Source organism: Pseudoalteromonas sp. NZS127 (assembly GCF_015864805.1).
Classification (GTDB): domain Bacteria; phylum Pseudomonadota; class Gammaproteobacteria; order Enterobacterales; family Alteromonadaceae; genus Pseudoalteromonas; species Pseudoalteromonas nigrifaciens.
Map to the genome: position 1 here is coordinate 1 of NZ_JADYWN010000023.1, position 57540 is coordinate 57540.

The following is a 57540-nucleotide window of genomic DNA, read 5'->3' on the forward strand; positions in this document are numbered from 1 at the left end:
AAAAGTCACAGAATATTTGAGTGTCCTTTTCTTTAAACCAATCAATCACGTGGGGGTAATAATTTTTTAGCGTTGTGGCTATTTTATTGGTTAAATTAACACGATCTTGTACTAATTTACGCCTGTATTCGACAAGCTGTGCAAGGCACCTAACTTCTTCTGAGTCAGGTCTAATAACCGTTAATTTATCCATATGAAGTTGTAAAATTTCAACTTGAATAATCGCATCAGTAGGATCATCTTTAGCCCCGCTGTGCGAAAATGCTGCACGGTATTTGGCGACACTTGATGGGTTAATCACAAATAATATAATGTGCTTAAATTTACTGAGTGCATATATAAGTGGACCTTTTTTTAGCTCACACGCGACAGCAACGGGTCTGCCGTTGTAGCGTTGTTTTAACTCAAGCGCCCATGCATTAATTGACTTAGGTTCAGAGGAAATCACACTTAAATGTTGTGTGTTTGTGTCGCGGTTTATTTCACAAATATCATGTTTACGGTCGGCCCAATCGATCCCGATAAGGGCAGCAAAACCTGAGACGTTAAAGGCTTCCATTTTGGGCCTCCTAGAGGTAAAGTGAAAGAATAAATAGAGGCTAATAGTGTTTCTCGCAAGTCTTATAGATAGTCGGCATTACGACAATCCCTGAGTATGCGTATTGAAACAAATTACTCCTGTTGATCCGAAAGTCTTGTTACAAACATTGATTGTTTCCGCTCAAATATTCGTGATCAACAGAAGCATATTCCATGTATTAATGAGATAGGTAAATACATTAATTAATGGAACAGAGTAACTATAAGCGCATTAACAGGGACAAATAAAGCTTGGCTTTTGTTCACTGCGTTCACTATTTTAGCCAAGCATTATTTGCCCGTTATGCGGGCGTTATATTTCTCATAGGGATTAATGATTACTCCAACTAATTTATTCAAATATCGTAAATTCGATAAAGGTAGTATCGAACTCCTAGTGAATGGAGAGCTATGGTTTGCTAATCCTAGTTCACTGAATGACCCCTTTGAAGGGGAGTCTTCATTTTCAGAAGTTCTCCAAGCTGTTTGGGAGCACTATCCACTTCCCGAAGATGAAAGAAAAAAATATAAAGAAATTATAGAAAAGCAGTTACAAACTACTGGTATATGTTCATTCAGCAAAACTAGGAAAAATCAATTAATGTGGTCTCATTATGCAGATGAGCATAAAGGGATCTGTATTGGGTTTAATGAACGCATTCTTCGTCCAGACGGCTCAAACATCTATCCTTTAGATGTTACATATCAAACAGAGTACCCATTTAAAGAAATTATTAATAGATTTAAATACTTTGAACAATTCCCTGGAATTAATAATAAACAGAGCATAGCTGGTGATATTTTTTATTCAGTACTTGGTACAAAATACTCTAGTTGGAAATATGAAAAAGAACGTAGGCTTATATTTCAAAAATCTCAAGCAATAGAGTTTCCTGAAAAAGCAGTTAACTCTATTGCGTTTGGTTTAAGAATGGCAGAAAGAGATAAGCTAACTCTGAGAAAGCTTTTATCTGGTAGTGAATGGAAGCATGTGAAATGGTATCAAGCAGTTAAATCAAAAACCAAATATGCTTTAGAGTTTCAAAAAATATAACAAGGCGCCACACACAGAAATTTTACTCGCTGCGCTCCCAAAATTCTGGTGAGCTTGGCGTTAGGCATCAAGAGGTATTCGCATGGATTGGTTTTTAAAAATAGTAAGGATAGCCGGAGTTAACTTCCCTGGTGCTGCATCACTTGTTCAAATGCAGGCTGAAATTGATTCAGCCGCAATGGAAAGTAGGCTCAAAAAGTTTGAAGACCCAATTTCTTACCTACATGAAGATATTCCTGAACTTGCCAAGATTATATATCAAAATATCCAAGTTAATGACTCTATTAATTTAAACTTTCCTGATGAGTTTTATACCAAATATAGCCGTCCACTTGCTGCATTAGAGTCAGTAGGTTTAATTTCCAAAAATAATGTTTTAGCTTCAAGAATACCTAGAGGTATAAACCTGATAGACGCGTCCTTTATTATGTATATGTGCAATCTGGCTGAAGATCCTAAAAAGATGCTTGAGATTGTCGACATAGTTGATGGCTGTGAAATTGGATTGTGGCTTGATGGCGAACAATTGAAAAATAGCCTTAATTTACCTAAGTACGTTATTCGTGCTGTTTTTGAAATCTATGAAGCAAAAGGCTACGGTATTCTTTCAAGAACACTTAATTCATGTAGCTATTTAAGTAATGCCTAACAACACGCCCTGAGGTGGACAGCAAGCACTAAAGCTCACTTTCCACCGCAAATTATAACAGCGGTGATCCCTTACTTTTCAATGTGGTTAAGTAAGTTGATTCATTGTAGGGCGTATGTGTTTTCCAGCACCTAAATAGTATTCTTATCCACTTAAATGCTAATGATCTGATGATGGTATTATGGGGTTTTCCTTTGGCTTTTTGTTGCTCATAATACGCTTTAGCCCAAAATGAATAACGAATAGAAAATCCCGCCCATTCTACAAATGTTTGTCTTAAAAATGTAAAAATTAAACAGACATCCTTAAAGTTTTCACCTGGCGTATTCATAGAGTATTTTATTTATACCAACCTACATCAAAAGGCTTTTAAGTAGATTGGTATTGTGTGATGTGCAATATAGTTGTTTTTACTTGTTTTTAAACGGCATGATGAGTAATCCCCAAAGCGAGGCGTTTTGCTTAGCACTTGGGTATTCAACCAAACCAATATCTATTTCTGCGTCGACTTTTTTGGCCTCACTTTTATAGCTACCAAAAAGTTTGTCCCACCAAATTACACTAAAACCATAGTTTGAGTTTGTTTCACTCACTACTTTACTGTGGTGAATGCGGTGCAGTATTTGCGTCATTAATATAAGGCGCAGTGGCTTTTCAATGGCGTTTGGTAGGCGTATGTTTGCATGGTTAAACAAGGCGAGTCCATTTAACGCGATTTCAAATATAAGTACGGCAATGGCGGGTACGCCAAGTGCAGTAACTGCAATGAGTTTTATAACTATGCTAAGCACAATTTCGATGGGGTGAAAGCGCAGGCCTGTACTGGTATCTACATGCGCATCGGCGTGGTGTACGCGGTGCAAACGCCATAATAGTGGCACTTTATGAAACAATCTATGCTGCCAATAAATGAGTATATCGAGCAGTACAAGGCTTAGCACTATGGTTACTATGCTAGGTATGGCTAGTTGGTTAAATAAGCCAATGCTGTGCTCATGATTGTAAAGTGCTACTGCGGTTAAACCAAGTGGTACGGCTAAGCGCGCAATGATAGATGAGGCAAACACTAAGCCAAAATTTGCAAACCAGCGAGTGCTGCTTTTAATGGGCGATTGCCTTGCGGGTTGTCGCCATTCAAGCAGCATCATTATGCCTAAAATGCTAAAAAAGCAACCGAGTCGCCACCAAATTTCGTTAGTCATTATTATTTATAACCTCATTGGCTTCTTGCTGTTTAAGTGTGTGGTAGCCGCCATGTATACGGGTAAATATGGTAATGGCGCAGGCTACAGCAAATGTGCCGGCGAGGAGGGCAAAGTGCTGCGGCCAAATACAAAAGGCTATAAATAGCGCTATTGTTTCTGTGCCTTCGGTTAAGCCATTTAAGTAGTAAAAGCTTTTGTATTTAAATTGTGGTTTTTCGAGTTTAAACTTTTCAGCGGCTATGGCAAAGGCTAAAAAGCTTGAACCCGTGCCAATAAATGCAGCGAGTAATATAGCGCCTGCAATGGCGTTTTGTTCGGGGTTTGCCAAAATAAAGCCAAGCGGAATGGCCGCGTAAAATAAAAAGTCGAGTGTAATATCTAAAAAGCCGCCGGCGCTTGAGCTTAAATTAGCATGGCGTGCTAGTGCGCCGTCAAGCCCATCTAAAATGCGATTTAAAGCAATGGCAGCTAATGCGCCGTACCACATTTCAAAAGCAAGTAATGGCACAGCGAGCAAGCCAATTAAAAAGCCAAATACTGTTAGCTGATCTGGTGTTATGCCGCGTTTATGTATCAGCATTACCACAGGCTTTAACAGTGGTTTTATTACAGGGGTGATAAATTTATCTAACATAGGGTGCCTTGTGCGCTTAAAGTACAGTATTTAAGGTGAAAAGTTTACCGTTTGCAGCGTCGTAATCGCTATGATCGTGCGTTACCATAATGGCAGGCAGTTTATGTTGGCGTATTTGGCTAAACACCAGTTCACGTGTATCAACGCGCAGTTGCGTGTCGAGCTTACTAAAAGGCTCATCGAGTAAAATAGCTTTTGGCTCACTTAATAACAGTCGTAATAGCGCAACACGTGCTTGTTGACCGCCTGACAAGCTATCGGGATGGCGATTGGCCATTCCTTTTAAACCAACTTGCTCAAGTGCGTGTGCTATTTTGTCAATGCGTTGTTTTTTGTCCCCTTTGGGCATAGCAAAAGCAATATTACCCGCCACACTTAAGTGCGAAAACAATAAAGCGTCTTGATACAGTACGCCAATATGGCGTAAATGCGTGGGTAAATCATTTATATTTTTACCGTTAAGCCACACCTCTCCAGTGGCTTTAAAGCCACTGGGTAAAGTGCCTGTAAGCCAGTTTAATAAGCTTGATTTACCACTGCCCGATGGGCCCATAATTGTTAGAATTTCACCGCCATTAACTTGCTCGTTTAAGCTAAGTAGTCGCTCATTTTGGCGATAAAGCTGACAATTTTTAATCTGTAAAGATGACTGCATTAAAAAACCTTTAACTCAATACTGTTTAATATAGGTACTTTACACTCGTGCACTTTTAAAAAAGTACTTAGGTAAAACCCATGCCAGTATAAATCCAATAAGCGGGAGTGCCATTTGCATAATAGCGTATACGGCACTGGTGCGCCTACTTGCGCCATTTGCCAGGGTAACGGCTTCGGTTGTTATGGTGGCTATACGCCCGCCACCGGCTAAAAGAGTTGGTAAGTATTGGCCAAAACTGATCGCTAACCCCAATGCGGCTGCAATTAAAATAGGTGCAAATAACTGCGGTAATTTCACCTTAAAAAACACTTTGCTAGGCGCTGCGCCCAAACTTGCTGCAACGCGCGCAAAGCGAGAGTCTAACCGCCTATAACTGCTCGCGAGAGACAAAAATACGTAAGGCAAAACAAACAGTAAATGTGTAAACACTACATTAAAAAACGCGGCTTGGTTATTTACCCATTGTTGTATCCATACTAGGCCAAACAAAAAGGCAATACTGGGTACTAATAGCGGTAAGTAAATAATTAAACTGGTAAAGCGAGAGATGGGTTTGTCGCTTAACTGCTCCGACTCTAAACACAATAAAGTAACCGTAATGGCAAATACCGTTGTGACTAAACCAATAGCTAGGGTATTAAAAAACGGGTTGCTCATTTGCATTAATGCACTGTTAAAATGCAGTAGTGTAAATTGCTCAGGGAGTGCATTGGGAAAGCGCCAAAAGCCCGCAGCCGACCACAAAATAAGGGCAATTAGCGACAGTAAAATAAAACCGATCACTAAAACGGTGAGCATTACCGTTAGCTTTTGCCAATAAAATCCGCCGTATTCGCGCACCCCGTTAGTGAGTGAATCGCTAAATAATACCTTTATCGCTTTTTCGCCGCCAAGCCAAAGCGCAAGTAACCCGCCCGTGAGTGCCAGTTGCAGCAAAGCACCGGCTGAGGCTTTAATACGTAAGTTTAAATCGACATCGTTAAACCAATGCATAATAGCTACCGCTAATGTTGGCGGTGTATTTGGGCCTAAAATAAGTGGCATTTCTACACTGGCGCTGGCATAAGCGAGCACAGCTAAAATAGGTAAACGCAGCAGTGGGTAAAGGCTAGGGAGTATTACTTTAAAAAAGGCGGTCATGGGGCAGTAACCCAAATTAAGCGCAACTTTATGTTGCTGGCGTAATTTTTTGCCAAGCTCAGGCTGCGCCAGTACGCCCAGTGCCATTAATAACAAAAATGGCAGTTCTTTAAGCGTTAACCCTAAAATTATACTAATGCCGAACGAGTCATGCGGAAATAGGCCGTTTGGTGCAAGTTCCCACCCGCTTAACCAAGGCGATATAATTCGCGAAATCATGCCTGAAGGGGCAATTAAAAAACCTACCGCAATAGCCGCTGCAGCGTGTGGGATCACTAAAATAGGGCTCAGTAAACGCTGAATGCGGTTAAGCCAAGGGCTGTTAAAAAAAGCGGCTAAAATCATCAAAGTAATAATAAAAGCAAGTAAGGTACTTATTAAACCTGTGCCAATACTTAGCATAGCCATATTTATTAGGCCGGGTGTTTGCCAAAGCATGGTAAAGCCTTGCAAGCCAAATGTAGTTTGATCAAGTGCAGGGGCATAACCAAAGGCGGGTAGTAACACACTAATTAAGCCGCCAAGTACGGGTAAAATAAGTAAAACGAGTAAAAAGCGTGGGCTTAATTTTACTATTTTACTAAACATATCATGGCTTTTACGGGCGTGAGGCCCATGGCTTGTCGCCACTTTATTGCTAACAACACTCATTGGCTTACCCCATAGCGAGTTTGCCAGCCTTGCATTATGGCATTTACCCAGCTTGGGTGTGGCTCGCTCAATGTGCGCTTAATACTGTTAAAAGGCAGTGCGCTTGGGTGCGGTTTAGCTGTTTTAAACAAGGCTTGTTGCTCAGGCGTTAGCCTTGATTGAATAAGTACGCTTTTATCGCCCCATATATGCGCTTTTTGCTTTTGAGCTTGCGCCTCTGGGCTTAATAAAAAGTTAGCGACTAATTGCGCACTTTGCGGGTGGCTTGCATTGTAAGGAATAGCCACAAAGTGAGTATTACTTAAACTGCCATCAGCCATTGCATAGCTGCGAATGCTTTTTGGTAAATCGTAGCGTTTAACGGCTGCGGGCACTTCGGGTGCTGAAAAGGTAAAGGCAATACTTAGCTCTGTATCGTCTACTAAACGGCGCATTTGCGCGCCACTTTGCATAAAGTGAGTGCCACCACGCCAAAGCGTAGGGTGTAGCTTATTTAAAAAGTCCCACAGTGGGTTTAATACTTGTGCTGTGTTGTTAGCGGTAGCCGCTTGGTTTAACTGCGCTTTAATATTTTCGCTGCTTTGCTGATGCAGTATTACTAAGGCGTATTTTAAAAAGCTCATCCCTAAAAAATCAGGCGGCTTTGGGTAGCTAAAGCGCCCCGGGTTTTGTGTGCTCCAGTTTAATAATTCGTTTAATGTAGTAGGGAGTTTATTGTTTGCCTGTTCATTTATTGCAAGGCTGTCGTAATAAAAGGTGAGCGATGCTTGCCCCCACGGTGCTTCCATACCGTTTGTGGGTATGCCAAAGTCAAAATTAACTGCAGGGTTATTAGCGGGATCTGTGTATGCAAAGTGTGGCAGTTTATTTGCCCACTGTTTTAACAACAATGCGTGCTCGCTCATAGTGGCAAAGTTAGCGCCGTTTATCCATACCAGATCAACACTGCCTTGGTCATTATTATGTGCTGATTTTTCGGCCAACACACGGCTTACTGCTTCGCTGGTGTCGCTGAGCTTTACATGGACTAAGTTAATATTATATTTAGTTTTAACTTGCTGGGCAGCCCATTGAATATAGGCATTTATTTGCGCGTCGCCGCCCCAGGCATAAAAGTACACGCTTTGGTTATTACCAAGCGTTTCAATACTTTCCCAGCGAGTGAGTCGTTCTTTACTCATATTATGAGTGCTGTTATTAGCAAAAGTACTTAAGCTTGTTATTAAGTAAACGCAAAACGCGACACAGTAAACACTGTATCGCGTAGCTGTTTGCCAAAACTTACTGGCGTGCATTTAAATCCCAGTTGTAGTCTAAAAATTTTACTTTCATGTCATTATTTCTAAGCGCTTTTTGCTGAGCGGGTACTAGTTTAAGTGCATCGCTATATTGCAGTAAAAACTGCTGTAAGGTATTTGCCCCGTTAAAGCCTTGTTCAAAGTCATCGCCGTACCACTTAAATATAGAGGAGATATTTAGCGTATTTTCCTGTGCAAAATTACGTGTTGTATCAGATAAAAAACGCACCGTTTGCTGTTGCAATTGGCTCTCTAGTTCAGTAGCTGTGAATGCCTCCTCGCGCAGCGCAGGGCAACCAATACTTGCACAATTTACAGCAAAATGAATGCGTGGATCGTTATATTTACCGCTGCCACGAATTAAACCATGCTCTATGTCATCAAGGCTGCGAGTTTTGCCAAGTAGTGGCACAAACGCTTTGCTCCATGGTGAGCTAAAAAAGCTGCCTAAGTCTTTTATTGATTTAAGGTTTGGGTACTTAGTCAATATAAGTTCAACAGTCCACGCATTATACGCATTAATTAAAAAAGCGAGTTGCTTAGGCTTTTCCCACGCGTCAAACTCGTTTTGTGTTACAGCACTTAACGAATCTAAATACGTTTTTAGCTGTGCATGCTCACGTTTTATGGCAGCGTAATCAACCTCTGTGCTGTGATTATGGTTAATCGCTACAACATGCTTATTTAGCAATGCATTCCAGCTATCGTGCAGGTTATTAGTCGTGCTTTGCGCTTGGCTTGCAAGCGACGTTGCAAGTAACGCTGTACTTAATAATAAAGGCTTTAATGTTGTGTTAAACATATTAGCCTCGACGCCACGTATGATATTTTTCGAGCATGTTAAGTACTTTTTCAGGCGCATGCGCGCGTTTCCACTCACCTGCAGCGTATTTGTTGCCTTCAGCCCAAGTAGGATAGCTGTGTATAGTACCCAGTATTTTATTAAGGCCTAAACCGTGTTTCATGGCCAGTACAAATTCAGCAATTAAATCACCCGCGTGTTCAGAGACCACAGTTACACCGAGTATTTTGTCTTTGCCTTTAGGGGTAATGACTTTAATAAAGCCTTTTGTGGCGCTATCGGTAATTGCGCGGTCTAGCTCTTCAAACTCAAAACGAGTGATTTCAAAATCGATACCTTTATCAATTGCATCTTGCTCGTTTAAGCCCACACGTGCCACTTCTGGGTCAATAAAGGTGGTCCATGGAATAACGCGGTAATCTACTTTAAACTTTTTAAGGTTACCAAATAAGCCGTTTACTGCTGCGTACCAACCCTGATGAGCCGCTACGTGCGTAAATTGATAAGGGCCAACAATATCGCCTGCGGCAAAAATATTAGGGTATAGCGTTTCTAGGTATTCGTTAGTGACTATTGTACGGTTTGTTTCTATGCCTAGCGCTTCAAGGCCGTAACCTTTAAGGCGGGCACTGCGGCCAACAGCGCATAGCAGTTCGTCGTATTCAATAGCAATTTCTTCATTATTACCTTCGTTAAGGCGTTTAACAATAATGAACTTTTTACCATCGCGCGCTTCACAGCGTAATGCCTGATGCGAGGTTAAAATGTTTACGCCGCTTTCGCTCAACGCTTCATGAGCAAAGGTAGACACTTCAACGTCTTCTTTGATCATGATGCGCTCCGCCATTTCAATTTGCGTAACGCTTGAACCTAAACGGGCAAAGCTTTGTGCTAATTCGCTACCAATTGGGCCACCACCAAGTACTACAAGCTTTTTAGGTGCCTCATCTAGCGCTGCAAATTTATCCCATAAAGTATCGCTTGTTACATAACCGGTTTCTTCTATACCGGGCAGTGGCGGTACAAATGGGCGTGCGCCAGTGGCAATAACAATAGTACGCGCAGTTAATGTTTGCGTGCCGCCATCGTTAAGTTTAATTTCTACCGTCCACGGGTCGATTAATTTGCCGTAGCCTTTTACTACGTCTACGCCTAAATTAGTGTAGCGCTCTATGCTGTCGTGCGGTGCTATATCGGCAATTACTTTATGAACACGCGCCATTACTTTTTTAAACGAAAACTGCGGTGTCATGTTTTCTAGGCCGTAGTGTTCACCGTGGCGAATTTGCTCTGCAATTTTAGCGCTTTTAATTATCGCTTTACTTGGAACGCAACCGTAGTTTAAACAGTCGCCGCCCATTTCGCCCGCTTCAATAAGGGTTACTTTTGCTTTAACAGCAGCGGCAATATAGCTTGTTACCAAACCACCAGCACCCGCACCAATAACAATCATGTTACGGTCGAAGCTTTTAGGTTTAGTGTAGTTTTTGTATACACGACGTTTTTTAAACACGTTTAAGATTCCTTTAGCAATAAATGGGAATACGCCCAATAAAGCGAATGATAAAATTAAGTCCAACGATAAAATGCCCGATAAGCTCTCTATTTGAGCAAGTTGCGTACCCGCATTAACAAATACAAATGTACCGGCTAGCATACCCACTTGGCTTACCCAGTAAAAAGTCCATGACTTGATGGCTGTTACGCCCATTAACAAGTTGATTAAAAAGAACGGAAATACCGGCACTAAACGCAACGTAAATAAGTAAAAGCCGCCTTCTTTTTCAACGCCTGCATCAATGGCTGCTAAACGATCAGGAAAGCGCTTTTTAATGGTGTCGCGCAATAAGTAACGTGATACTAAAAAGGCCAATGTAGCACCTATGGTTGATGCAAACGATGCAACCAATAAGCCTTCAACTAAGCCAAATAAAGCACCCGCTGCCAGTGTTAAAATAGCCGCGCCCGGTAAAGACAATGCAGTAACCACCACATACAATAAAAAGAATCCGCCAATTATTAATAGCGGAGATTGCGCTTTATATTGGCTAAACTGATCCATCGACCCTTTTAAGCCCTCAAGCGTAAGTAGTTGGTGCAAATCAAAATGAAAGAACAGGCCGATGGCGACCGCTGCAATCAATAACAAAAGTATTTTTTTAATCATGTTCTCTCTTCTCTAGCATTGCTGTTTAGAAATTATGCGTAAGCGTCAGTTTTGCGTTTATTGGTAATTCAGGAAAAGCCAAGGTTGCACCAAAATAACCGCCTTCAAATACAGGGCGCCAATTTTTTTGATTGGTAACGTTGTTTACATCTAAGCGTAACTTGGTGCTAGGCGTAAAAGCATAGCTAGTATTTACGTTTAATGTGTACTGATCGCGAATATGTACGGTTGCCAAAAAGTCTAATGGGTAACTCTTTGTATATAGACCTGAAAAACCCGTTTGCCATTTCGAATTAATTGAATAATTTCCGTTAAAGCTAAAAGATTGCTCTGGAATGCCTTGAACTTGGCTACTTGAAGGCGCAAATGCGGTAAAACTAGGAGCGCCCACACTGGTGCCTGCAATAATATCAGGACGAGAATTGTCAAATGCATCGGCTACTTGGGCAGAATCTTGACTACTTGCAGAATTATCGTAGCGGGCGTCAATGTAGCTATAGCCTGCGCTTAACCAGTACGGGTAGGCATCGTAAAATACTTGGCTTTCAAAACCTGTGGTGCGAATACCGGTATTACTGCCATCGCGGTTACGTAAACTACGGCGTTGGCTAAATATTGCGCCATCGGCGTACCAATCGCTATTGGTTGGTGCATATTTTAAACCAAATTCAACTAGGGTATTTTCGGTGGCAAAATTTTGCGCACTAATGGTATTGTCGCCGCCAAGTGTAGTGCCGCCAGCCATGCTATTTGATGTGGCTTCGTTGTAACTTGCTGCGCCATAAGTGGTGTAATCATCGTTTAGTCGGTAATTAAAACTTACTTGCCCTGAATGCAAAGTGTCGTTAATGCTGTCGCTGGCGGCAATTTGCCCTACAGGTGCTATTGGGTCGTTTGCTTCTACGTCATAAAAGTCAACGCGGTAGCCAACACTGGTATGAAACTTATTAGTCCAATCAGAATCTTGCTGAATAGCCACCCCTGTTTGCCATGAGCGTGAGTCTGTGGTGTCTGATAAGTTAAAGTCGCCACTGCCGTCATTATTAATATCGTACTGACCACCCGGCGATACAAATACACCTGGGCGAAGTTCAATAAAGCGTGCTTGTTGCTCTGCACTTAGCGGTATGCGTCTATTTGAAAGTGGGCCAGTTAAATCTATGGGTAAGTCGGCTTCGGTGGTAAATTGGCTGTAACCTAATACGCGGTTATAACGTACATCAAAGGCAAAAATAGTTTGCTGGTTACTATTCCAAAGGTAGGTAAGCTCGGTACGGTTTTGCGCGGTATCGGCACCCTCTATAATTTCAACAAAGCTGTTTTGTGCAATTTCATCACGTTGTAAATGCTGAAAGTAGGAAATGTTTTTAATTGACGCGTGACTAGAAAGCTCACGTTTATAAATACTGTGGAGCAAGTAGGTTGTCGCTTCGTTAAGATTATCAGGGTCGGTCAGTACGGTACTGCGATCTATTTTTACTTGCCCGGTTGGCGAAATAACCGAACCCGCTAAAGGTACAGTACTACCATTTGCTTGCACACCTTGGCCGGTAATATAAAGTCCGTCATCTATTAACGCCTGAGTAGGGCGGTTAATACCGGCGTTATCGGTAAATTCAACTTGGTATAATTCAAAATTAAGATCCCAGCTGCTTTTATCATCAGGAAATACACGCAGGGCTGCAAATAAGCTGTCGCTTTTTGTGCCAGAGTAGTCGTAATAACTGCCGTTATCAATATGCTCCGCACTAACTCTAAAACCTACTTTGTCTTTTATTATGGGGGCGTTGTAGTCAACCAGTACACGATATTGATCCCATCGTCCTGCCGATAAACTTGCTTTACCTTTGCTTTCGCCTGTAGCGGCTTTTTTAGAGTGTAAGTTTACAAACCCACCATTGCGTTGGCTTGAGCCAAATAATACCGGTGGCGCACCTTTTACTACATCTATTTGTTCTATAGCGTTGAACGATAACGGTACACCAAAGCCATTGTTGCCCGCTTGACGACGTGTACCATCTTGAAAAAGCTCACCTAATTGGCCGCGTATTGTGGGTAAACTTGGCGCGCCAAAACCACTGGCTGAATAGGTATTAGGGCTTACTGCAAGCACATCTTGTAAAGTGGTAATGTTAAGCTGCTCTATTAGCTCGCTCGAAATAGGCGTTACCGAACGTGCTATATCTTTTAGTGCTAAGTTGTCGCCAAATGGGCCATCTATACTGGCATCTTTAACTGAAAGGCCTTGAGATTTAATAACTTGGCCAGCTACTTCAATGTGCTCTATGGTGTTATTGGTTGTTACTGTTGAGCTTTGGGCAGCTTGCGCCAGCAGTGGGGTATTTAATACGCTTGCTAACGATAGGGCTAAGTATTGGTATTTCAAGGGCTTTCTCTTTCTTGTTAATAGTTGATGATGATAAAGACCGAAAGGTGTAAAAATAACTTTCAGTAAAGTTTCGATTCTTTTTATTTTTTAGGGCATAACAAAACAGCTGCGTTTAAAGCATGCTAATAAAATATTGCCGTTTCATTTGTAAAAAAATAGCAATAGAGTGACGATATTACACAGATTATAAATAATTGCTTTTAAACATATTTTTAAATTGTAGTCTACTTACCAGCAGTTAACCTATTATATTTATTAGCTTTTATGTATAGCGTTTAAATACTTAAAATAAGCCGTGCCTTAACTGTTAATAAGCTAAGTAGGTAAGGGTAATTAAAAATAATTATGCTTTTTTGAAATAAAAACCAAGTTATACGGTCTTGGTAATTTAATAGTTTATTAATATTTTTATTAAAGGAAGTTTTATGACAAATCCAATCAGTGCTGATCTACAAAACCGTTTGCAGTGGTCTTTACTCTCTCTGCGTGTGGGTGTTTTTATTGTAATGATAATGTGGACGCTGGATAAATTTGTGAATCCGGCACATAGCGCCGGTATTTTTGAAAAGTTTTATGGCATTAGTGGGTCAACAGATATAGTGGCGTATGTGTTAGGTGCGCTGCAATTAGTTTTAGTCTTAGCATTTTTGGCGGGTATTAAAAAGCGACTTACTTACGGAATCATTTTTGTAATGCATGGCTTGTCTACACTTTCATCGTACAACCAGTACATAGATGGCTTTAACAACTTATTATTCTTTACTGCATGGCCAATGTGGGCAGCGTGTTTTGCGTTGTATTTACTGCGCGACCAAGACGTAAAATTTACTATAAAGTAATACATAAAAAATTGGTTATAAGCCGCTTGGCTTATAACCAAATAGTACACAAGGGAGTGTATCAAAGTTAAAGTTATAGCGTATAAAGTAGTTACTGCATGCAGTTAGTGCATTGCATCGTTGTAGTGCTCAGCTAAGCTTTCTTTTTGCCCTTCGGTTAGTGCTTTGCCGGCTAGTTGAAATACTTCGTGCTCTTCCTCATCTAAGTGATGATGCACTAAATGATGGAGTTTTTTAGCAGCAACCAACCACGCTGGTGAACTCCTATCGGTTTCTTCAAGTTGTTCAATTAATTCATCAATATCATGATGTTCTGCCACACTATGGCGAGCTTTTTCATGGGTTAGATCTTCAAACATCAGTGGGTTATAAAAATAACGCTCTTCAAACTTTGCATGTTGTTTTAGCTGTGTTTTTAGTTCAAGCATTAACTTTTGACGCTCATTTGTATCACCATGAGTTTGAATAAGCGCATCTACTAACTTACGTTGTATGTCATGATCGGCGCGTAGTGCTTCAAAAATATTCATTTTATTTCCTACTTTACTTATTGTTTAAATAATATGAAGCAAATATAAGGCCATTTTTAATACACTGTAATACAAGGGGTTTTGTTTTTATTACAAAGAGATTATTTGAGAGGTGTGTAAAAATTACTATGCACTGTATAAAGCTAACAACAAAAAGGGCTAATATTGCTACTAGCCCTGTAATAAAATAACTTACTTATTCATAACCGTATTTAGCTTGCTATTTATTTGCGTCTTTTATTGCTTTAAGTTTAGCTGCGTGGTCAATTTCAAACGCAGGCATGTCTTTATTGCCATCGATCAGGTAGTTATCCATCCAACGCATTAAACGTAAGCTGTAGTCGTACTGGGCTGCTACTTTACGGTTACCGTGGCCTTCGCCAGGGTAGTAAACTAAACGCACGTCTTTACCTTGCACTTTCATGTAGCGGTATAGCTCCATTGATTGCGCTGGGTGTACACGAGGATCGTCTTTACCGTGCATAATTAATAACGGTGTTTTAGATTGTCCAGCCCAATAAATAGGGCTGCGCTCTAAGTACCATTGCCATTTATCCCAAGGGTATGAACGAGCATGTACTAGGTTCATTTCGTTAGATATATCGGTAGTACCAAACTTAGATAATTGATTAGATACGCCAACAAACATTACGCTGGCAGCAAAGTGCTCAGTTAATTTTGTTGCGCCCCACGCAGAAGCATAACCGCCGTATGAGCCACCAGTAATACCAACACGTTTAGTGTCTACTAAACCCATATCAACAAGGTGGTTTTTAAAATCTACTAAGTCATCAAACTCTTTGCCTGCGTAGTCATTTTGGCCAAGCTTAGAGTAATCAACCCCTTTACCCGTTGAGCCACGATAATTTGGATAAAATACAGCGTAACCACGAGCTGCTCCCATTTGACCAGGACGTGAGTAGTTAGTTAACCAACCGTCTTTGTCATGGCTTTCAGGGCCGCCATGTACCGACATGATTAATGGGTAACGTGTCCCTTTTTTATAATCAAGCGGATACACAAGTACACCATCAATTTCTACGCCGTCACGGGCTTTTAAATTAATTGTTTGTTGCTTGGCAAAGCGCTTGTCGTTTAGCCACGTGTTTGAATCGGTTAAACGCTCTGCTTTTTTGCTACGAACAATAAACACTTCGTTAGGATGTTTTGCGGTATTGGCGCGCAGCGCTAAGGTTTTATCTGAAGCAGAGATACTTAGGCTTGAGGCAATAAATTGACCTTCTTTAACTATTTTTTTGTATTTATTGCTGCCGGTTTTAATGCTGCCGACAAAGCTTTGGGTGCCTACATTGGCAATAAAGTTTAAGGTATTGCGTTTATTCTGCCATTCAATATCGGCTACGTGGCCGCTAAAGTTGGGTAACCACTCATCTACTTTACCGCTTTTTGTATCGGCTAAAAATAAGCGACCAGTAGCAGGATCGTGTTTATCTTGTGCGCCTAAAATTGCGATATAACGACCATCATGAGAAAGCTCTGCTGTACCAAGCTTACCCTTTGTGGCAAACGACATAGTTACTTGATTACTTGCTATATCAAACAAGTGCCATTGTGATCTTGTGTACTTATCATCAATTAACGCAGTAGGCTGAGTTTTAACCAGTAGCTTTTTGCCATCGGCAGCCCAGTTAACATCACTAACATAGTTAGCTACATTGAGCGCGGCAGGTGAAAGTGGCTTATCGGTTTGTTTTAAATCAGCAATAAACAGCTGTTTGTTTTTTAAACCTTGTTCGTATACCTCTGCCATAAAGCCTAATTTTTTAAGCTCTTTATCAGATTTATCAGCTGCTGGCATTGCCAAAATAGCGAGGTGTTTATTGTCAGGGCTTAGTGCGTAGCTTGAAATAGAGGTATCTTTTAATGACAGTACTTTATGTGCTTGGCCGCCATCAACCGGAATTTGATAAAGCGCGGTAAATTTGTCATCTTTTAATTTTGCTAAAAAGTAGATGGTTTTACTGTTGTTAGACCATTGAATGCTGCTAATACTAACCGAACCGGTAATAAAAGGGCGCTCTACACCTTTGTCGTTAACCACATACAGCTCACGGTAGTTAGTGCCATTTTCATCAACGTACAGCTCACGCGGCACCGAACGAGTAAAAGCGACATTATCGCCATCTGGACTAATACTGGTTTGAATAACTGATTGAATTTTTGGGATATCTTCAACCGTTAATACTGTTGAAGCACTTACCAATGAGCTAGATAATCCCATTGCAAGCACTAAGCTAAGTTTTAACATTAAACTTTCCTTTATATACACGTTAACTTGGCAGTATAGCAAGGCTGATGTAATAGGCTAAAAAATGCGATTAACACACTGTTTATAAAGGTTAATGGATAAAGCGGTGATAAAAGTAATGACGCCAACTTTTATCACAAATGTTGGCGTATATTTTAATTAATGGATAGGTGAGAAAAGCGCGTTACAAACTCTTTTTAGGTGGCAGTGCTACGTTGGCAAAAATTAACCCAGCTACTAGCGACATAAAAATTAAAAACGTTTGCTGGCCTATATGTTCTGCATAAACAAAGTCTTGACCTTCAATAAGCGAGTTTAAGCCAATATAGGTTTTGCTACCCGGCACTAATACAATTAAGCCTTGCATAGCAACAATAGAAGCGGGGGCGTTGGCCACGCGATTAAATAAGTTACTAAATATGCCAACGGCTAATGCGCCAACAAAGGTCCCTAAGGTGTAATCGAGATACATAGCAGAGCCAATACTGGTGCCATAAGCAATAAAACCAGATGCGATAGACCACACGGCATGTTTAAGCTTGGTTCTAAATATGACTATTAGGCTGCTACACAGCAAAAATATAGCAAGCCAAGGCGTCCACGCTGGCAGTGGCGCAGGTTGCACAAAGTCGGCCTGTCCAAATAATGCAAAACCAATACCTATGCCAATAAAACCACCAAAGTAGAGTTTAAACAGCAACATGAATGAGTCCATCACCCGTGCTGTACCCGACACTAAGTGCCTTGCTGCAAGTTCTGCTAATCCTAGGGCTAATGCTAAACCCGGAATAAATACAATGATGGACGACAGTACCACTAAACGTATATTGATCTCTGGGGCAAAATAAACACTAATAGCACAGGCAACGATTGACGATACAATTGCTACCAAAGGCTCAAGCATGTGGGCGACACGTTTAGAACGCCCCGACCAAAGCACAAACAAGTATACAAGAGATGAGAGCAACGCAGACCAAGCTACATCAAACCAACTGGTGCCCATTAACATAGCAAACGCACCACCAGATGTGGCAAACGCAATGCCCGTAGTGAGTTTATTGTAAGAGTTAGGAGCAACAAAAATAATGTCTAGCTGTTCGTCCACTTCGTGCAAGGTTAACTTGCCATCAAGCATTTGATTAACTAAGTCGTCGGTGTCGGCAAGTGAGCCTAGGTCGTGATCGCCAGGATCTACCCGTGCAACATGGGTATACTCGTCTTCGTGGCCGTCGGTCCAAATAACAAAGGTAACAGAGGTAGGCGACATAACAAACGACGATTTAAGGTCTAAGTAGGTCGCAACTTCCATTAAATGCGCTTCTAAGCGGTATGCGGGCGTACCATATTTGTGCAGCATTTTACCTAATTTAACGATAAATTTGCGTTTTTCTGTAAAGGTTGCGTTTTTCAAATGCTTTTAAGCCAACGGTTAAATAACTAAGCTAAAAATATAGACAAAAAATACTAATCTGCCATAAAAAGTGCTAATTCAGAGTTCATCCAGTGGCTTTTGATTCAAGTGGGCAACATGTAGGAAGGGTGGTTCCCTTTCAAAAGTTGCCAACGAAGAAGAAATGTCACTGGTGAGCTCCCTTGGGCGAGTTTTAAATGAGCTTATACTGCGTTCCTCGAACTCAAAATAGAACCACTATTTTATCATTCAAGCGCCTTGGCTAAGCTCATTTTAATTCTCGCTGAATTGTACCGTTTAAGGTAGATTGGTATTAAAAATTTGCCCACGTTTAATGGGCGCGATTTTAAACACTAATTGGTGTGTGTCTAGTCATTTTTAATCTAATTTTTTATTTTTTTCAGCTATCCATTGCGACATGTATTGTGTGCTGCGCATTGTATGATGTTTGAGCATTTGGCCTGTAAAGTTTTTTTCGCGATGGGCATTTAAATCGCTACTTATTGAATCGACTTTTTGAATTAACGCAGCGCTTAACTGGGCTTTGTCATACAGCGTATTAAGTAGTGTATTGCCATCTTGTTGTGCTTGTTCAAATTCACTTTGATTGTTGTACATTTCAACGGCTGCATTTGCAAAATCTTCGGCGGTGTTTGCTATTTTTCCAGGCCAAGGTAACTCATTATGCATACCTTCACTGCCAATATTAGTGGTAACACTTGGGGTTTGCATAATCATGGCTTCAAGTAATTTACCTTTAATACCTGCGCCAAAACGCAGTGGTGCTAAACATACTCGTGCGCTTTGCATTACCTCAAACGCATTATCGGCCCAGCCTTTAATTAAAAACCCCGATTTAGGGTTGTTAAGTGCAGTTGCTTTTGGCGGCGGGTACGATCCATATATATGCAGCTCAGCTTTAGGCAGTTGCTTGCGAATAAGAGGCCAAATTTGTTGTAAATAAAGCACAGCATCCCAGTTTGGCGCGTGCCTAAAGTTACCTATGGTCATAAAGTGTTGGCGCTGCTCAAAGGTTTTAGTGCTGGTGGGCAATGTGTTTAAATCGACCATAAAAGGTAAATGGTGTAATAAGCTAGGCTCTATTTTAAATACATCATTAAGTAAACTCATTTCATAGCTAGAAATAATAAGGCTTAAATCGCAACGTAAGATGGCTGCAATTTCGCGTTTTGCTATGTCTGAATGCAAGTCGTTAGTGGTAAATTCTCGCTCGCCTTTGTGGGCTTCGTGGCGGGCATTACGCAAACATTGTAGATCTTCAGTATCTAAAATTTTCAGCGCATTCGGGCAATGCTTATCAACGCGCCAACCAAACTGTTCTTCCATCATAAAACGGTCAAACATAACGATATCGGGAGCATATGCTTTAACGTAATCGTCAAAACTTTCGCAGTTAAGCGCAATGCTCTGGCTACTAATACCAAAGTCGTCAAGGTTGATCATGTGCTCGGTGCGCAGTGCCGGCGTTGCAAACTCTACTTGCCAGTTTTGGGCTCTAAAGGCATTTAATAACGACATCATGTGCGTGCCTGCAGCAGATGAGTTGGGCTCTGGCCATACGTAGCCAATTACCAGCACTTTTTTCATTGGCTAGGATCTCTTTTTAGTAAGTTTAAATTTACCCATATAGAAACAGGTAAGCTTATTTTTTGTGATGGTTATTACAATAATAACGGTAGTAGTACAGTAAATTTAGCGCACTAGTTCTACACAAGTTCAATGCTTATAAAGTCATTTTTTATTAATGGGTAATATTAAAAAATATGACTGCATTTACTTTATTCATCAGCATTGTTTTTTAGGTGTACAGCACTTTATAAATAGCGCTGTAGTGTAGCTTAAGTTAGGGTGGCGATAAATCATTTACGCTATTTTGTATAACCTTAATGCTTTATGAATGCGGCAAAACATGTTTAGATAGCTTTATTAAACTAAATAATTACTAAAGGACAAAACATGAACGCTTTTAGGCTGTTAGTTGCCTTTATTGGCTGTATTGCATTACTGCCAATGAGCTATGCAGAGCAAGGATATCAAACGCCATCGGCTGAACTTGCTGCATTAGTAGATGCTAAGTTATCGCCCACCAGTAGTTTGTCAGACGATGGCCAATGGCTGGCATTGTTTGAGCGCAAACGTGTTGTGTCGCTAGATGAGTTGGCAAAAGAGGAGCTTAAACTGGCGGGCATTAAACTCAACCCGGCAAACTTTTCACGCTCACGCGTAAGTGCAAAATACAGTGCGATGCAAATTAAACACGTACAAAGTGGTACGGTTATTAATATTAATAACTTGCCACAAGGTATTATTCGCGCGCCAAAGTGGTCATCAAATAGTGAGTACTTAGCCTTCGTGGTTGAGCAAAAAAATGATGCGCGTTTATGGTTATACAATGTAAAAACAAAACAAGCTAATGAGCTAAACTCAATTGCGCTAAACTCTGTCCTTACTGCATCCCCTTATGAATGGCTACCCGATAGCAGTGCCTTGGTTGCAAATTTAGCCGTGAATTTAGGAAAAACCAGGTTACAAAATGATAGTCAAAGTACTGTGCCTGTTATTCAGCAAAGTAGCGGCGAAAAAGCCCCTGCACGTACTTATCAAAACTTATTAACCGGTCCGTTTGATGAGGCGCAGTTTAAGTTTTATGGCCAAGGGCAACTCGCCTATATAACGCTTGATGGACATGCGCAACCGATTGGCCGCCCTGCGTTGCTTAAGTCATTTTCAGTATCACCCGACTCAACCAATATATTAGTGGCAAGCATAAACGAGCCATTTTCGTATCAAGTTCCATACAACCGCTTTGCTACAACATGGCAAATATGGGGAATGCGTGGTTTTTCACTAGTTGAGCTGGCAAAACAACCATTAGCCGATAATATTCCACAAGGCTACGACAGTGTACGTACTGGCAGACGTGACTTTGAGTGGCGAGGCGATCAAGGTGCAGAGGTTATTTGGGCTGAAGCGCAAGATGGTGGTGATATGAAAACCGATGTTGAATATCACGACTTTATTTACAGCTTACGTGCACCGTTTAAGCGCGAGCCTAAACTGTTTGCTAAAGTAGAGCGTCGTTATTCGGGTATAGAATGGGGTAACGATAATATTGCTATGCTCAGCGATTGGCGCTTTAGTGACCGCCAAGTGCGTACTTATATTATTGCCCCACGTGATGCTGATAAAAACCGCATATTATTTTCAGAGCGTAGTTACAACGATGCCTACAAAGACCCTGGTAGAGCACTATATGAGCGCAATGATTTAGGCAGCAAGGTAATAAAAGTGGTTGGCGGACGCTATCTATTTTTACGCGGTAATGGCGCATCAGAGCAAGGTAATGTGCCGTTTTTAGATCAATACGATGTAAAAACGAATAGCAGCAAACGTTTGTGGCAATCAGCGGCACCTTATTATGAGCGTGTTCGTGCGTTACTTGATGACGAAGGTAAGCGTTTTATTACTATTAGAGAGTCTAAAGCAGAGCAACCTAACTTTTTTATTCGTGATTTAAATAAACAAAATTTAACTCAAATTACTAATTTTGAGCACCCTTACCCTGCATTTAAAGGCGTAACAAAAGAGCAATTACGTTATACCCGAGATGACGGTGTTGAGCTTTCAGGCACACTTTATTTACCACCAGGTTATGATAAATCTCAAGGTCCATTACCTGTATTAATGTGGGCATACCCGCTTGAATATAAAGACAAAGCAGTCGCTTCTCAAGTGCGTGAATCGCCTTATGAGTTTACCTCTATTGGTTACTGGGGCCCAATGCCTTACTTAGCTAAAGGTATTGCGGTGTTTGACGATCCTAAAATGCCTATTGTAGGTATTGAGGGCAGTGAACCAAATGATAACTTTAGAAAGCAACTAGTGGCCAGCGCACAAGCTGCCGTAGATGTATTGGTTAAAAAAGGAATTGCTGATAAAAACAATATTGCCATAGCAGGGCATTCATATGGTGCATTTATGGTGGCTAACTTATTAGCGCATAGTGACTTGTTTAAAACCGGTATTGCCCGCAGTGGCGCGTATAATCGCACCTTAACGCCGTTTGGCTTTCAAGGCGAAGAGCGCGACTTTTGGCAAGCCCAAGATGTGTACGCAAACATGTCGCCCTTTTTTCATGCCGAAAAAATTAACGAGCCAATGTTGATGATTCACGGGCAAGAAGATCCGAATTCTGGAACTTTTCCAATGCAAAGTGAGCGTATGTACGCCGCGTTAAAAGGCTTAGGTAAAGAAGCGCGTTTAGTTATGCTACCTCATGAAGCACATGGTTATCGAGCCCGTAAAAGCTTACTGCATGTCTTGTGGGAGCAAGAACAGTGGTTAGATAAGTACTTACTAAATGATTCAGCTGAGCCGGTAAAGGTAACGACTGAGCAAGTGGCAGAGCCAACACCGAGCCAGTAGTAAAGTACGTGTTTATGCTGTGAGAGCAAGAAGATCCACTCTAAATCTCACGGCACTTTCCCAATGCAAAGTGAGCGTATGTACGCCGCATTAAAAGGCTTAGGTAAAGAAGCGCGTTTAGTTATGCTACCCCATGAAGCACATGGTTATCGTGCTCGTAAAAGCTTACTGCATGTCTTGTGGGAGCAAGAACAGTGGCTAAACAAATACCTGTTAATGGATGAAGAGGCTGAGCCGGAAAAGGTAACAACTGAGCAAGTGGCAGAGCCAACACCGAGCCAGTAATAAAGTACGTGTTTACGCTGTGAGAGCAAGAAGATCCACTCTAAATCTCACGGCACCTTCCTAATGCAAAGTGAGCGTATGTACGCCGCGTTAAAAGGCTTAGGTAAAGAAGCGCGTTTAGTTATGCTACCTCATGAAGCACATGGCTATCGAGCCCGTAAAAGTTTACTGCATGTATTGTGGGAGCAAGAACAGTGGTTAGATAAGTACTTACTTAATGACTCTGCCGAGCCGGAAAAGGTAACAACGGAGCAAGTGGCAGAGCCAACACCGAGCCAGTAGTAAAGTACGTGTTTATGCTGTGAGAGCAAGAAGATCCACTCTAAATCTCACGGCACCTTCCCAATGCAAAGTGAGCGTATGTACGCCGCACTTTAGAGCAACAAAATGTATTTTTGCACTTTATCATCTCAGACTTTTGCCATATATGAGTGTATAAAATTTCCAAATTCAGACGCTTTTTGTTTTTCATAATAAAGGATAAATAACGCGAAAGCCTTGCTGTTCAGGGCTTTCAAGTGGGAAGATGTTTTACTAATAGGTAAAATTTATTTTGGGCTGATACTTTGTTTAAGGGGGAGGTTACCTTACCAAAAATTGGCTCAAGGTGAGCGAGTACAAATGGTCATATTACATATCATTTATCTTTCACCTTAGCTCTTTTTCCTTTACCCTTTCGCCTAGAACCTATTACAACTTTGTCTTTAACCCATTACGAGTTTTAAATGATTGATATAACAGTACTCGCGGTATTTATTCCCACCTTCTTTTTTGTTTCGATCACCCCAGGTATGTGTATGACATTAGCCATGACGCTAGGCATGAGTATTGGCGTGCGGCGCACTTTGTGGATGATGCTTGGCGAGCTACTCGGCGTTGCTAGTGTTGCAGTTGCTGCAGTGCTAGGCGTGGCGAGTATTATGCTTAATTATCCAGAGGCGTTTGCTATTTTAAAGTGGGTAGGCGGTGCATACTTAATTTACATTGGTATAAACATGTGGCGATCTAAAGGAAAAATGTCGGTAAATACCAGCAATGCTACAGCTGTAAGTCGCCAGTCACTGTTTACGCAAGGCTTTGTAACTGCAATTGCCAATCCAAAAGGCTGGGCGTTTATGATCTCATTACTACCACCATTTATAAACATTGAACATGACGTAGCCCCGCAACTTTTAGTGTTGTTAAGTGTAATAATGGTTACCGAATTTTTAAGTATGTTGGCTTATGCAACAGGTGGAAAAAGCTTACGATTATTTTTAACGCGCGGTAATAACATCCAGTGGATGAATCGCATTGCGGGCAGTTTAATGGTCGCCGTTGGTGTATGGCTGGCTTTAGGGTAGTGCTTTAATAGATTAATTACTCGGCATTACAATATTAAAAAAGTAGTTTTCTTTTGTTATTAGCTCCTAAAATGGGTAAAAAACATTGATTATGTAAAAATGAGCTGAAAGTATTAACCTCAGCTGAACGCCTTGCTGTGGTTACATTTGTTGCTATTTTAATTACAAACAATAAAAGTTTCTTAATTTTCTGTATTGCAATTTGTAACAAATTCGGTAATTCTAACAAAATATTCAAGGAAGAATGAATTAAGTCAACGGCTTAGCTACATGCTTTCTTGCCTTTTAAATGTACAGGGAATTGCCACATGAAAAAAACTATCCTTTCTGCGCTTATTTTTGCTCCTCTTTTTGCTGGCTGTGTGTCTACAGCTGATACTTCTGGTGACTTAGATCGTAACGCTGTTGTTGCTGAGTTATCTACACGCATGGATACACTTGGTTACCAACACCCGGTAGACATTGTGCCAGGCATCAATGAATTTCTAAATGCATCGGCTATGGTGCTTGAGCGCCAATATAAAGTAATGGGTCAGTACCGTACGTCTACTGATAATCATCGTGATGTTCAAGCTTTTTTATATGCATACAAAGATGCAACACCTGAAGAGTTACAAATAGCTATAACTGAATTTGATGCGGGTGCAAAAAATAAAGATGAAAAAATTGGTCATAAAATTGCTGCCTATAACCAAGCAAACGAAAGTATATATCAACAAAACGTCGCACTTGCTACCGACTTAACCGTTGAAATTGCAAAGTCTGCTTATATTTTATCTCAATATAAAAATGAAGTAGCGATGGCATTAGCGCTCAGTGCTGGCAGTAGTATGATGGGTATGTTTGCTGGTGAGGAAGATGAAGCAGAAAATCCAAAAGATATTGGTGTGGCATTGTTAAAAGCAAAAGATCAGCTTTCGTTAGCATTAGAAGCGAATGAAATTATTGAATTAGAGCAAGCGACTATTTCATCAATTAATGAGCTACAGCTAGAGCTAGAAGCGAAAGGTTAATGAAAACAAGCATTTTTGCCTTTTTATTGGCATTTGCTTGTACAAGCTCAGCGCAAAGCTGGCCTGTTTGGGTAGTTCAATCGCAACAAAGTGATGAATACATTACTGCGGTGGGTATTGGTGAGAGCCGCTTAGCTGCAAAGCAAGCGGCTTTAGCCGAGATTGTAACCCAACTCAGTGTTGATGTAAGCACCCAGCAAACACAGTTGTTGAGCAAGCAAAACAATAAATTAGCCAGCTATTTTGAGCAAGCAACAACACTCAATAGTTTACCGTTTACATTAACGGGGATTGAGCAGTTAAATGCAGTTGCACAAAACAACTTATTTGCTTTAAAAATGGGTGTTAAAAAGTCGGTTATAGTAAAAACGTTAAAATCTGATTTATCGGTACTATCGCGAATTACCCCTCCAGAAAAAAATGCTGAGCAACGTTTTATTTGGGCACTGCAAAATAGTGGTTTACTAAACCAAGCGATAAAAAAGTTAGCAGTTTTGGAGCATTTATCAGGTTCTGAGTTGTTGATTAAATCAACACTGAATAATTTATTAACCGAACAGTCAATTGCACTTAATGCAGTTGCGTGCGATGTGATTGGTGCAATCAGCGCACACGAAATTAAATCTGCTTTAAACGACGCATTACCTCACAGCGGCGACACACAACTATGGCTTCGTCCACAATTACGTTGGCAATACGCGCAAACTACAACTAAACACTCTGCAAAAGCCATTTTATCACTAGCACTAACACGCAGCACTAGCCCTTTTAAAGTGTTATTGCAACACGATTTAAATGCCCAAGAAAGTGCCGCTACGCGTGAAAATGCCAAACAAAAAGTGATTCAAAACTTAGTGCAACAACTTAAAGCGCCTGCTAGCCAATGGCTGTTTGATATTTAGGAATAATAATGAAATTAGTAAAAAAATTAACTCTGTCAGCATTAACACTTGCCTTATTAGCTGGTTGTCAAACAAAGCCTGGCAGCAGTACGCAAGTAGAAAAAGTAAGTAATCGTGCATCGAATGCGGTTGTTGCTAAAAGTGCCTACGACTTTAAAGATCACGATATTACCATTCCTGCCTATTTTGATACTCAAGGGCTAGAGCGTTGCACCTTTGATGTTAATAATGAGGCCGAAAGCTGCCCACTGAAAAAGCCCATAGTACGTATGTATTTTGACTTAGCTCAAGTAGCTGGCAGTGGCATTGGTGTAGATGCAATGCGTGAGTTCGATAATGAAAATTTACTCTTTATGCTCGAAAACCAGTTTGCCGGTATTAGCCGCTTTAGAATTATTACTCGCGATGACGATACAATTTCCAAAGAACAGCAAATATTTTTAGAGCAACAGGGTACAAATGCGGCCGCTAAAAGAGCTGAAGTAAGGGCATTAATGCCAGATTTTATTGTAAAAATAGATTCACTCAGAACACTAAAAACCGAAGGGGGTTACAGCGATTGGGCCAATTACACGCTAGAGCTTACCACTGGGGTGATTAACCCTCAAACACGGGAAAAACTATCGCACCCTAACCTTGGAAAAATCCGCGTTAAGTCAGAAGACGTGCGCGAACGCTCAGAATTGAAGTTTCACCGAGTAAATAATCGTTATGTTGCTGGTTTTCGATTTGATGATAGTGCCCATGTAAATGCAGTAATCAATGATATGGGCTCGCGCGGTATTGATATTTTACTTACCCGTATGCTCAGTGAAATGCCTGCAACAGCACAAGTGTTAGGTATTAAAGGAAATAAAATTAGCCTTGATCGTGGCCAAAATGCCGGGGTATTACCTAACGAAACTATGATTGTTTTTAGTTATGAAGCGGGTTTTGTGGAGCCAATTGGCGTTGCGAGTGTCATGCCTTCTAGTAACAGTGCTCAAGGCGAAATTATCCGCTGGAAAGATTCTGATATTGCAGATGACGTTAAAGGTAAAGCTAAAAATGGTATTTATCGCCCAGCAAAAGGTGCAAAAATATTTGCAGTTTCGGTAGGCACACCAGCTGGATTTTTGGAGAACCGTACATGATCAAAAAGCTTTGCTTATTAGCGTTATGCTCCTTAAGCGTACAAGCACAAGTGGATGTTTTAGCGGATGGAACATTACAAACCCAGGCGTGTGCTTATGGGCGTGGTAGCACTGCTATTTCTGGTGCAAAAGCGCAGGCCAGTGCTGAGCTTATAAGTTTTATTAAAGGTAATAAAAGCCTGACAACGCAAAGCGCACAGCAGCATTTAACAACCAATTTAACAGATGATGCCGCCAGTTTATATGAGCAGCAACGCACTACTATGATCGAAGGTTTAAATGCAGGTGCAGTTCCTTTAAATTACTCAGCGCCAGCACTCAGTGGTAACGACACTTGCATGACGGTAAGCCTTAACCCACAAGAATTAGGTGAAATACAAGAGCAAAGCTGGCAACAAGCGACCCAAGATATAAGCGTGACAGTAATAGGTCAAGGCTGGAAAAAAGAAGGTAAAACAGCATTAATTAATGCTGAGCAAGATGCACTACAAAGAGCTGTATCTCAGGTGGTGGGGGTTTGGCTTACGCAGCAACACACGCAATCATCAAGCATGAGTATGAATATTGTTGACGGTAATGAGTCAACCAATATGCAGGAGTTGATTGGTCAGCAGCTTTCTAGTCATAGCGAAGGGTTGGTTAAAGAGTGGCAAACGCTCCAAAGTAAGCAGCTAAAAAATGGTGGCGTAGAAATTACGATAATGGCGGTAGTCGAAAAAGCACCGCTAATTCAGCAGGCATCGCAATTGTTGAGTATGATTGGCTCACCTAGAGTACAAGTAATCGCTCCTGAGCAATTAAAAACAGAGTTAAAAGTTTGGTTGAGTGAGCAAGGTATTGAAGTAGGTGGTGCGGCGAGTTTAGTGATTTATGCACAATCTGATGTTATTAAACGTGGTAATAATCGTCAACTTCGCTTAAGTGTTAATGTGCGAGATTTAGCTGGCAACATTTATGGGAATTGGAAAAACGATCCTTCATTTATGTCTTTGCCTGATGACCCTTACGTAGAAAAAGATTTAATGGCAGTACATTTAGCCAGTGAATCGCAGTCAAAAGCACTGCACAGTACGCTTAATACTGCGTTTACTCAAGTTGTTGCAAGAGGCGGATTAGTAAGAGAAGTTCTGTTGCCAAGTAATAAATTAACGCAACCAGAAAAATTGCATGCTGTATTAAGCACTTTAGGTGGTGTAAGCGACGTAGCTATCGATAAGCGCAGTGACTATACAGTTGCAAGCCTTAGATACAAAGGTAATACCGGTGAGCTTGCCCATGCACTTGATCAAGCATTAGCAACGATTACCGCAAAAACACTTTCTAAAATTACAATCGAAAACGACTTTACACTCAGGTACAAATAAGGACAGATGATGAAATTGAAAATATTAACATTAGCAATGGTTTTAGCTATGCCTGCAATTGCAGCTGAAGAATTTAGTTTAACAGACATGATCCCAGCTCGCCCTGGTGCACAAGTAGCTAACGCAGATCAAGCCCAAGTGTCGGGCGATGTAGTGGTTGCAAAAGATACTAATGTAGCGGTAGCTGTTGCCCATCAAGCGCTGATTGATGACGATGAAGACGGCATAAAAATGATTCAAGTAGGCAGTGGTACTGGTATTTTATCAATTGGTAGTGCTAGCTATAACACTTATGACAACATGAATGCGACATTGCTTTCAAAACGAGGCGCTTATAATCAGGCTTATTTAATTGCTAAAAAGCAATTAATAGAAAACATGAAAGGTGTTGAGCACCAATGTAGCAATGTAGTAAGTGCAACAATGGATGTAATAGATACCGGTGTTGAGGGTGTTGCAAACGAGCAAACAAATATGATGGAAGCGTGTAAGGAGTCGGTATCGGGTTCTTTAGCAGGTTTTGTTACTTATGACGTGTACGATAACAATGAAGAAAAAGGAGTACGCGTTAGTTTAATATCGACACCTAAAACACGCTCGCAAATAAAAGGTAACCGAGGTGCAGTTGCTGTGACTACAGAGCCAAATGCTATTTTTCAACAAGTAATTAGTGATGTTAAATCAGGTGTTTTACCGCCGGTTGGCGCAAAAGTGTTAACTAACGCCGATAGCGGAGAAGTAATAGTACTAGGTTATGGTTCGGCAATAATACGTGGTAATAAAAATAATAAAGTGGCACGTAAATTAAAAGGCGCTGCTAAATCACAATCGCAAACGCGTGCACGCTCAGCGCTTTTAGCCACTATGCAAGGAGAGAAAGTATATTGGGAAGGTAGCTTTGACGAAAAGCAAATGGAAGGTACCCAGCAGTTTGAATACGACGATCCTAACCTAAATGATCCACAGCAAGTAAAAGTGCTAGAAGAGGATAGAAATACATTTTTAAACCAATTAAAAGTGTCTGATGAATATGCAACATTGTCTAAAGGTAAATTACCACCAGGTGTGAGTGTAAAAAGCTTTGCAAGCGATGACGGCTTTTGGCAGTACAGCGTTGCTGTTTATGCGCCAAGCTTAGAAGCAACGGCACGTCAAGCAGCTAAAGAAATGACAGGCAATAACGGCAATACAGTAAATGGTATGAGTCGTTCAGGTCATAAAATTAAAGCGGTGGGTGGTTTAAACGAAAAAGCGGCTAATCCACAAGGTGCTTCGGGTAAAGTAGCGAGTGAAGAGGAGCTTTAATGCTAGCATCTATTTTAGCGCTTTCGTTGGTGGCTTCGGCCACCTTCGACTCAGAGCAAACAATTGAACAGCAAACTGCTTTTTTTAAAAGTCAGGCTAATGGTCAATACGCCCGAGTTAAGGCGTTAAAATCGAGTGCAAAAAATGCGCTTGAGCAGGCATGTCGTAATGCATTGACCCTGCCTGAGCGCAGTATTATAAAAAGTACCTTAGCTAATAAGCTTAATATTACCTTACCAGAATCGGTGAGTTTTATTGAAGCTGAGGTTACGGGGTATAAGCAAGAAAAACAGCAAGAATGGCTAACCTGTACAGGTATTGTTACCCCTGCTGCTGCAGACATAAACGAGGCAGGTTTAGCAATTAGAGCAGCATGGCAAGTAGGCAAACAGCAAGATAAAAATAACTTGCGTGCATTACTTAAAATAGCAATGGCTCACCCATCGACTATATCTGATGCCGTTGCACTTGTTGCCGACCAATCACCGCAAAGCGAGCGCCTAGCTTACCTAGATAAATACTTAGTAGCCGATGAACTTAAACTTGATGACGCGAAAGTGTCTGTGGCGCAAGTATGGTTTAAAGACATGCGCTACCAACAAGTCATTTCATTAATGCAACAGTGTGAAAGTATTGATTGTAAACGTTTAGGTTTAGCCGCAGAGGCTGAATATGAGCAGCAAAGCGCAGATGATTTAAGCAGCTACTTTTAATTTATAAGGATATAAAAAGTGTACTTGAAAAGTAAATACTTACTAAGGTTAAGTACTATTGCATGCCTTACTTTAAGCTTAAATAGCCTAGCCAAAACAAGTGATGAAGCCGAATTTGAGGCTTTTTTAAAGCAGCGTCAAAGTGAGTTTAGTCAGTACGAACAACAACAAAAGCAAGAGTTTGAAGCGTTTGTGAGTGCCTGGCGTGATGCTGAGAGTGCTTATTTAAAACAAATAACTGCGAAATGGCAAGACCCAAACCTACCTAGCTCAAAAGTGTGGGTCAAATATAGTGACGATTTAAATAAACGCACCAGTGTAAACTTTGAAAGCGGTGAAGTGGTTGTTGAGTTATTAAGTAGCAAAAGCGATGAGCAAGCAGTTGAATATGCAAAAGAGCAGTTAAACGAGCTCTCACAGGTAACCGTAGATAAAACGCTTGCCAAAGATCCAATTTATATTACAGCAAATAACACACTTAACAGTAAAAGCATTATCTCAACAGGCAAGCCCTTAAATAACAAGGTTGAGCAAAGTAAACCACTAACCGCTACTCAATCTAAAAAAGTAGCTGAGCAAACAGTGCTCTCTACAGAAATTGTACAAGAGGTATTAGCTGCAAAGGCTCCTGTAATAACTAAGCAAAAAGATAGGGTGACAATTAGCTACAAATTGCCTGCTAATACGCTTTCAAACCAAGCAAAGCGTTATTTGCCAGAGGTAAAAGTACAAGCTGCGCGTTATAACTTAGAGCCAGCCTTATTGTTAGCCATAATACATACTGAGTCGAGCTTTAACCCACTGGCACGCTCACCTATCCCTGCATTTGGTTTAATGCAAATAGTGCCTACCTCTGCGGGTAAAGATGTAAGTAACTTCTTGCAAGGTAAGCCGTTATTGCTTAGCCCTGAGTATTTATTTAAGGCAGATAATAACGTAGAAGCAGGGAGTACTTATCTGCATATTTTAAGTAATCGCTATTTTAAAAATGTACGTAACGAGCAATCAAGACTGTATATGAGCATAGCCGCATATAATACTGGCCCAGGCAATGTAGCTAAAACTCTCAGCGGCTCAAACTCACTAAATCAGGCAAGTATTGCTGCTAATGCAATGTCGGCAGATAAGATTTATGCCTATATGGTGAATAACTTACCTGCACAAGAAACCCGTAATTATTTACAAAAGGTGGTTAAACGCACCGCATATTATCAAGCACAATTGAAAGGAATTTAAATATGAAAAAGTTATTACCAGTAATCGCCGCTTTGGCGTTAGGTGCGTGTTCAAGTACAGAGAAAACGCAATCAGCACCGCTTGCTAAAAATGATTCAGTACCAAATTGGGTACTTCTACCTGTATCAGATAAAGGTTTAGCTTCTTCGTCATGTGTACCTTGGTCGGGCAGTATGTCTACAGACAGAGCGCAGGCAATTGCAGCAGCGCGTGCAGATTTATCGCAGCAAATACAAGTAAAAGCAAGTGTTATGGACCGTCTATATCAACGTAAAGCGCAAAGTAATGATGAGCTAAATGTAGGTGGTACATTTGAGCAAGTAAGTAAACAAGTTGCAGAGCAAAGTCTTGTTGGCGCTATACCTCAAGAAGTAGCATTTGCACGTTTAGATGGTAAAAAACAACTTTGTACCTTAGTAGTAATGAGCAACACACAAGATACCTTTAATAACCTAGTGGCTAAATCAGGTAAACGTTTAGATCCCGGTTCACGCGAAGCGCTTTACGAAGAGTTCAAAGCGCAAAAAGCAATGAAAGACTTAGAAAAAGAACTCGATAATTTAAATAAGTAACTGCGACACCTAATTTTTAATTTAATAGCGTAATTAGCTTTAATTAAATATACAGCCAGTTAGCTTTATTAAGGCTAGCTAGATAATAACTATGAGGGCTAGTAAGCGCTCATTTTTTGTGAAATAAAAATTTACTGACTATTTTAAAAAGGACTAAAAAATGAAAGATATTTTTTTCTTTGAATCTATGCTGACACCTAAAATCATTACTTTTGTATATTGGTTAATGTTACTAGGTGCTGTAATTTCTGGTGTAACCACTATGTTTGTGCAGTACGGTGGTGGTTTTTGGGCTGGGCTTGGTATTATTGTTGGTGGTGTAATTGGCGCTAGAATTTGGTGTGAACTACTTATCGTTTTATTCAAAATTCACGAGAATTTACAAAAAATAGCTAATAAATCAGAATAAAATTTTAACGTGTCACAGTAAGTTTCAGTTAGAAATAAAACCAGACACGTTATTTTATCCAAAAAACTCCGAGAAAACCCATTGATCGACACGAAGTGGCGTCGATGGGTAGTTCACTTTAACCACTTTGAGGTTCAAAAAGCCTAAAATACATTTGCAAACATAGTTTTAAGTAAATTATTTATAAAGAGGTTAAGGGGGGGGCGCTGCGCTTCTTATTCTTTGCTGTTACTAACTGTTAAGCTGTTGTTTTAACCAAGAAATAAACTCAGCTGCGGGCATAGGATAAGCCATATAATAGCCTTGCATACCGGTAATATTAAGTTGTGCGAGTGTTTTAGCTTGCTCTGCGGTTTCAACGCCTTCGGCAATAACATTAAAGCCAAGGTTGTGCGCAAGTGAGGTTATAGTACTTACAATGGCAGACCCTCTATTACCTTCATGTATTTTATCAATAAAGCTTTTATCTATTTTTAGCTCATCAACGGGGTAAGTGTGTATATAGGCTAACGATGAATAACCAGTGCCAAAATCATCAATCGAAAACCTAAACCCTTTAGCTTTGAGCTGCTGCATTTGTGCAATATTTTCAGCCATGTCATCCAGTAAAATGCTTTCGGTTATCTCCAGTTTAAATCTTGTAGGAGATATACCAAACGCATCTACAATACTAACAATATTGTTGTATAAGGAATGTGTTATAAATTGGCAGGCGCTAATATTAATAGCAACACAAAATGAATCATGAAGTTGCTGTGTTTGCTCTAGCGTTTTAATTAACATGCAGGCGTCAAACAATACAGTGCTTTGCAATTGATCAATCAGACCAGATTGTTCCGCAACAGGAATAAAGTAGTAGGGTGATATAATGCCTTTTATAGGGTGTATCCAGCGAATTAATGCCTCAGCGGCTATAATATTACCTTGGCAATCAAGTTGCGGCTGAAAGTAAGCCGCAAACTGCTTTTCTTTTATTGCAGTTATAATGTCGCTTTCTAGCTGTAAACGTAAGTCTAATTCGTGTTGCAGTGCCGGATCGTAAAACGCAAAACGATGGCCGCCAAATTTTTTGGCGCTATACATAGCTGTATCGGCCCGCTTTAATACATCGTTGCTTGTTGTGTCTGGGCCTTCAATAAAACTAATGCCAATACTGACGGTAATTTTATAACTACAGTTGTTTATTTTAAATGGGTTTTTGAAGCAGTCGAGTATTTGCTTGGCACACACTATTGCCTGGCTTTGTGCATTGTTTTTATTACTACTTAGGTGCTTAGGTAAAATTACAAATTCATCGCCACCAATTCGCGCAATAATACCTGCATTTTTAATAACGGTTTTTAACCGCATAGCAACTTCTAGTAAAACCTCGTCACCGATAACATGGCCTAATGAATCATTAATGCGCTTAAAGTCATTTAAATCTAAAAATAATAGAGTGCCAAATGAAAGCTGCTTTTTAGATTCGCTGATCATCAATTCAAGCGTGTCAGTTAGCATGCGGCGATTAGGCAATGTGGTTAATGGGTCGTAAAATACCAACTCTTTAACTTGCTCTTCAGCAAGTTTACGCTCGGTAATGTCGCGTATCATCCATAAAACATGTTTTTTATTTGGCTCATCAAGTAGGTAGTTATTAATAATTGACGTTCTAGCTTCAAAAATATGTCGGTTACCCATACAGTTAAGTTCGTACTCGTACAGTTGTACTTGCTCTGTTTTCAGTGTTTTAGTAATGATAGAGATTACTTTATTAGGATCACCTAATGGTAGCGAACTTATGCGTTGCTCATTACTTAAGCTATTACATTGCAACTCGTTGCTAGCACCATAACTTTCAATATACCGCGCTTGTTCATCAAAAATGATTCCTAAATCGGGGATCACCTCAATAAATGCTTTTAATTTATCGTTAGAACGTTGTAGCTCTAAACTAAGTGCTTTTTCTCTTGCGACAGAGCGCGCTTTTTCTATTGCTAGGCCCGATAAATGAGTAAAGCGTTCAATAAGCTTTAAATCTAATGCGGTTGGTGCGTTTGGATGGGTGTAATAAACGGCAAAACTACCGAGCACTTTGTTGTCTGAGGAAAAAATAGGAGTAGACCAACACGCTTGCAAACCATGTGCTAATGCAATAGTTTTATAATTAGCCCAAAGTGGGCTAGTAGCTATGTTACTAACAATAACTTGTTGCTCTGTGTACACTGCAGTGCCACATGAGCCTACATTATCTCCAATTGTAACACCGTCTATTGCTTGGCAATATTCAGGGGGAAGTTTAGGCGCAGCACCGTGGCGAAGTTGGTTGCCCTCTAGAGTTAAAATCGAGCTTTTAGCATTTTTAGAGTCAATAATTGCTTCAATTTGCTCGCAGATATTATGCAGGCACAGGTGTATATCTACACCCAATGCGATCTGCTCTATAATCTGTTGTTGGGCTGCAAATAATGCTGAATGTTGTGCTGGAGTCACTCAGAAAAGTTCCTAAATAATAGTTAATGTGTCTGAGCGCATAGCGTTAATAAAAACGAGAAATTTATTTTATATTAATTAAGCAGCACCTTATTGATATTGTAAACATTATCTAATTTAACTCAATACTAGAGTCGAATAAAATTTAAACTCTTTTCGTTTTTACTTTTAACTGGTTGTTATCATTTGTTATATATAACAACAATGCTAATTGTTATAAGTGGTGCTTAGTGCCTAAGGTGACTTCAGCGAAGTGCTTTTTTAAAATATCAAGTAACGCATAAGTCTTTGCAGCAATAAAATCTCGTTTTGGCGTTACTGCATACACTAAATAGCCATTATTTATTGTAGTTAGGCATAAATTTTATTGCAGTAAATGCAGCCAGTATTAAAGTTTGTTTAAAAAAGCTGAAATATTATAAAATGCGGTTGGCTTTTACGCTTGAGTCGCTTATTCTAGCCACATATATGTAGCTGCTTAGTTTACACTTAAATGTTATTACTGCTTGCTACTACTCTATAATCGCACTTAATCTGCAAAGGTAACACCTCGTTTGAACCACCTAGACAACCATAACCAAGTTAATAAAATAAACGTTATTAGCGCCTTTTATTTAGCAGAAAATCTGTGAAAATTCCTAAACGCCTACAACCGCTAGTTGATGATGGTTTAATTGATGACGTACTCAGCAGGCTTATGAGCGGTAAAGAAGCCGATGTTTTTGTAGTGCAGTGTGGCGATCATATTCGCTGCGCTAAAGTTTATAAAGAAGCCAGTAAACGTAGTTTTAAAAAAGCCGCACAATATCAAGAAGGCCGTAAAGTTCGTGGTGGGCGCCAAGCGCGTGCTATGGGTAAACGCTCAAGTTATGGTCGCCAATTAGAAGAAGAGATTTGGCAAAATGCCGAAGTTGATGCGCTATCACGTTTAGCGAGTGCCGGTGTACGTGTACCCGACACCTACGGCTGTATTGATGGTGTGTTGCTAATGGAGCTTGTGTGCGATGACAGCGGCGACGTTGCACCGCAGTTAGGTAATGTAGCTCTTAGTGAAGAAGAGGCGATTAGGCAGCATAGCTTAATGATGCATTACATTAAATTAATGTTGTGTGCGGGTATCATCCACGGCGACTTATCAGAATTTAATGTGTTGGTTGACAGCAAAGGCCCGGTAATTATTGACTTACCGCAAGCGGTTAATGCTGCAGCGAATAATAGCGCCGAAGCAATGTTTGCTCGCGATGTTAATAATATGCGCCGTTATTACGGCGAATATGCCCCAGCTTTATTGCAAACTCAATACGCCAAAGAAATGTGGGCATTGTTTTCTGAGGCTAACTTAACGGCTAACTCCACTTTAACAGGTGAATTTGAAGATAACAGCGAAGCCGCTGATGTTGATGCAATACTTGAAGAAATTGAAGCCGCTCGTGAAGAAGAGCTGGAGCGCTTAGACCGTATTCGAGACGTTGACGAAGATGCTTAAACTTAATTAAATTAAGCTGATGTCTAGCGTTTAGTAGCTAGACATCAAACCGTTGCAGTTAAATTCAATAAAACAAAGGTTAACTTAATCGCGGCCTGAGCCTGTATAAAGCAAAATGTTTTTTTGTTTTAACGCTTTCCCTTTCACCTTGAGTAATTTAGCAGTTATTTCACTCCTATTCCCTGCGCTTTAAAGTACTGCTGTATTTCATTTGTATGTGGTTTAAATGCACGCCAGCGGCCAATAGCTTTGTTGTTGAGCGGTTGACGAACCTGCACTTTACTGGCGGTAGAAACCGGCGCTGTATTTAAATGAAAATCAATACACTGCGGTTGCCACGCTAACTCACAAAACTTAACTAAATCTTTAATTTGCACTTCGGGCTGCGCTACTAACTCCTCGTACTGAACTAATTTTATTGTATTTTTATGCAAACTTTGAAAATGCTGCATGAGTTTATAAAAACGGCTATAAAATTTAGCGGTATCAAGTAAATCTAACGAATAAGCGTAATAAGGGTTATTAATACTAAATAGTTGGCGATAGTTACCAATACAGGTGTCCATTGGGTCGCGCAGCAGGCAAATTATTTTTGCATTAGGTAATGCTTTGGTTATTAAATCAATATAAAAAAAGTTAAAGGGGAGTTTATCAATAAAGTGTTTACTATTACCTGTAACTACACGGGTAGCATTTAAGTAATGAGTGCCAAGTTGCTCAAAGTTAATTTGATAGGCGCTACTCAAGGTTTGGTTATCAAGCACGTGCGGCGAGGTGGTTTTGCTTATTTTTTTAACACACAAGCCAAAGTCTTGCAGCTCCCCTGCTGATTGCACGTCGCTGTGGCTTGATAAAATACGCTCTACTAAGGTGGTGCCAGAGCGCGGCATACCTAAAACAAAAATAGGCTCGTTGCTTGGGTTACCTGAGGCGTTTGGCTTGTTATGTTCAAGGCTTAATTTTTTAATATGTGCAAATAAAGCCGCTGATCCCTCGTTATCAAATGGGCTGTTTTTAAGTTTATCGGCTTTACCTTGTTGCAGTGCTAAAAAGGCATCCGAAAATGCGCCAATATCTTGATATTCTTTTGCTAGAGCATGGCCAATATGTAGTTTTGCATCGGGGTGAGTAACCTGTTCAGCAACCGTTTTTAAGCGTTCAATATGGTTAGTTTGCGCACTTGCCTTAGTTAAATCGCTCAATGCAAAGTGGCTTTGGTGGTGTAATGGTTTTAGAGTAATAGCATTTTCAAACGCATTTTGAGCTTGCTCAAAAAGGCCTAAAAACTTAGCGCAAACACCAAAGTTATAAAAGAACTGTGCTTGCGGAGTTTGTTTGTTATTTGCCAGTGTTAACGCGTATTCAAAGTAATTTATCGCTTGTTCGTGTAAACCCGCTTGTGTGAGTGCAACGCCTAAAGTGTCTGCATCCAGCGCTTTGGTTATTTTGCTAAGTGCAACACTTAATGCGGTTGCTTTGGCTTTTTGTAGTTGCCCTGTAAGTGCGTAACATTTTGCCAGTTGCGCTGTGTATTCAACATTTTCTTGCAAACCTTGCGCTTTTTCAATCAGCTGAATGGCTTTGTAGATTTGCCCCACTTGTAGGTTTACCATAGCTAGTAAAAAATAGCCGTCTGCAAAGTCTGGTTTTTGGGTAACAAGTTCAACTAAAGCTTTATGCGCTTGTTGCACATCACCTTGGTTTAAGTAATTTATGGCACTTTGATGTAACTGTTTTAGGCTAGGGGGCATAGTTATAGTTAGCTCGTATAAATAAAAAGGCTCAAATAAATTTGAGCCTTTTTGACATAGATTAAGTACAGTTTAAATGTAATTTAAATTATATTTCAAACTTGTAGTTAAATTTAATGCCTACCGTAAGAGGGCGGTTAATGTAATGGCCATAGTTACGTTGTATTTCTGCGCCATTAGCACTTGTAATATCGGCATCTGAGCGACGTACCGATGTAACAGCATATTTATTAAACATATTATCAACATACAATGTAGTTGACCACGCATCTGCTGTTAACTTAGCTGAAATATTACTTAAGCTGTAACCTGGTAGTACTTCACCGTTATCACGTAAACCAACTTTGGAAATAACGTCACTTTGCGCAGTTAAGCCGTAGTTTATATCTAATGTTTTGTCGTTAAACACGTCAGTTTGGTAATTAATACCTAATGAAAACTGATGCTCTGGCGAACCAGGTAGGCGATCGCCATCTGCAGCGCCATCACTCCCGTCAGCGTTAAACAAAAATGGTGCATCTGATGTTAGCTCAGCTTTAGTGTAAGCGTATGTTGCGTAGGCGCTAAATGAGTCTGATAAAATAGCGCGAGTAGCAATTTCAATGCCTTTTGCGTTAGCACTGCCAGCGTTTGAAAGGTAAGGCAGTTGCCCCACTGCGGTTGCCCCAGTAATTTGTGCATTGTCCCAATCTACGTTAAAGAGTGCAGCGTTAAAGTGTAACTGACTTCTAAACCATGTACTTTTAAAGCCAAGCTCGTAATTGGTCGTTATATCGGCATCAAATAGCATTTCATCTGGTTTACCACAGCCTGTTTGTTGATCCTCAGGAAGTAGATCAGGGCACGGAACCAAGCCATTTGAACCACCAATTCTAAAGCCTTCACTTACCGTTACATAGCCCATTACGGTGTCATTAAATTGATACTTAGCGTTAAATTTTAATAAATTACCGTTATCACTTGCTGCATTTTCTTCAAAGTTAATAGCGATATCGTTAGGGCCTCTCTCACCTTTCAAAGTGTCGTCCAGCGGAAAGTCAAAAGCAGCTTTAGACTTTACATCGTATTCGTAAAAACGCACACCAAGCGTTATATCTAGTTTGTCGGTTACTTGATAACCCACTTCACCAAAAAGAGCTGACTCTGTTACTTTGCTGCTCGTTATTTCTAGGTACTCTAGTGCATCAGGTCTAAGTTGAGTTGCGCCAAAGTTATCAACCGCAAACTGATCAAAGCCTGGTGTAAATTCTCTGCTTGAAGCATCTGTGTCTTTTTTATTATAAAAACCACCTACTATCCAACTCAAATCGCTATCACTTTGTGATACTAAACGCAGCTCTTGGGTAAAGGTGTCTACTTCATCAGTTTCGCGGGTAAATGTTGAAAATGCTGGAAATTCTTCGTAGCCATAATCAAGACGGATCAGTAAATCGGTTTGGTCGCGTTGACCTTCGGCTTCAAAGCTTGATATACCGGTAGCCGATACTAACTCTGCAAAGCCTAAGTCTGCTTTGAGTTCTAGGCTAAGTAATTGATCTTCTTTCACGCGTGGCTCTTCGTAACGATACGCTGACTCGTACTTACCAATTATATCGCTTAAGCCATTGTTTGCATTTAAGCTGTTGCTATGAACAATTGAACGACCTTCGCTGTCCTGTTTTTGATAAAAATAGTTAAGCGTACCTTCAAAAGACTCACTCGCTTTATAACGAACTGATATACGCCCTGTAGTGGTGGTTTCGCCGTTGGCATCTTTTACTTGTTTAAGGTTGTTGTTAACGGCATCAGTATTGCTCCAATCAGGATCGCTAAGCGATACTCCCGGCTCACGAACAACATAATTGTAATCTACAAAACCCGGATCTTTATATAGGTTTAAGCTAGTACGTATAGCAAGTTTATCTTCAATAATTGGTAAGTTGAAAATAAAGCCGCCTTCACCGCCTACTGAGTCACTTTCTTGGGTTTGGAAAACATCACCGTAAACTTCGCCTGAGGTAAAATCAAGCTCTGGCGCTTTTAGCATGTAACGAATGGCGCCGCCTAATGTACCTGCGCCATATAATGTACCTTGTGGCCCAATAAGTACTTCTACGCGCTCAATATCAACGAGGCGCATATCAACACTTACCGGAATTTCGTTGATATAAGTTGCTACAGTGCCGCCATCTGACGCTGGACCCGATGAGTTAGTATTTAAACCACGTACAATAATAGGTGAACCTTCGCGGCCACCTTGATCAGTAATTGTTAAACCAGGAACCCAGCGTGCTACATCGGCAAGTTCACTAATGTTTTGATCTTTCATTACATCAGCGTCAAGCGCGGTTATATTAAGTGGTGCTGCTTGTACAGAGCCGCTGCGTCGTGTTGCCGTAACCTCTATAACTTCAAGTGATTTGTTTTTTGTAACCACTTGTTCTTGAGCTGAAGCGGTATTAGAGAATAAAACCACACTTGAAAGTGTGCTTGAAATAGCCAAGGTTAACAGGCTTGGTTTAAACATAAAAAGTGATCCTAGTGCAATTAGTTATAATGAGTAAGTAAGGGTTTTAGTTTATCAGGGTGGAATACATCTGGGAATAAAAATATGAATTATAATTCACTTTTATAGAATAAATATTATACCCAAGTTTATTTAGATTAATAAATAACCACTAGCAACAATTACTTGCTTAAAAAGCATTCAGTAAGCTCTTGCTGCTTAGTTGTTAAAAGCTAAACAGTAGTAAAATTTTATAACAAGATGTGAGTAGCGAGTGACATTACACGGATGAGCAAAACCGTTATGCATTTAAATGCAAGCTGAGGGTTAAAGTAACAAGCAGAAATGAGACAAAAAATATGGCCGTTTTCATTAAAAAATTAAAGTCACTAGGGGGTAGGGCGTATTTATCTTTTGAGGTTGAATTTACAGCAGTGCGTTTGTTTTTTAGGCTAGGCAGAGCCTATGTAATGTGGTTATTCCCCAGAAGCAGGCGGTAACGACGCATAAATGCCAAACATGTGCTGCCCGAAGGCTTCTATCTAGGGGGAAGTAACTTTTCCTGCATGGATGTAAGCCAGTAAAATAAAGCCGGGGCAGTTATTGAGCCCATTAGATAACAAATTTCGCGCCGGGATTAAATTGCCTCTAAATTGAACAAATTTTAATCCCTAAGGTTAATACGCCCTAATCGCTTAATGAGGATAGTTTAACTGCTGCTTTGTGGTTTTGAAGTTGAACTGCCAACAGAGGCAATAATTACCAGTAATATTGCCAGCCACTGCCAAATAGACAATAGTTCGCCTAATATGAGTAATCCGGCTAATGCTGCAATTGCGGGCTCTAAACTCATCATAATACTAAAGCCTTGCGACGACATATTACGCAAAGTGATCATTTCTAGGGTATACGGCAGGGCGCTTGAGAGTACTGCAATAGCAATACCTAACGGAATAATATCCCAACTGAATGAAGAGGCTTGCAAAATTCCGCCATAGGGCACAAGTACAATGGCCGAAATAGTCATACCCATAGCCACAGTTGCACCACCAGAGCCTTGATTACCGGTTTTTTTACCAAAAAGAATATAACCTGCCCAACATGCACCAGCGGCAAGCGCCAATATAACGCCAACCGGATCTAGGCTTTCTTGGCCTTTCATATCAGGCAGTAATAATAAAATGCCCGCAATAGCACAGCCTACCCAAAATAGATCACGCTTACGGCGCGATGAAAATAATGCAACTGCTAATGGGCCGGTAAATTCAAGTGCAACGCCAATACCCAGTGGAATACGCTCTATGGCGTAATAAAACAAAATGTTCATACCGCCGAGGCTCAGGCCGTAAATTAAAATAGGAAATCGTTGGCCTGCGGCAGGTAAGTGTTTCCACGGTTTAAAAATCAGGCATAAAATAGTGGCAGAAAAACCTAAACGCAGTGCAGTAGTCCCTTCAGGGCCTACAATAGGAAAGAGTTGCTTGGCAAGCGACGCACCAGATTGGATAGTTACCATAGCGAGCAATATACAAAAAACAGCGAGTAAGAGTTCTTTCGTAGATGAATGCATTATTTTCCTTGTATATCACTATTAAATTTGGCGCATTCTACCTGTTTTTGATACTCGAGGTAAACTTATTCGATAAACAACATATTAAGCAACTTACGCTTTGTTATTGTTAAAGAAAACATATGTTGTTGCGACTGTTAAGCTCGTTGCTTCACAAGCTAAAAAGTAGTTAAAAACGTATGAGTGTTAGCTATTAAACTAACACTCATATTATAAAGCGGCTAATAGGCACTATAGCAAAGGTTTAATTTGTCTCAAACGCTTTATCGTTTGGGTATACAACACCTAATTGCGCGCGAGCGGTATCAAGTACATGCATTACATCAACACTAAGCTGGTGTGTATTAATATCCGATTGCGGCGCTTTTTGTGTCACCATTTGCATAAAATGATCAACTTCATATTTCATAAAATGCTCGTCAAAAGGCTGCGAAAGTAGTTCACGTTCACCGTTGTTAGCAATAAACTCTACTTTTTTGAGTTGCGACACTGCTTCAATCCGAATGCGGCCAAGTTCGCCTTGTATTTCGGTAATATTATCGCCTTGCGATATTTTTGAGTAGCTGATCACCGCTTGTTTATCGTGATAATTTAAGAGTACATCGCCTGCGCCATCTACACCTGTATCAAGGAGTACACCACTTGCGTGTACACTATTTGGTGCGCCCCACAGTGCTATTAATAAATACAGCGGATAAATGCCTAAATCAACCAAAGCACCATTAGCAAATTGAGGTAAAAAGGTATTTGGGCGCTCGCCATTTTTATATTTATCGTAGCGCGACGAATATTGACTATATTGTCCAATAAACTTACGCGGCGTACCAATTTTTAGCATGGCCTGTTGCAACAGTGCAAAGTTGGGTAAATGCGTGGTCATCATGGCTTCCATGTATAAGCATTGATGCTTTTTAGCGGTTGCTATAATAGCGGCTAGTTCGGCACTATTGGCCGCTGCTGGTTTTTCTCCCAGTACATGTTTAGCTGCTGCTAAGCATTGCACTGCATATAACTGATGTAAGCTATTTGGTGCAGCAATATAAACGGCATCTACGTGCTCGTCTTGGCAAACTTGCTCTATTGAAGTAAATATTTTTGCTTGAGTATTTTTTGGGTGTTTAGCTAAAAAGGCTTCGCCGCTCGTTGTTGCGCGCGAGCACACACCATATAAATTAAAATCGATTAAGGTGTTGGCTGCTTTTAATAAGGTATCGCTAATAAAATTAGTACCGACAATAACAAAGTTCATACTCAACTCTATAAATTCATAAAAAGTGATACGCAGTTTAACAATTATTTGTTCTAAATGCGCGAGGAGAACAGCCAAACCAGCGTTTAACACTGGTGCTTAATGTGGCTTGTTCTTGATAACCCAATAATTCTGATATGGTTGATATAGTAAGTTGCCCTTGTGTTAGGTAGTGCTGTGCAAGTGCACGGCGCGTGGCATCTTTGAGTTTTACAAAGCTGGTATTATGCTTAGCTAGTTTGCGATGCAAAGTACGTGGATGCATATTAAGCGCCGCAGCAATCGTGTGATTAGAGCACTGATAAATAGGCAGCATGGGGCGCATTAACGCGCTTACTTGAATGGGTAATGGGCTGTTGTATTGACTATTTTTAGCTAAAAAGTTTCGTGCAGCCTCTACGTTTGTCAGCTCCCCTTGTTCAAGTGCTATGCTTAAGTCTTGTTTCGCAATCACAATACCCGCGCTGTTACGGTGCTCTATTACTTTACAGTCAAAATAGCTGTTATAAGCATACTTACTGGTGGTGAGCTTTTGTGGTAAAAAAACTGTGATAGGTTTGCATTGGTTATTACTAAGCTTTTTAATCGCTCCCATTGCTAAGCCAATCGTTAGTTCGGTAACTTGGTTAATGTTAGGTAGCGGGTTGAGGTTAATTTCGAACGATAAAAATAAGCTTTTATCGTCCTCTAATGGATGAGCCGTAAGCCGAAGAGCAGGGCTGTGCAAATGTAAGTATTTAACCACCCAATCGAGTGCATCACTTAAATAGGTACCGCTTTTAGCGGCAATAGAAATATAACCCAAAATATCAAAACTTTGTCGGCTGGCGAGCTTTAAGCCAAAGCTGGGGCAATTAAATTGTTGTGCGCAGTATTCTAATAATGCTGCATAGCAACGATAGCTTACATATTGGTTTTCGAGCTGAGTAAAATCAACGTTAATATTACACGCTTGCATAATGGCAGTTACATTTGCGCCAAATTCTAAAATTAGCGTATCAATACCTTGTAAAGACGTGGCTCTTATTAAGCTGCTCATAGTTAACCTTTGCTGTTGAGTGTCTAAAAATATCAAGTTTTTATGTTTTTATCTATGCAATATTATGGTTATGGGCAATTTGTGAAAATTATAAAAGGCATGCTATGAATACAACATTTGACTACATTGTAGTAGGCGCGGGCAGTGCAGGGTGTGTTATTGCCTCGCGGCTATCAGAAAATGCCAATGTAAGTGTGTGCTTAATTGAAGCAGGCTCTAGCGATAATACTGCTTTTGTACAAATGCCTGCAGGGGTTGCTGCAAGTGTGCCTTATGGTATTAATAGCTGGCATTACAATACAGTAGCGCAAAAAGAGCTGAATAATCGCTGTGGTTTTATGCCACGAGGTAAGGTATTGGGTGGCTCAAGCTCTATTAATGCCATGGTGTATATTAGAGGCAATAAATACGATTACGATCAGTGGGCGGCCAATGGCAATAGTGGCTGGGATTATGACAGTTTATTACCCTACTTTATAAAAGCCGAAAACAATAAAACATTTACCAATAGTGAGTTACATGGCACACAAGGGCCACTTCACGTACAAGAATTGAATGAGTCAAGCCCAGTAAATCAATGTTTTTTAAATGCCTGCGTTGAGCAAGGGGTGAGTTTAAATAACGATATAAATGCAACCGAGCAGCAAGGTGCTAGGCTTTCACAGGTTACGCAACATAATGGAGAGCGTTGCAGCGCAGCTAAAGCGTACTTAACTCCTCATTTAAAACGTGCAAACTTAACCGTATTAACCAATAGCCATGTAAATAAAGTAATAATAAACAATAATATGGCGCAAGGTGTACAAATTGAACGTAATAAACAGGTGGTTAATTTATACGCCAATAACGAAGTGATCCTCAGTGCCGGGGCAATTAATTCGCCGCAACTATTAATGCTTTCAGGAGTTGGCCCCAGCAACCATTTACACGCACATAATATTAAGGTGATAGTACCATTAGAAGGGGTGGGGGCTAACTTACACGACCACCTTACAGTGGTGCCTTTGTATAGAGCAAAAACCAGTAAAGGCACGTTTGGCTTGAGTATCCCAGGGGCTGCTAGGGTGTTAAAAGGCTGTATAGATTGGTTTAGTAAGCGCCAAGGGTGCTTAACTACTAACTTTGCAGAGTCGCATGCATTTATTAAGTTATTTGATGACTCCCCTGCGCCAGACGTACAGCTAGAGTTTGTGCTGGGTTTAGTGGATGATCACAGCCGAAAATTACACACCGGCCATGGTTACAGTATTCATAGTAGTATTATGCGCCCTAAAAGCCGCGGTGCTGTTAAGTTAGCCGATAGTGATCCGCGCAGCGCGCCGCTAATCGATCCTAATTATTTAAGCCATCCCGACGATATAAAAGTGATGTTACAGGGCCTTAAAAAAACACTACAAATAATGCAAAGCAGTGCATTTGATGCCATTCGTGGTGACATGGTTTACCCGCTTGATATAAATAACGATGAGCAATTGATTGAATTTATTCGTCAAACGGCCGATACCGAATACCATCCAGTAGGCACCTGTAAAATGGGTAATGATCCACTTGCAGTGGTTGACAATGAGCTGCGAGTTTACGCTATACAAGGGCTACGTGTAGTAGACGCCTCAATTATGCCCAGCATAATAACCGGTAACACCAATGCTGCGGTTATTGCTATTGCTGAAAAAGCGGCCGATTTAATTAAGCAGGCTAATCCTTAAATTAAGCGTTAAGCATAAAAGGCATTAAGCCATTGTTGCCAGTCGTGTTCTAGGCGCAGCATTTGCTGATGCTTTTTGGCATTTAAGTGTTTGTTTTCGTCCTCGGTTGCCATATAAGGGCCAACACGACAAAGTGGGCAGTGATTTGGGGTTAAATAATGCGGCAAAGTAAGATGACAGCTTAACTCGCTATGCTGTTTTGGGCTAAATACATAGGTAATACCGCTGGTGTCTTTTACGTGTTTATCACGGTCAACATTGCGAATTTTATAACCAGCAAAGCGGCTAATATCAAACGGCATTTGCCCTAAATACTCAGCGTTTAAATGTGCATTTAAACTGCCTTCTATATTCCACTCCCGATAAGGCTTTACGTCTTTTGAAGTGATATAGCACAGCATTGGGCCATTGGGGTTAAGCGCATACTCGTTAGCGTATTTTATAAATTGGTGCAGTAAAGCACGATTAAATACGTTCATACTGGTTTGTTGAGTATTGTTTTCAAACGCTTCGCGGCCCACAAAGGCAGGAACAAGCGGAAATTGAAAAATAACCACATCAAAGCTATGTAAGTTAACGTTTAGGTTTTGCCAGCAATGGGGTTTTGTAACATCAAAGCTATTAAGTACGGTTACTTTATTGGTTTTTAAAGTGCTTAGTGCATTGTCTTGGTATTTATGCTCAATAGTGGCTGCGTCATCAAACGTAGAGGCAACCAATAAGCTCGGCTTTAGGTGCTGATGCAGCGCGTTAGAAAACGATAAATCGCCATCGCCCACAGTGAGTATTTTCCATTTGGGATTTAGGTACATAAGTTATTTAAGCTGGACTCTGGTTAAGAGATTTACTAACGTATTGAATCATATTTATATTTAATTTTCTCTAGCCAGAGGTTTTCAGTGAAAACAAGGCGAATTTACGCGTCAATAGCTGGCCTATTGCAAGTAAATTCAACGCAGTTAGCGCTGAAAATAGCTGCTTGAGATCAGGTTATTTAGTATTTTTATCGCTATTTGCAATGATAACGTCGGCGTTATTATTTAGCGCTTGTTGCTCATATAAACGCAGCATGGCTAAACGTGTTTTTAACCCTTCAATGGCCACTTGCTTAAGTATAAGGTTAAAGGTAATTAAAATTGCGAACATAATATGAATAGGGCCATGGGTAAAGCCAGCGTCTATGTCGTAAATAGATAAGCCAAACAAAACAAATAATACCACCATAAGTATTTCAATGAGTTGATTAGAATAAAAGCTCAGACGGCCTTCACTTTTATGATCTTTTTTTATACTAATGGCACAAAAAAATGGAATAACTTTAATTTTAAATACCGCTTTTTTTTCTACGTAGTTTTCGCCAAGCGTATTAAGTTGCTGGCGCAATTGGTCAATCATGGTGTGCCCTTAAGCGCAATAGTTTAAATTAGTTAGGGTAAATGCTCATACCAATAGTAAATATATGGCATACAAACACGACAGAGGTAAGTACAAAACGCATTTTTTGATAATCTTTATGGTAACTTTGCCATTGCGGTGAGGCTTTTTCAAAAATAAGCACCAACCAAAAGCTTACCGCTAACCACGCAAGCGCCCATTCAACTGGTAAAAATGATAAAAACGGTACAGGTATAACTACAATAACTGCTTTTATAGCATTACTGTAACTTTGCTCACCAGCGCGCCATAAGTTACCCGCCATAAAGGCTAAAATAGCAATGCTGTAAAAAGTAAAAAACTCTAAGTTTACACTGTTACTGCCAAACATTAGTGGCCAACCAACACAGCCTAAAAATGGGAGCAAGCCCAAGTAGCCTAGTTGTATGTGGTTAATAAATTTTTCCATAACAGCACGCCTCGTTTATATGGTGAGTATTTAGCGCGGCTATTGTAACAGTATTACTAATAGCTACCTTAAAAAATTGCGTATAAAAGTAATTTGCCAAACCACCATCTTAAAAACTGATTGAATCAATCTAAACAATCAATTTTATTTAAATCTTCATTAGTCTTATAGTATTAATCAAGCCAACGCAGAAGGTCGTTTAAAACGATAGCGTTGATTACTTTTTAAATACATTAAACATAAATGAGGAAATACCATGAGCACTTCATTAATCAACACAAAATTACAACCATTCAATGCAACCGCTTACCACAACGGCGACTTTGTAGAATTATCTGAAAAAGACGTACTTGGTAAATGGTCTATTTTCTTCTTTTACCCAGCTGATTTCACTTTTGTATGTCCAACTGAACTTGGCGACATGGCAGATTATTACGCACAATTACAAGAAATGGGCGTAGAAGTTTATTCAGTATCTACCGATACTCATTTTACTCACAAAGCATGGCACGACACGTCAGACACAATAGGTAAAATTACTTACCCTATGATTGGCGACCCAACAGGGCGTATTACACGTAGCTTTGGTGTAATGATTGAAGAAGAAGGCTTAGCACTTCGCGGAACATTTGTAATGAACCCAGAAGGCGAAATTAAAATTATCGAAACTCACGATTTAGGTATTGGCCGTAGCGCTAAAGAACTCGTTCGTAAAGTACAAGCAGCACAATACATTGCAACGCACGACGGTGAAGTTTGCCCTGCATCTTGGCAGCCAGGTGAAGACACACTTGCACCTTCACTAGACCTAGTTGGTAAAATCTAAGTACTCGATTTACCAAGTAAGGGCAGGTAACTGCCCTTAAATCAACGAACATCCGTTTGTTGGTGCCTCCTATATCAATATACTTGTTTAAGCACATGCATTATTTGGCATGGGAGGCTTGCTGTTTAAATTTTCCTAAAAGGGTTAAGCCATGTTAGATAACAACATAAAAAATCAATTAAAAAGCCATTTTGAATCGCTTACTCAACCTGTTGAGCTGCTTATCGCCTTGGACGACAGCAAAAAATCAACAGAAGTAGCAAGCTTAGCAAACGATTTAGCCTCACTAAGCGATAAATTTACGGTAATAAACAACCCAGACACAAGCGCGCGTCGTCCGTCAATGGTTGTACATTCACCTATTAAAAACACCCATATTACCTTTGCGGGTGTACCTATGGGCCACGAATTCACTAGTTTAGTGTTAGCGCTGTTGCACACTGGCGGACATGCCAGTAAAGCAAAAGCCGAGGACATTGAACAAATAAAGTCGCTCGACCAAGCGCTTAATTTTGAAGTGTATATAAGCTTAAGTTGTCAAACCTGCCCACAAGTAGTGCAGGCTTTAAATACAATGGCAGCAACTAATAATAAAATTAAAGCCACCATGATAGATGGCGCGTTATTTCAAGGCGAAGTAGAAGAGCGCAACATTTTAGCTGTACCGGCTGTTTATTTAAATGGCGAACCATTTAGCCAAGGTGCACTAAGCTTAACCGACATACTCAATAAAGTAGATAGCAAAGGTGCACAGCGCCAAGCTGAGTCGTTAAGTAAAAAAGAAAAGTTTGACGTGTTAGTTATTGGTGGTGGGCCTGCGGGTGCATCGGCTGCTATTTACTCAGCACGAAAAGGGTTAAACACCGGTATTGTTGCAGATAGATTTGGCGGACAAGTAGCCGATACTTTAGCAATCGAAAACTTTATTTCGATTAAAGCCACCGAAGGGCCAAAACTGGTAGCACAACTAGAAGAGCACGTTAAAGAATACGATGTAGATGTAATGCATAATCAACGCGCAGCTAAGCTTAGTCGCAATAATAATGGTTACGAAATTACTCTAGAAAACGGCGCGGTACTGAGTGCCAAGTCGCTGGTACTGGCAACAGGCGCACGCTGGCGCGAAATGAACGTGACTGGCGAGCAACAATATCGTGGCCACGGTGTGGCATATTGCCCACATTGCGATGGGCCCTTATTTAAAGGCAAACCGGTTGCGGTAATTGGTGGCGGTAATTCAGGTATAGAAGCCGCGATTGATTTAGCCAATATTGTAGAACATGTAACGGTACTTGAATTTGCCGATACATTACGTGCCGACGAAGTACTTATTCGCAAAGCTAGCAGTATGGCTAATATTACTATTATTAAAAGTGCACAAACAACCGAAGTACTCGGCGATGGCAAAAAAGTAACCGGTTTAACTTACACCGACCGCGTAAGTGGCGACAGTAAGCAACTCACTCTTGCGGGCATATTTGTACAAATTGGTTTAATACCAAATACAGAATGGCTAAAAGACAGCGAGCTTGAACTGAGCAAATTTGGTGAGATTTTAATTGATGCCAAAGGCGCAACATCACTCCCAGGCGTTTATGGCGCGGGGGATGCAACCAATACGCCATTTAAGCAAATAATAATTGCTATGGGCAGTGGTGCAACAGCCAGTTTAGGTGCGTTTGATTACTTAATTCGCCACAGCGATGAAACAGAGCAAGCTTAATTTAGTTAATCTGCATCAGGTTAGTTAAAAAACGTCTCTTGATATAACAGCAAAAATACACCCATAGCTGTTTGTTCACCCAAGCCGCCCTTCTCCAAAGGCGGCTTTTTTTAATATTTAATTTAGGGGTTAAATAAACACTGATTATTTTTGTTTTTTTAACATGCAGCGTTTATAAGCTGTATGTTACTTAACCCTGGTAATGCCGACTATTATACACACAGCTCCACCGATCATACCGGCCCATGCTTCTATTGGCGTGTCGCCACTTAGCGCGCGGCTAACTTGTGAGCCAGCTGCTTCATAAACATCATACCCCCAAATAGCCAACGCAACGCCAATAATAATAAGCACAATACCAATCACTTTGTTATTCATAATAGATCCTTACTTTTTAGAGTGTTAGTTAAATATACTAGGGTTTGTTGATCTTTCAAGGTTAAATTTGCAGCAGTCTGTTTGGTAATTAGGCAAGGCAGAGCCTACGTGGTGTGGTTATTCCACATAAATTGGCAATAACGCAGCATTAATGCCAAACAGGCGCTGCCCGAAGGGTTCTGCCTTGGGGCAATTAACTCTTTGTTGCTCGATTTTTACTTAGCCCACTAGGTTACAAACCTCGCGCCGCGATTAAATTGTCCCTAGTTTGAACAAATATTAACCCGCAAAGGTCAACAGACCCTAATTTAATAATAGTAAATAAGCTAACGCAATTTATGATTATTTAATAGGTTGAATTTGGTGTGTACTCTGGATTTATATCGCCGCCTACTTCCTCAGGATCTACATCGTTAATAAGGAGTGTTTCGCGCACGGCTTCAATATGATCAAGTACGGTTTGATAACGCTCGCCGTACTCGTATTTAGTCACCTCGATTGCTTTAGGCATGTAGGTAAATGCTATTTTAAGTGCGTGGAGTGCTTCTTGATTTATTTTTTCGTTCATTATTTTCTCTCTTAAATATGTTTTAAACGTAAGCTATGGTTAATAAAATAACACCAAATACAATGCGGTAAATACCAAAACTTACAAAAGTAAAGTTTTCTAAAAAGCGGATAAATAATTTAATTGTAAAATAGGCCACTATAAAAGAGGTAACAAAACCTACAGCAAGGGCGGTTAAATCGTCAAAAGTAAATAAGTCATAATGCTTTAGCAAATCATACCCAGACGCTGCAGCAAGTACAGGTAAACCAAGTAAAAATGAAAATTCAGCACTGGCTTTGCGGTTTAAGCCACACAACATAGCACCTACAATAGAGCTACCCGCACGGCTTGTACCAGGAATAAGTGCAAATACTTGGGCTATACCAATCCATATTGCTTGCTTATAAGTCACTTGAGTAACATCGGTAGTGGTGCAGTTTTGTTCTTTATAATTGCGCTCTAGCAGTAAAAAAATCACGCCACCAACAATAAACATTACTCCCACAACAGGTACGTTAAATAGTGCTTTTATTACGTCACTAAAAATGAAAGCAATAATGCCTAACGGAATAAATGCGATGGCTACTTTTATCCATAAGTTAAGATGTTTTGGAGTGAACTTATCTTTATAGTTGGCTAGTACCGCTAAAATGGCGGCTAATTGAATAATTACGCCGAATGCTTGATTAGTAGCCGTTGCTTCTATACCCAACCATTGCGCTGCTACAATAATATGCCCGGTTGACGAAATAGGTAAAAACTCAGTAATACCTTCAATAATACCTAAAATAATTGCGTTAAAAATGTCCACGTTCAATGTGTTCCTAAATACTTAATAAAAAATACAATGGGAGTTGCTAATGCTCATAATATTTCATGAGAAACAATACATAACTCACTTATCAAAATTCCGCCATAGGATAAGAGCTTATTAACAATATCTAAAGTGTTTTAATGTTTATTTAAAATAAAGGGCAGTAATTTTAAATAATACAAAGTTAGTTTTGAATTAAGCTAAAAATGCTTTTGCGGCGTCTACACCCATTTGGTAGCCAGTGTTAAGGGTTGCAAGCTTTTTAGTGGTACGGCCCACTTTAAAATTAACTGGTGGCGCTATAATATTTACCCGGCAATCAGCGGGTGGGTTATTAATAAAATCAATACTGTGGTTATAAACATCGGCTCTGGTGAGGGTTGTGTTAATAAGTGCCGGGTAGTTTTTATATATTTGTTTAGTTAACCATGGTGCTTTACTTGGCCTTTTACGATAACCCAAAGGCTGAGATAAAATAACGGTTATTTCACGTGCACCCATTTCATACGCTTTTATAACGGGAATAGAGTCGGCTACGCCGCCATCGGTCATGGCTATATTATTAATTATTGGATAGTCGCGATACGCAATAGGAATAGCACAAGACGCTTTTAATTGCTCGACCATATCGGTGCTGGTGGCTTTTAAGTAATGGGCTTTACCCGATTCGATAGCCGTAGTAACAATATAAAAGTCTGCCGGGTTTTGCGCAAACACTTCGGTGTTTAGCCGTATTTCACGAATGGTTTCTTGCCATAGCCAGTCTAAATCAAATAAATGGCCACCCTTTATAAAGCGCGCAAGATTAATAAACTCAGGACGACATGAATAGTCGGTGATCACTTTGTAATTGCGCATTGGTTGCTTGCATAAATAGGCGGCTACATTTGTAGCCCCTGCAGATACGCCAAAATAACGTGCAAATGGTTGATAGTTTTGTTTTAAAAACTCATCAAGTACACCGGCTGCAAAAATACCGCGCATTGCCCCCCCTTCAACAACCAAAGTGTGTTTATGTTGATTTGTCATAACGATATATTCCTTACATCATTTTTTAATGCTATCAACTTAGTTAGCAAAGTGCGAGGGAGGAGGTAGGCGATTATTTATTATAAATACTCAACAAAATAAACGGGCAGTGTTTAATTGCCCGTTTATTGTTATTTTAACGGTTTAGAAAAATATAATTGCTGTAGGTTTTTAAATGCTTTGAACCCACATTACACCAACTTCTTTTTTAGTTACTTTAACTTGCGTACCGGCGCTAATGGGCTGTTTGCTTTTAAGTTGCCAGCTAATGCCAGAATACTGATGAGTACTTAACCCTTCAATAGTCACATCTTGGTTAAGTACAAAAGTCAGCTCTGCAAAGTCGCTATTAACTGGTTTACGCTCAACATTATTTTGCATCCGCTTTAGGGGCTTCCAAAGCAATATAGAAATTGCAGCTGTTATTAGAGTATTACTCCAAAGCGCAGTGGTCATAGAGTCGGCTAATATTCCCATACTCATGAGCAGCCCGGTTATAAATAACGATAAGCCAAAAAATAACAATATAAAGGTAGAGAGCCCCAATACGGCTACTTCTATGATCAGCGCAAGAACCCCAAGTACCATTAAGGTTTGTGGTAAATTTTGGGTAATAAATTCCATACCGACTCCTTTATTTAGTTATTAGCCTTGACGCTTTTTATTTAAGCTATTAATAATGGCCATACCTTGTGCAACCATTGAGCTTGCATCGGTGGCATTATCAGGAAGCAATACAATTGATGACTCTCTGGCAATGGCTTCTTTTGCAGCTATTGCTTTAGTTGCTAAATCAAGTTGGATTGCTTTTTGGCCTTGCTCTGTATCGGCAGCTTCACCCACTTTACGCAGGGCTTCGGCTTGTGCTTCGGCAACTGCAATAATTGCTTTAGCTTCACCTTCTGCGCGTAAAATTTGTTCTGCCTTTTCACCTTCAGCACCTAATACCTGTGCTTGTTTACGCCCTTCGGCCACATTGATATTGGCTTGACGGTCACCTTCAGATTCAAGTATTTGTGCGCGTTTAACTCGCTCTGCTTTCATCTGTGCTTCCATCGCTTCCATTACAGATTGTGGTGGCACAATATCTTTTATTTCGTAACGTAATACTTGAATGCCCCAAGGCTCTGCCGCTTGGTTGATAGAAGTTACAATATTAGTGTTCAGTACGTCACGCTCTTCAAAAGTTTTATCTAATTCCATTTTACCAAGCTCAGAACGCATGGTTGTTTGCGAAAGCTGAGTTACAGCAAATATGTAATCATCAACGCCGTAGGTTGCTTTATATGGGTCAAGCACACGGAAATACAAAACACCATCTACAGTAAGCGAAATATTATCTTTAGTGATTGCCGACTGTGAAGGCACGTCTTGTGCTTGTTCTTTTAAACTGCGATCTGCAGCAATACGATCAATAAATGGGATGATAAAGTTTAGACCTGCTTCTTTAGTTGATTGATACTTACCAAAGCGTTCTATTAACCAAGCGCGGTTTTGTGGTACAAATTTGACACTACTTTTTAGCAGTACTAAAACAAAAATGAGTAAAAATGCTTCAACGGTAAATATTGTATTGAGCACTTGTGCAATCGGGTCCATGTAAATATTCCTTCTAATAATAAAGAGTTAACAAGTTGAATTGTTAGTGTTGTTTATAATTTCAACGTTGCTAGAGTAACATTACTGATGTGGTTTCACTATAAAATAGTCAGGGTCTGTTGATCTTTCAAGGTTAAATTTACAGCAGTGTGTTTGGTATTTAGGCAAGGCAGAGCCTATGTGGTGTGGTTATTCCCCATAAATAGGCGATAACGTAGCATCAATGCCAAACATGCGCTGCCCGAAGGGTTCTGCCTAGGGGCGATTGACTCTTTGTNCCCGAAGGGTTCTGCCTAGGGGCGATTGACTCTTTGTTACTCGGTTTTCACTTAGCCCACTAGGTTACAAACCTCGCGCCGTGATTAAATCGCCCCTAGTTTGAACAAATTTTAATCCGCAAGGGTCAACAGACCCTAGTAAGGTGATATTCAATTACTTTCAAAAAACTGACAAATTTTATTACGGCCCGTTTCTTTAGCTTCATATAAGGCTGCATCAGCATTATTAATAATTGTTTCGGGGCGGGTGTTTTTAGTTGGATATGTGCTATAAAAGCCCACGCTAAGTGTGAGTGTTTTTGCAACACTAGAGTCGCTATGTACTATGTTTAGCAGCGCTATTTTTTGTTGTAATAATAATGCAAATTGATGGCACTCTGCTGCGTTAAGCGAAGGCAAAATAATTGCAAATTCTTCCCCACCATAACGCGCAGCTAAATCACCTTCGCGCCTGCAAAGTTTATTTAGTGTTTTAGCAACTTGCTTAAGTGCGTCATCGCCTTTTTGGTGGCCATAATTGTCGTTATAGCGTTTAAAAAAGTCTATATCGCACATAATTAAGCTAAGTGAATGCTTATTACGAGCACAACGTTGTATTTCACTTTTAAGTGTTTCATCAAAACAGCGGCGATTGGCAATATTAGTTAAACCATCGGTATTAACTAATAAACTTAATTTTTGATTAGCAGTAATAAGTTGTTGCTGGGCTAGTTGCAGCTTTTTTTTGTAATCTATATTTTTTAATGCGTTGGCAATTATTTCGCCCACTAATTTTATTCTGATCAGATCAATGTGTGTCCATGCGCGCTTAAAATTAACACAGTCACAGCCTATAAAACCAATAAGCTCTTTATCAAAAAGGAGCCCTATGCATAAAACAGATTGTATTTTTTGTATCTGAAACTCAACTTTTTCAGCGTTTGCTGCTTGAGGTAATTTTAAAACATCGTTTACCTGAAACAAATGCGTAGCGTTCATTACTTCAAAAAAGTAGGGTAGCTCGGTTTTTGGCACATTTTGTAATCTTTGTTTGAAAGGTTCAATGCCTTCATTCACCCATTCGTGGGTGTTAGTAATGGTTTCGTTGTCGGTATTAAATTCAAATAAATAACTACGATCGGCAGCAAATGCAGTGCCAATGGCTTTTAACGCAAAATTAATATGCAAATCTATATCATCATTTTGTATGTCGATTAAGTCTGTTGATATTTCAGAAATAACCCGATCAAAATTATAGAGCTCAATTACATCGCTTTTTAAAGGCTCTAAACACAACATAGAAGCAGAATCAGATAATTGGGTAAGGGCGATATTTAACGGTATGCTTTGTTGTTGTTTTTTTAGCTGTATATTAGTGCTAGTTTTTGAATCGAATAATGACTCAATAGCAATATGTTTATTATTATGCACGCTCAGGAGGGTGACAGCATTAAATGCAGTGCTATCTAAATTGTCGCAATGCTTTAAATCAAATAAAATTTGCGCCGCAGTATTAACACAATAAGTATTATTTTTATTGTCGTATAATAAAATAGCTAAACTGAGTTTATTTAAAACCTGCCACAATTTTAGTATTGAGTCATCACTCACTTGTTTCTCCAAGCTAAACATTAAACGTTATTATTTTGTAACTATTCAGCCTCATCTGAAATGAATATATCAGGCAGCTGATTTTTGAATAATAACTCAAGGGCTAGGCTTGCAGATACATATTGTTTTCTGCAAGTCGATAAATAGCTTCTCAGC

At 40.1% G+C, this 57540-nt stretch carries 47 protein-coding genes and 3 pseudogenes; 20 read left to right on the forward strand and 30 right to left on the reverse strand.

The annotated features are described in order from the left end of the window. Positions 1-559 (reverse strand): IS110 family transposase (locus tag I6E78_RS16085; RefSeq protein WP_197182885.1); only part of this gene is annotated, 559 nt, incomplete at its 3' end. Between the two features lie 354 nt (positions 560-913). On the opposite strand from I6E78_RS16085, the gene I6E78_RS16090 reads away from it, so the two are divergent. Further along, positions 914-1633: a DUF2971 domain-containing protein gene (locus I6E78_RS16090; protein ID WP_197182886.1), complete on the forward strand. Its 720-nt coding sequence runs from the start codon at positions 914-916 to the stop codon at positions 1631-1633. 82 nt (positions 1634-1715) lie between these two features. Continuing rightward, on the forward strand, positions 1716-2282 hold the full coding sequence (locus tag I6E78_RS16095) for a hypothetical protein (RefSeq protein WP_197182887.1): 567 nt from the start codon (positions 1716-1718) through the stop codon (positions 2280-2282). 52 nt (positions 2283-2334) lie between these two features. Here I6E78_RS16095 and I6E78_RS18920 read toward each other — a convergent pair. From I6E78_RS18920 to I6E78_RS16135, 9 genes and pseudogenes are all read right to left on the reverse strand, one after another. Then, positions 2335-2565: pseudogene (locus I6E78_RS18920) on the reverse strand (IS110 family transposase); the annotation flags it as partial. 127 nt (positions 2566-2692) lie between these two features. Continuing rightward, complete coding sequence (locus tag I6E78_RS16100) at positions 2693-3484, reverse strand: sterol desaturase family protein (protein ID WP_197182888.1); 792 nt, start codon at positions 3482-3484, stop codon at positions 2693-2695. After that, positions 3477-4121 (reverse strand): CDP-alcohol phosphatidyltransferase family protein, encoded by a 645-nt coding sequence (locus tag I6E78_RS16105; protein WP_197182889.1) that lies wholly within the window; start codon positions 4119-4121, stop codon positions 3477-3479. The genes I6E78_RS16100 and I6E78_RS16105 overlap by 8 nt, the downstream gene beginning before the upstream one ends. A gap of 16 nt (positions 4122-4137) precedes the next feature. Continuing rightward, the gene (locus I6E78_RS16110; protein ID WP_182683716.1) at positions 4138-4776 is read right to left on the reverse strand and encodes an ATP-binding cassette domain-containing protein; all 639 of its coding nucleotides are present in this window, start codon (positions 4774-4776) and stop codon (positions 4138-4140) included. A 39-nt stretch (positions 4777-4815) separates the two neighbouring features. Continuing rightward, positions 4816-6570, reverse strand: a complete 1755-nt coding sequence (locus tag I6E78_RS16115; RefSeq protein ID WP_197182890.1) for an ABC transporter permease — start codon at positions 6568-6570, stop codon at positions 4816-4818. Then, complete coding sequence (locus tag I6E78_RS16120; RefSeq protein ID WP_197182891.1) at positions 6567-7865, reverse strand: ABC transporter substrate-binding protein; 1299 nt, start codon at positions 7863-7865, stop codon at positions 6567-6569. Before I6E78_RS16120 ends, I6E78_RS16115 begins: the two co-directional genes overlap by 4 nt. Next, positions 7852-8670, reverse strand: coding sequence for a DUF547 domain-containing protein (locus tag I6E78_RS16125; protein WP_197182892.1), 819 nt, complete (start codon positions 8668-8670; stop codon positions 7852-7854). The genes I6E78_RS16120 and I6E78_RS16125 overlap by 14 nt, the downstream gene beginning before the upstream one ends. 1 nt (position 8671) lies before the next feature. Beyond that, the gene (locus I6E78_RS16130) at positions 8672-10837 is read right to left on the reverse strand and encodes an FAD-dependent oxidoreductase (RefSeq protein ID WP_197182893.1); all 2166 of its coding nucleotides are present in this window, start codon (positions 10835-10837) and stop codon (positions 8672-8674) included. Positions 10838-10862: 25 nt separating this feature from the next. Then, complete coding sequence (locus I6E78_RS16135; RefSeq protein ID WP_197182894.1) at positions 10863-13223, reverse strand: TonB-dependent receptor; 2361 nt, start codon at positions 13221-13223, stop codon at positions 10863-10865. 428 nt (positions 13224-13651) lie between these two features. On the opposite strand from I6E78_RS16135, the gene I6E78_RS16140 reads away from it, so the two are divergent. Beyond that, entirely contained in the window at positions 13652-14065 is a 414-nt protein-coding gene (locus I6E78_RS16140) for a hypothetical protein (RefSeq protein WP_011329865.1), read from the forward strand. 104 nt (positions 14066-14169) lie between these two features. Here I6E78_RS16140 and I6E78_RS16145 read toward each other — a convergent pair whose 3' ends face one another. From I6E78_RS16145 to I6E78_RS16160, 4 genes are all read right to left on the reverse strand, one after another. After that, the gene (locus tag I6E78_RS16145; RefSeq protein ID WP_197182895.1) at positions 14170-14595 is read right to left on the reverse strand and encodes a hemerythrin domain-containing protein; all 426 of its coding nucleotides are present in this window, start codon (positions 14593-14595) and stop codon (positions 14170-14172) included. A gap of 220 nt (positions 14596-14815) precedes the next feature. Further along, positions 14816-16864 carry a S9 family peptidase gene (locus I6E78_RS16150; RefSeq protein ID WP_197182896.1) on the reverse strand — a complete coding sequence of 683 codons (2049 nt, stop codon included), beginning with the start codon at positions 16862-16864 and terminating at the stop codon, positions 14816-14818. A 184-nt stretch (positions 16865-17048) separates the two neighbouring features. Next, a complete protein-coding gene (locus tag I6E78_RS16155) occupies positions 17049-18275 on the reverse strand; it encodes a threonine/serine ThrE exporter family protein (RefSeq protein ID WP_041454906.1) in 1227 nt (408 codons plus the stop codon). Positions 18276-18653: 378 nt separating this feature from the next. Beyond that, positions 18654-19883, reverse strand: coding sequence for a glycosyltransferase (locus I6E78_RS16160; protein ID WP_197182897.1), 1230 nt, complete (start codon positions 19881-19883; stop codon positions 18654-18656). 369 nt (positions 19884-20252) lie between these two features. Here I6E78_RS16160 and I6E78_RS16165 point away from each other — a divergent pair, with 369 nt between their 5' ends. The 13 genes and pseudogenes from I6E78_RS16165 (at position 20253) to I6E78_RS16225 (ending at position 32996) form a co-directional block, all read left to right on the forward strand. Continuing rightward, positions 20253-22721 carry an alpha/beta hydrolase family protein gene (locus I6E78_RS16165; RefSeq protein WP_197182898.1) on the forward strand — a complete coding sequence of 823 codons (2469 nt, stop codon included), beginning with the start codon at positions 20253-20255 and terminating at the stop codon, positions 22719-22721. Positions 22722-22772: 51 nt separating this feature from the next. After that, positions 22773-23006: pseudogene (locus I6E78_RS16170) on the forward strand (alpha/beta hydrolase family protein); the annotation flags it as partial. A gap of 51 nt (positions 23007-23057) precedes the next feature. Continuing rightward, positions 23058-23288, forward strand: a pseudogene (locus I6E78_RS16175) (alpha/beta hydrolase family protein); the annotation flags it as partial. A gap of 443 nt (positions 23289-23731) precedes the next feature. Continuing rightward, positions 23732-24349, forward strand: a complete 618-nt coding sequence (locus tag I6E78_RS16180) for a LysE family translocator (RefSeq protein WP_011329872.1) — start codon at positions 23732-23734, stop codon at positions 24347-24349. Between the two features lie 308 nt (positions 24350-24657). Further along, positions 24658-25362 carry a hypothetical protein gene (locus I6E78_RS16185; RefSeq protein WP_197182901.1) on the forward strand — a complete coding sequence of 235 codons (705 nt, stop codon included), beginning with the start codon at positions 24658-24660 and terminating at the stop codon, positions 25360-25362. Further along, a complete protein-coding gene (locus tag I6E78_RS16190; RefSeq protein ID WP_086994620.1) occupies positions 25362-26264 on the forward strand; it encodes an LPP20 family lipoprotein in 903 nt (300 codons plus the stop codon). The genes I6E78_RS16185 and I6E78_RS16190 overlap by 1 nt, the downstream gene beginning before the upstream one ends. 8 nt (positions 26265-26272) lie before the next feature. Further along, positions 26273-27397 carry a hypothetical protein gene (locus I6E78_RS16195; protein WP_086994617.1) on the forward strand — a complete coding sequence of 375 codons (1125 nt, stop codon included), beginning with the start codon at positions 26273-26275 and terminating at the stop codon, positions 27395-27397. Next, on the forward strand, positions 27394-28761 hold the full coding sequence (locus I6E78_RS16200; RefSeq protein ID WP_197182902.1) for a hypothetical protein: 1368 nt from the start codon (positions 27394-27396) through the stop codon (positions 28759-28761). The genes I6E78_RS16195 and I6E78_RS16200 overlap by 4 nt, the downstream gene beginning before the upstream one ends. A gap of 6 nt (positions 28762-28767) precedes the next feature. Then, the gene (locus I6E78_RS16205) at positions 28768-30066 is read left to right on the forward strand and encodes a hypothetical protein (protein WP_231618022.1); all 1299 of its coding nucleotides are present in this window, start codon (positions 28768-28770) and stop codon (positions 30064-30066) included. After that, the gene (locus I6E78_RS16210; RefSeq protein WP_086994608.1) at positions 30066-30779 is read left to right on the forward strand and encodes a hypothetical protein; all 714 of its coding nucleotides are present in this window, start codon (positions 30066-30068) and stop codon (positions 30777-30779) included. Before I6E78_RS16205 ends, I6E78_RS16210 begins: the two co-directional genes overlap by 1 nt. A gap of 18 nt (positions 30780-30797) precedes the next feature. Next, a complete protein-coding gene (locus I6E78_RS16215) occupies positions 30798-32015 on the forward strand; it encodes a murein transglycosylase domain-containing protein (RefSeq protein ID WP_197182903.1) in 1218 nt (405 codons plus the stop codon). A 2-nt stretch (positions 32016-32017) separates the two neighbouring features. After that, on the forward strand, positions 32018-32587 hold the full coding sequence (locus I6E78_RS16220; protein WP_086994601.1) for a hypothetical protein: 570 nt from the start codon (positions 32018-32020) through the stop codon (positions 32585-32587). Positions 32588-32747: 160 nt separating this feature from the next. After that, positions 32748-32996 carry a DUF4282 domain-containing protein gene (locus I6E78_RS16225; RefSeq protein ID WP_011329879.1) on the forward strand — a complete coding sequence of 83 codons (249 nt, stop codon included), beginning with the start codon at positions 32748-32750 and terminating at the stop codon, positions 32994-32996. A gap of 231 nt (positions 32997-33227) precedes the next feature. On the opposite strand, the gene I6E78_RS16230 is transcribed toward I6E78_RS16225, so the two are convergent. After that, entirely contained in the window at positions 33228-35468 is a 2241-nt protein-coding gene (locus tag I6E78_RS16230; RefSeq protein WP_197182904.1) for an EAL domain-containing protein, read from the reverse strand. A 628-nt stretch (positions 35469-36096) separates the two neighbouring features. Here I6E78_RS16230 and I6E78_RS16235 point away from each other — a divergent pair. After that, a complete protein-coding gene (locus I6E78_RS16235; protein ID WP_041454909.1) occupies positions 36097-36954 on the forward strand; it encodes a PA4780 family RIO1-like protein kinase in 858 nt (285 codons plus the stop codon). 164 nt (positions 36955-37118) lie between these two features. Here I6E78_RS16235 and I6E78_RS16240 read toward each other — a convergent pair whose 3' ends face one another. The 5 genes from I6E78_RS16240 to I6E78_RS16260 form a co-directional block, all read right to left on the reverse strand. After that, positions 37119-38705 (reverse strand): tetratricopeptide repeat-containing sulfotransferase family protein, encoded by a 1587-nt coding sequence (locus I6E78_RS16240; protein ID WP_197182905.1) that lies wholly within the window; start codon positions 38703-38705, stop codon positions 37119-37121. A gap of 88 nt (positions 38706-38793) precedes the next feature. Next, the gene (locus I6E78_RS16245) at positions 38794-41211 is read right to left on the reverse strand and encodes a TonB-dependent receptor (protein ID WP_197182906.1); all 2418 of its coding nucleotides are present in this window, start codon (positions 41209-41211) and stop codon (positions 38794-38796) included. 688 nt (positions 41212-41899) lie between these two features. Next, positions 41900-42760, reverse strand: a complete 861-nt coding sequence (locus I6E78_RS16250) for an EamA family transporter (RefSeq protein ID WP_089369173.1) — start codon at positions 42758-42760, stop codon at positions 41900-41902. Between the two features lie 244 nt (positions 42761-43004). Continuing rightward, entirely contained in the window at positions 43005-44009 is a 1005-nt protein-coding gene (locus I6E78_RS16255) for a Gfo/Idh/MocA family protein (RefSeq protein WP_197182907.1), read from the reverse strand. 37 nt (positions 44010-44046) lie between these two features. After that, entirely contained in the window at positions 44047-45048 is a 1002-nt protein-coding gene (locus I6E78_RS16260; RefSeq protein ID WP_086994573.1) for an AraC family transcriptional regulator, read from the reverse strand. Positions 45049-45152: 104 nt separating this feature from the next. Here I6E78_RS16260 and I6E78_RS16265 point away from each other — a divergent pair, with 104 nt between their 5' ends. Beyond that, a complete protein-coding gene (locus I6E78_RS16265; RefSeq protein ID WP_197182908.1) occupies positions 45153-46754 on the forward strand; it encodes a GMC family oxidoreductase in 1602 nt (533 codons plus the stop codon). Positions 46755-46762: 8 nt separating this feature from the next. Here the strand turns inward: I6E78_RS16265 and I6E78_RS16270 are convergent, their stop codons facing one another. From I6E78_RS16270 to I6E78_RS16280, 3 genes are all read right to left on the reverse strand, one after another. Continuing rightward, positions 46763-47566 carry a class I SAM-dependent methyltransferase gene (locus tag I6E78_RS16270; RefSeq protein ID WP_182683687.1) on the reverse strand — a complete coding sequence of 268 codons (804 nt, stop codon included), beginning with the start codon at positions 47564-47566 and terminating at the stop codon, positions 46763-46765. Positions 47567-47744: 178 nt separating this feature from the next. Then, entirely contained in the window at positions 47745-48149 is a 405-nt protein-coding gene (locus I6E78_RS16275; RefSeq protein WP_011329893.1) for a hypothetical protein, read from the reverse strand. Between the two features lie 28 nt (positions 48150-48177). Continuing rightward, on the reverse strand, positions 48178-48597 hold the full coding sequence (locus I6E78_RS16280; protein ID WP_011329894.1) for a DUF3429 domain-containing protein: 420 nt from the start codon (positions 48595-48597) through the stop codon (positions 48178-48180). Positions 48598-48853: 256 nt separating this feature from the next. Between I6E78_RS16280 and ahpC the strand changes: the two genes are divergently transcribed. Both ahpC and ahpF read left to right on the forward strand, forming a co-directional pair. Continuing rightward, positions 48854-49423, forward strand: coding sequence for an alkyl hydroperoxide reductase subunit C (ahpC, locus tag I6E78_RS16285; RefSeq protein WP_011329895.1), 570 nt, complete (start codon positions 48854-48856; stop codon positions 49421-49423). 151 nt (positions 49424-49574) lie between these two features. Then, a complete protein-coding gene (gene ahpF, locus I6E78_RS16290) occupies positions 49575-51146 on the forward strand; it encodes an alkyl hydroperoxide reductase subunit F (protein WP_011329896.1) in 1572 nt (523 codons plus the stop codon). A 186-nt stretch (positions 51147-51332) separates the two neighbouring features. Here the strand turns inward: ahpF and I6E78_RS16295 are convergent, their stop codons facing one another. The 7 genes from I6E78_RS16295 to I6E78_RS16325 all read right to left on the reverse strand — a co-directional run bounded on the left by I6E78_RS16295 (position 51333) and on the right by I6E78_RS16325 (position 57384). Beyond that, positions 51333-51524, reverse strand: a complete 192-nt coding sequence (locus I6E78_RS16295; protein WP_011329897.1) for a DUF3185 family protein — start codon at positions 51522-51524, stop codon at positions 51333-51335. A 346-nt stretch (positions 51525-51870) separates the two neighbouring features. Beyond that, the gene (locus tag I6E78_RS16300; protein WP_011329898.1) at positions 51871-52092 is read right to left on the reverse strand and encodes a hypothetical protein; all 222 of its coding nucleotides are present in this window, start codon (positions 52090-52092) and stop codon (positions 51871-51873) included. 22 nt (positions 52093-52114) lie between these two features. Continuing rightward, the gene (locus tag I6E78_RS16305) at positions 52115-52885 is read right to left on the reverse strand and encodes an undecaprenyl-diphosphate phosphatase (RefSeq protein WP_011329899.1); all 771 of its coding nucleotides are present in this window, start codon (positions 52883-52885) and stop codon (positions 52115-52117) included. Positions 52886-53083: 198 nt separating this feature from the next. Continuing rightward, positions 53084-53917 (reverse strand): patatin-like phospholipase family protein, encoded by an 834-nt coding sequence (locus I6E78_RS16310; protein ID WP_179807811.1) that lies wholly within the window; start codon positions 53915-53917, stop codon positions 53084-53086. Positions 53918-54088: 171 nt separating this feature from the next. Next, positions 54089-54541, reverse strand: a complete 453-nt coding sequence (locus tag I6E78_RS16315; protein ID WP_011329901.1) for an NfeD family protein — start codon at positions 54539-54541, stop codon at positions 54089-54091. Positions 54542-54562: 21 nt separating this feature from the next. Beyond that, positions 54563-55516, reverse strand: coding sequence for a slipin family protein (locus tag I6E78_RS16320; protein WP_197182909.1), 954 nt, complete (start codon positions 55514-55516; stop codon positions 54563-54565). 428 nt (positions 55517-55944) lie between these two features. Beyond that, complete coding sequence (locus I6E78_RS16325; protein WP_197182910.1) at positions 55945-57384, reverse strand: diguanylate cyclase domain-containing protein; 1440 nt, start codon at positions 57382-57384, stop codon at positions 55945-55947. Positions 57385-57540 lie beyond the last annotated feature (156 nt).

Coding starts and splice junctions, on each gene's coding strand:
- I6E78_RS16190 (WP_086994620.1), top strand. CDS start 25,362: ATGAAAACAAGCATTTTTGCCTTTTTATTGGCATTTGCTTGTACAAGC.
- I6E78_RS16280 (WP_011329894.1), bottom strand. CDS start 48,597: ATGGAAAAATTTATTAACCACATACAACTAGGCTACTTGGGCTTGCTC.
- I6E78_RS16210 (WP_086994608.1), top strand. CDS start 30,066: ATGCTAGCATCTATTTTAGCGCTTTCGTTGGTGGCTTCGGCCACCTTC.
- I6E78_RS16095 (WP_197182887.1), top strand. CDS start 1,716: ATGGATTGGTTTTTAAAAATAGTAAGGATAGCCGGAGTTAACTTCCCT.
- I6E78_RS16100 (WP_197182888.1), bottom strand. CDS start 3,484: ATGACTAACGAAATTTGGTGGCGACTCGGTTGCTTTTTTAGCATTTTA.
- I6E78_RS16200 (WP_197182902.1), top strand. CDS start 27,394: ATGATCAAAAAGCTTTGCTTATTAGCGTTATGCTCCTTAAGCGTACAA.
- I6E78_RS16270 (WP_182683687.1), bottom strand. CDS start 47,566: ATGTACCTAAATCCCAAATGGAAAATACTCACTGTGGGCGATGGCGAT.
- I6E78_RS16260 (WP_086994573.1), bottom strand. CDS start 45,048: ATGAGCAGCTTAATAAGAGCCACGTCTTTACAAGGTATTGATACGCTA.
- I6E78_RS16245 (WP_197182906.1), bottom strand. CDS start 41,211: ATGTTTAAACCAAGCCTGTTAACCTTGGCTATTTCAAGCACACTTTCA.
- I6E78_RS16310 (WP_179807811.1), bottom strand. CDS start 53,917: ATGACAAATCAACATAAACACACTTTGGTTGTTGAAGGGGGGGCAATG.
- ahpF (WP_011329896.1), top strand. CDS start 49,575: ATGTTAGATAACAACATAAAAAATCAATTAAAAAGCCATTTTGAATCG.
- I6E78_RS16250 (WP_089369173.1), bottom strand. CDS start 42,760: ATGCATTCATCTACGAAAGAACTCTTACTCGCTGTTTTTTGTATATTG.
- I6E78_RS16145 (WP_197182895.1), bottom strand. CDS start 14,595: ATGAATATTTTTGAAGCACTACGCGCCGATCATGACATACAACGTAAG.
- I6E78_RS16225 (WP_011329879.1), top strand. CDS start 32,748: ATGAAAGATATTTTTTTCTTTGAATCTATGCTGACACCTAAAATCATT.
- I6E78_RS16220 (WP_086994601.1), top strand. CDS start 32,018: ATGAAAAAGTTATTACCAGTAATCGCCGCTTTGGCGTTAGGTGCGTGT.
- I6E78_RS16160 (WP_197182897.1), bottom strand. CDS start 19,883: ATGAAAAAAGTGCTGGTAATTGGCTACGTATGGCCAGAGCCCAACTCA.
- I6E78_RS16125 (WP_197182892.1), bottom strand. CDS start 8,670: ATGTTTAACACAACATTAAAGCCTTTATTATTAAGTACAGCGTTACTT.
- I6E78_RS16205 (WP_231618022.1), top strand. CDS start 28,768: ATGATGAAATTGAAAATATTAACATTAGCAATGGTTTTAGCTATGCCT.
- I6E78_RS16165 (WP_197182898.1), top strand. CDS start 20,253: ATGAACGCTTTTAGGCTGTTAGTTGCCTTTATTGGCTGTATTGCATTA.
- I6E78_RS16255 (WP_197182907.1), bottom strand. CDS start 44,009: ATGAACTTTGTTATTGTCGGTACTAATTTTATTAGCGATACCTTATTA.
- I6E78_RS16240 (WP_197182905.1), bottom strand. CDS start 38,705: ATGCCCCCTAGCCTAAAACAGTTACATCAAAGTGCCATAAATTACTTA.
- I6E78_RS16130 (WP_197182893.1), bottom strand. CDS start 10,837: ATGATTAAAAAAATACTTTTGTTATTGATTGCAGCGGTCGCCATCGGC.
- I6E78_RS16180 (WP_011329872.1), top strand. CDS start 23,732: ATGATTGATATAACAGTACTCGCGGTATTTATTCCCACCTTCTTTTTT.
- I6E78_RS16105 (WP_197182889.1), bottom strand. CDS start 4,121: ATGTTAGATAAATTTATCACCCCTGTAATAAAACCACTGTTAAAGCCT.
- I6E78_RS16110 (WP_182683716.1), bottom strand. CDS start 4,776: ATGCAGTCATCTTTACAGATTAAAAATTGTCAGCTTTATCGCCAAAAT.
- I6E78_RS16300 (WP_011329898.1), bottom strand. CDS start 52,092: ATGAACGAAAAAATAAATCAAGAAGCACTCCACGCACTTAAAATAGCA.
- I6E78_RS16295 (WP_011329897.1), bottom strand. CDS start 51,524: ATGAATAACAAAGTGATTGGTATTGTGCTTATTATTATTGGCGTTGCG.
- I6E78_RS16150 (WP_197182896.1), bottom strand. CDS start 16,864: ATGTTAAAACTTAGCTTAGTGCTTGCAATGGGATTATCTAGCTCATTG.
- I6E78_RS16320 (WP_197182909.1), bottom strand. CDS start 55,516: ATGGACCCGATTGCACAAGTGCTCAATACAATATTTACCGTTGAAGCA.
- I6E78_RS16090 (WP_197182886.1), top strand. CDS start 914: ATGATTACTCCAACTAATTTATTCAAATATCGTAAATTCGATAAAGGT.
- I6E78_RS16115 (WP_197182890.1), bottom strand. CDS start 6,570: ATGAGTGTTGTTAGCAATAAAGTGGCGACAAGCCATGGGCCTCACGCC.
- I6E78_RS16185 (WP_197182901.1), top strand. CDS start 24,658: ATGAAAAAAACTATCCTTTCTGCGCTTATTTTTGCTCCTCTTTTTGCT.
- I6E78_RS16120 (WP_197182891.1), bottom strand. CDS start 7,865: ATGCACGCCAGTAAGTTTTGGCAAACAGCTACGCGATACAGTGTTTAC.
- I6E78_RS16315 (WP_011329901.1), bottom strand. CDS start 54,541: ATGGAATTTATTACCCAAAATTTACCACAAACCTTAATGGTACTTGGG.
- I6E78_RS16265 (WP_197182908.1), top strand. CDS start 45,153: ATGAATACAACATTTGACTACATTGTAGTAGGCGCGGGCAGTGCAGGG.
- ahpC (WP_011329895.1), top strand. CDS start 48,854: ATGAGCACTTCATTAATCAACACAAAATTACAACCATTCAATGCAACC.
- I6E78_RS16140 (WP_011329865.1), top strand. CDS start 13,652: ATGACAAATCCAATCAGTGCTGATCTACAAAACCGTTTGCAGTGGTCT.
- I6E78_RS16275 (WP_011329893.1), bottom strand. CDS start 48,149: ATGATTGACCAATTGCGCCAGCAACTTAATACGCTTGGCGAAAACTAC.
- I6E78_RS16195 (WP_086994617.1), top strand. CDS start 26,273: ATGAAATTAGTAAAAAAATTAACTCTGTCAGCATTAACACTTGCCTTA.